This window comes from Arcicella sp. BE140 (genome assembly GCF_031456255.1).
GTDB lineage: Bacteria > Bacteroidota > Bacteroidia > Cytophagales > Spirosomataceae > Arcicella > Arcicella aquatica.
In genome coordinates this window covers 749,730-793,988 of record NZ_JAVDUE010000001.1, presented here as the reverse complement: position 1 = coordinate 793,988, position 44,259 = coordinate 749,730, and the positions used below count along the sequence as shown (strand labels likewise).

Here is a 44,259-nt window from a genome sequence, read left to right as displayed (position 1 = left end):
AGCTTTGAGCTTTGAGCTTTGAGCTTTGAGCTTTGAGCTTTGAGCTTTGAGCTTTGAGCTTTGAGCTTTGAGCTTTGAGCTTTGAGCTTTGAGCTTTGAGCTAAAGAAAATTCAAATCTTGTATAGATAGTTCCTCAAAAATTAAGTTTTTTCGACTTTCTTTGTCCTTGTTGGTATTTTCATAAGCCCAGAAAATCTCCTCTTCCTATTAGGGTGCGACTTAAGTCGCACCCTAATAGGAATATTCTATCCATTCTTATTCGCCTAGGAAAAACCAACAAGTGCGGAAAATCAAAAACTTATCACACAACTAATAATTCCTCACTCAAAACTCACAACTCATCACTCCCTACGCTTCTGCTACAGATTTTCTTGGAAAAGATTTCAAGGCTATTAATAAAGCAATAATCGTTAAAACTGCTGCCATCATAAATGCTGCCCCTGGGAAGAAAACAGGCGCATTTTCTGCGGAGAAATAAGCAAATAAATTGGAGGCTAACAAAGGTCCGAAGATGGTTGTTACGCTTTGTAAACTGGTTAAACCTCCCTGCAATTCTCCTTGTTCATTAGCAGGTACTTGTTTAGAAATCATACTTTGTAATGCTGGCCCCGCTATACCGCCTAAGCCAAAAGGAATCATAAAAGCGTACATCATCCAACTTTTGGTAGCCAAAGCAAATAAGGCAAAACCTGCTGCATAAAATAACAAACCTACCATCACTGAATTTCTATCTCCTAATTTTGGATTAATGATTCTATTTAAACCTCCTTGAACAATGGCAACAACTAGCCCCACAAACGATAGTGAATAACCAACTTCTGCTAAAGTCCAATTAAATTCTTTCATGGTGAAATATGACCAAGTGCTTGGGTGTGTTTGTCCTGCTAATTGCAAACAGAAAAATGCACCTACCAACCCTAATACTACTGGATAACGACCCAAACTTTTTAATGAACCAATAGGATTAGCACGTTTCCAATCAAAATCTCTCCTATTTTCAACCTTCAATGATTCTGGTAATACAAAATACCCGTACAACCAATTCAACAATGTTAAAGCGGCTGCTACAAAAAATGGCACTCTCACGCCAATATCCCCCAATACTCCTCCAATGACTGGCCCAATAATAAAACCAACCCCAAAGGCAGCGCCAATCATCCCAAAGTTTTTAGAGCGGTTTTCATCATTTGAAATATCAGCGATGTAAGCTGAGGCTGTAGTAAAGCTTGCCCCTGTGATACCTGCAATGATTCGCCCAACAAACAACCATGCGATGGTTGGTGCAAAACCCAGCAGAATATAGTCTAACCCAAAGCCAAAAAGTGACCCTAAAATAATAGGGCGACGACCATACTTATCACTTAGTCCACCAAGAATGGGTGAAAAAATAAACTGCATACAAGCATAAGCGGCCATCATAATACCAGAATATTGTGATGCTTCGCTAAGGCCTTTACCAGTGAGTTCTTGTAATAATTTAGGCAAAACTGGAATAATAATCCCAATTCCTAAAACATCAATCAATATAGTAATGAAAATAAATACAATAGCAGGGTTTCGTTTTGCTGACATGAGAAAAGAAGTGGATTCACAGATAATAATTATTAGGCAAGTTAAACATTTTTTATAAAAGAGACAGCCTTTTACATAGAAGGCTTCCCTCACTTAGGCATAATATAACACAAAGTTTATCTACCTAAAAATCTGAAATTATATACGTCAATCTATTATTTTTCATTTTGATAGCCAGCCAGAACTCCTTGAAATTCAATACCAATGTTATGTCACTACAGTTTCTGAACCTCACATGATGATGTAGCTAGCTTGCTTAAGCGATAAAGGTTGCATAATTTTGTAAAAATCAGCTAATATTATTTGTAAACAATAGATTTTAAAAACCAATCTATTTTCCTTTTTTGCTTTGCGGTGTAAGTCCTTTCAAGCTTCTGTAAACTAAATCCTTGCTTATTATTTTTGTTAAAAACATGAAAAAACTATCAAACTTATTTGTGGTCATTTTAGTGGCTTTGGTTTCTGCGTGCGGTGTTACACCAGATATTCAACCAACAACAGTAGATAATACTTTACCTGCTGCAACTGGCGGACTAGATGTAACCTTTACAGACCCAACAATCAATGCAACATCATCAGTTGTAGCGGCAAATGGGGATAATGTAAACGTGTCGTTATTAATCAAGAAAACAGCATCAGGGGGCAAACCTCGTATCCTTCGGGTTTTCGTAGAAACCACTGCGAATTATCGTCCTGCCAATGCCACGCCTTTGTTCGAAATTAAATTGAAGAATAAAGATGAACAAACACAGACAATTGACTATACTGTTTCGCCAACGTCAGGAAAAGTTTATATTCATTTTGATGTATATGATAATACTTCAACAGATGCTAATAGTACTTCTGCCAACGTAACACGTAGAACCTTAGTCGTAAATGTTTCTTCTGAAGCTCAAATTGCTTCTTGGCCTTCTATTACTTTGGGGGCTCAATCGAATGCAGCAGGTTCAAGGGTAACTTCAGCTACAGGTGATATTTATAAAGTATGTGATTTGGATTCAAACATGAAGTATGTGGATATTACGTATGCATCTGTGGGTTCACCTGTCAAATCAACGTTGATGTCTAATCCAGCTAGAAGTACTAGCTTTAGTTTAAGCACCACAGCTACTGCTACTGACTGCTCAGGTTCTTACACGGGCGGAGGTTCAGCCACGTATTTTGCGTTAGCGCCTACTTCTGTAGATTTTGCCACTGCCAATGATGTAACATTGGGAGCTTTGAGCATCTCTAATACTGCTCCTCAATTTATTGCTGTTGAATCAGGGAAAGTGTATTCCTTCTTGAATGGTAGAGGGAAAAAGGGGCTGATTAAAATCAATAATATCGTAGCGGGTGTAGCTGGTACTATTGATTTCGATATTAAAGTACAGAAGTAAAAATGAGTAAACATAAGTATATTTATTTTCCTAAAAACGATTGTAGCATTTACTACAATCGTTTTTTTTGTAGGGGTATTTCGTATTTACTTTGTCATAACATAGATGACTATCTCGTATTAGATTACTAAGAAATAATGATTAGATCTATGAATCGTTATTTCTTAAAAAGTCTTAAATAAAGCTTCTGTACTTACAGCTTTCTTGTTTGATATTAGTTAAGCAAGTACTTTCGTCATCAAATAAAAACACTTAAACATTCAAATCATCTCTTACACTATGTCAAACAAAAAAACACTCATGCTTGTCATGCTATTTTTCATGATAAGTTTTCTCTCTAAAGCCCAGTATGAAAAAGATACTAAATTTTGGCAAATACAAGGTACCTTCAGTGGAAATATTGCTTCTATCAACACTAAAGGAGCTGCCATTTTTACTACTGACAACGCTACCCACAACATAGCCCTTACTTTTAAAAGAGCTGTATTTACTGAGGATTTTTTGGCTAAAGGATGGCTGTTGGATTATAACCTACAATCAAACAGCTACGCTAGTAATAATATATCTACAAACAACAACTATTTTCATACCATAAAAGCTGGTTATTTTGTGGATAAATTTAAGCCTCTGAGTAAGTCATTAGCTATTTATGGAGAAATCGTAGGGAAAGTTGGCTATGGATTCAGAACTGGTAATATTACCTATACTTATGATTACAACACTTATCAGCTAGAAGCGGGTGTAAACTTTGGCGTTCGTTATTTCTTAAAGAAAAATCTGTTTATCAACGGGCAAACTTCTTTGGTAAATTTGAATTTACAACATTCTAAGATAGGAATAGAACAACAGACGAATTTAAACCTCAATAGTATCATGAATGTGAGTTCATTATCCATTTCAATCGGCAAAACATTCTAAACCTTAATTAAGATGAAATCAAACATAAAATTAATATACATTTTTGTAATAGTATTATTAGCTAATACTTATTCAAAAGCTCAGTTTAATGCTGGCGACTCTTTTTTACAAGGCTCATTCAACGTTCAACAGCCCTTAAGTTCAAGCGATAATTTTTCGACACAAAAGAACTATTCAATTGGGGTAGATTGGGGGAAATACAATACCAAAAATACAGCCCGTATTCTTTCACTGAACATCAATTACACGAATCAAGATTATCAATATTCAGCAGTTCAAAGCAAGGATCTGAATATCAGTTTAAACAAAGGTCATGAATATTATAAAAGTATCTTTGGAAAAATTGGCATTTACGGACGTATTATGGGAGGAGTAAATTATGGAAATCTGCAATCTACAACATTCCAAAGTAGTTCTTCAATCGGTTATACCCAACAAACTATTAATAGTATTGGATTAAATTTGACCGGAAATGGTGGAATAATGTATCGTTTGAATGATAAATGGGCATTCACTGGAAACTTGCTCAATTTGAACGTTGCTAGTGTAGGCTACTCATGGACAGATGGTAAAAGATCTCCTCTCCAAGGAGGAAGCTCAGAAAACTTCACCCAAAAACAGTTTGATTATAATTTCAGTCCTAAAGTTGCTTTCTCGTATGGTTTAGGGATAAGGTATATTATTAAGTAAGCGTGATGACTTGTGAGTGATAAATTTTCCTATTAGGGAGCGACTTAAGTCGCTCCCTAATAGGAAAATAACGTTTATTCCTCAGCTTTCAATACCTTAATATCCTCAATCAAATGCTCGATATCTAAAGGAATTGTTCCATTATAAATTCCTCTTATTCTTAGTTGCTTATCTACCAATATAAAATTTTCAGTATGCAGGAAATCATTTTCTTTCCGCTGAACGCCTAAATTTTCATCCGCAAAATATGATTTCCTCGCAAGCTGATAAATGGCTTTTTTGTCGCCTGTTAATAAATTCCATTTTGGCGAATTTATTTTATGGGTTATCGCATAATTCTTTAAAACACTTACACTATCACGATTAGGCATGACACTGTATGACATTATCCGCACGATACTATCATTAGGAAAAGCCTTTGAGACTTCTTGCATAGATGTCATCAACTTCGGACAAAGACTTGGGCAAATCGTAAAGAAAAAATTGGCTACATGTATTTTCCCTAATAAGTCTTTCTCGTTGATACTCTTATTATCTTGATTCTGAAATTGAAAAGGAGCAAGTTTATGAGATACCTCCTCAGCATGCCAAACAGCCGTAAAATCAGGCGTATTATAAAAAGGCAGTTGCTCTTGTTTAGGACTTTTACAATTCCAACAGACTAGCCCAATACACAAGGCGATAATGTAGTTAGTTTTCATTCGCAACTGATTTTTCATTCTTACCCATACAGCCTTTAGCACCCAATAAGCCAAATCGCCGACCATTTTTCACTTCATAGTTTGCTTTTATCTTGCCATCATCAAACCACATTTGTTGTATGCCCATCGGTTGTCCATTTTCATCATAATTGCTTATTGTAAAAAGCTGACCATTCGGATACCACTCTTTGTGAAGCTTGATAGGCACATCATCATCAAATTCATATTCAAATCGTTGTTGTCCGTTCTCCCACCAAGCTTCATGTTTCCCTGTTTTATGATTCTCTGTAAAGTACCTCCGCTCTTGCATCTGTCCATTTTCAAACCATTTCTCTGACAAGCCATCTAATTTTCCCGCTGAAAAATATTGTCTTGACTGTATTTGATGGTTTGCATAAAACTTCAAAACTACTCCAGTAAAAGGCTTGTCTTGATAATACAGGTATTCTTCTTTTTGATGGAATAGTTTATCATCCCAAGAAATCTCCTCTTGGGATGACAGGCAAGATACCGTAATAAAAAGCAATAAAGTGATAAATTTTATCATGGAAATGAAGCAACCTTTGGTTTAATAATCCTTCTAAAATTACTTACTCACTGTTCCAGATGTTCCATAAAAGCCTGTACCGTTGATGTAAGGGTCAGCATCGGTGATGTGATAGTGATAAATACCCGCAGGGAACTCTGTAGTAGCATGCGAATGCCCATGTAAATTATCTAAATCAGCATTGGTTACAGCTTTACCATTTTCCATTGGTCCATATACAGGAAATCCATCAAGCAATAATCCTAAAAAAGCACTTTTCCCATTTTTAGTGGTTAGGTAAGCTGGTTCTTGATGATAATGATATTGCCCCGTTTGTTGGGGATGTCCCAAATATTGGTCAAAAGAATTTATTTCATTGGTCAAAGGCTGATTAGGCCCTGCATATTGATTGAAAAAAGGAACACCATTCAATGAAACTCCTATTGGTCCCAAAGGCGTAGCTGCTGAAGCACTAGCTTTGCTTGGGTGTAAGGGTATTTTAAAAACCAATGCTTGCTCTGAAATGCTATTAGGGTTCAAGTTAAATTTCGTATTAGTGCCATTATAGGCTTCATAACGAGCATCTGTTTTGGCAAAATACGGACTCTTATGGTCTGGAATACCATTGCTCCTAATCACCAAATAATCTCCTTCCACGGTGGCGGTAACGCTAACACCTGAGAACTTATTTTTAATGACCGAAATATCCACATCCGATGTTGTAGTGGTTGGTGTGACGCTGTTATCGTCGCTTTGTTTACAAGCTAGGAAAATAACTGAAAGCACGATTAATGAGTAATACTTCATAGTTTTAATGGGTTAAGTTAATTATTCTGGTCTTCTTCCTTCAGAGCCTCTTGGTGGCGGAGGTTCACCTTGATGGCTCATTTTAGCTAAAATCTCTGATAATAGATGGTCTAGCAAGATTTTTTGGTCTTTGTTACAAATAGTATTTCTCACTTTCTTGAAGTGATTTAACGTAATTAAATCTTGCTTGACAATAAGTTGGGCTATTTTCTCCGATAATTCCCGTGTTTTTACAGTATCTTCTGGCGAAGCTACCATCTGGAATAGCTCACTTTTCAATGGCAATATTTCGTCATTAATTGCCCTCAAGTCACGTTGATGTTCATTAATAAGTACATCATACTGCTCGCTCTGAGCCTTGTCAAATTGAAGTGTTTTCTCTACCAACTTTCTAACTTCTTGTCTCTCAGGATGTGGAGGTCTTCTGTGAGAAAACCAAACCGTTCCTAATAGCAGGATATTCATTACCACCAAAAAGCCGATTATCCAATTATATTTATTTTTCATGGTTCATACACATTTTGAATACCTGATAGGCCTAAGTAATTGCCTAATTCTTCTTTAGTCATGGTAGGCTGGCTATTACTAATATAAATTTTACTAATCGTCACCATATTAAACCCCACAATCAACATACATACCGCTAGTTTTGCATAACTCATCCAAGGCATTATGATTGGCAAAGGACGCTGATTGATACGATTTTTGATTTTGGCATACAAAAACGGATTCGACGGTACTGGCTGAATCTTATCAATACTTTCCAGTGTTTTGAATATTTCTTCTTCTATATTTTTCATACGGCCCTTATTTTTCAGTTTCGTAATATTGTTTTAGTTTCTTCTGTAAGCTTTGTTTTGCCCTAAAAATCAATGATTCAATGGATGAAATGCTCAACTCCATCACTTCTGCAATTTCTTGATAACTCAATCCATCAATTTTATGAAGCGAAAACGCAACTCTTTGTCTTTCGGGTAGTTCATCTATTTTACTAAACATTAAGTTGGTTCTTTCCTTATTTTCAAGCAATACACCAGGATGGTCTGTTTCGATACTGCCTACTGATTGTATTTGGTCTTCTAAGCCAAATAACGATAAAACAAAACTCAGCCGCTTCTGCCTTTTTTGTTTCCTCAGATAATCCAAAGATTTAGTCACCGCAATTCTATACAAGAAAGTAGAGACCTTGGCTTCGCCTCTGAAAGAATGAATCGATTCGTAAAGCTCAATAAAAACCTCTTGTGCTAAGTCTTCAGCCTCTTCGACATTCCGCAGAAAGCCCAGACAAGTATTAAATACTTTGTCTTGGTACTTTTCCACTAAAAAACGAAAAGCTGCTTCATCAGCATTTTTTAACTTTTCTAACAGTTCAGGTTCAATCATTAGCAATAATCGAGGTTCATTTATTCTTTAGATGTCGTTGATAAAAAAAACTTGCGGTGGATGTTGATTTATTTTTGAATATTCTCTAACAGTTTGTATCAAATATAATTTTATGAACTAAAACCCCATAAGGTAAGGTAGCCATAACGAATTCAAGAGTTTCTAGTATTTCTTGAATGTTTTACAGTATTTTGCACTATTATTTTCATCAAATGGAGCCTACAAATAAACACATAGCACTATGGAAATCCTTTCAAGAAGGTGATAGTAAAGCACTTGGGCAACTTGCGAACAATCATTACAAGATACTATTTAACTATGCTACCAAGTTTACTAAAGATAGAGAATTAATAAAAGACTGTATTCAAGACTTGTTTTTATATCTCTGGGATCACCGTGAAACATTACAATCGTCGCCATTTGTAACAATTTATCTATTAAAATCCCTAAGAAATAATCTTTTCAAAAAACTTAACCATGAGAAAAGAAATCATTCTGATGATTTAGATAGCGATTTACCTTTTACCGAAGGAATTAATGCCGAGTCGGAACTGATTGAATCTGAATTATTTGTTGAAAACGAATATAAACTTAAATCAATCCTTTCTTCACTGCCAAAACGCCAACAAGAAGTTATTTTTTTGAAATTCTACGAAGCGTTGAGCATTGAAGAAATCGCTGATATTATGGATATGAACAAACAGTCTGTCTCTAACTTATTACATCGTGCTATTATTAACCTAAAAAGCAATTGGTTTCTTGCCATGCAGTTACTTTACTTTCTTCATATAAAAAATTAACGATTCATTCCAGTTCTTCTGACCACTCTTTCATGAAGCTTTCAAAAAAAATAAAAAAATATTTCCTCTCAAGTGAGTATCGATGATTGTCTATAGGCTATTTCAAATATAGAGCAAAATAATACAAATTATTCTATGTTTGATTACAGACAATATACAGCCAATCAATTCGCATTAGATGTGAGTTTCAGGAAATGGGTTTTGAAAAATTCACCAGAAGATATACAGTTCTGGGAAAATTGGCTATCCCAAAATCCTGATAAGGAATTAAGTATTCAAAAAGCCAAGCAAATTGTGCTTGCGTTTAAAAATGCTCAAGAACAAATAAACGATGACGAAATTGCTGAAGCTATTGCTAAAATCGTAAACGTAGCAGAACAAAGAAAAATCAAAAAAGTACATTTCATCAACAGTATATTATTTAAAAGAATAGGGCTAGCAGCATCTATCCTACTGTTTTGCTTAGTAGGTTTTGTAGTTTTTGATAAATTAGCAGAAAGAGCAACACCTACTTATAGTAATTCTGTAGCGAGAGTAGCCCAACAAACTACATTTATTGAAGTAAAGAATACCTCTTCAAAAAGTCAATTAATTACGCTATCAGACGGTAGCTCTGTTGTTTTGCAACCAAATAGCAAAATAAGTTATCCAGAAAAGTTTACAGGACAGACCCGTGAAGTAGTGTTATCTGGAGAAGCTTTTTTTGAAATTGCTAAAAACCCAAACAAACCTTTCTTGGTATATGCTAACGAAGTAGTAGCCAAAGTGTTGGGAACAAGTTTTACTATTAAAGCCTTTGAAGAAGACAAACAAGTTCAGGTATTTGTAAAGTCTGGTCGGGTATCAGTTTTTTCTCAGAAAAATGCTTCTTTTGTAGATCAACAGCATAGTAAAGTGCTATCGGGTTTATTGATTTTACCTAATCAACAGGCCACATTTATTCGTCCAAAATGGCAATTCAAAAAGGCTGAACTTACAGTACCACAAATTGTAGCACTTCCTATTATTCAAAGACAAAGTTTTGTTTTCAAGAACGAACCTATCGTTGATGTCTTTTCTATTTTAGAAAACTCATACGGCATCGAGATTGTGTACGACAAAACACTAATGGCTTCGTGCCAATTGACGGCAGAATTAGGTGATGAACCCTTATTAGAGAAAATTAACCTTATTTGTAAAGTACTTGAAGCCAAATATGAAATGAAAGAAGGAAAAATCTTTATAGAAGGGAAAGGCTGTAATTAAAGACGCTAAAGGTGCTAAATGATTTTATATTCGATTAGTAAATAATTTTTAAACCGTATAAATAAAACAATCACTCAAAACATTAGACAAGCAAATCAAAGTGAAGTAACAATTCAAACAAATTTCCTGTAAAAAAAAGCCGATGATGCTACCAACATCATCGACTTAACTATCCCTAAAAGTGCTCAAGCTTTTAAACATCAATTATTCTTTTGATGCAGGGATTCTTTTGTGTCAGTCGTTCAAAACTAACAACTCAAAATTATGTCAAAAAATCGACAATTTAACAAGATTCCGATCAAGATCATGCGAATCAGTTTATTTCAAACTATTATTACCTTTCTCTGTATGTCGTTCGCTAATGCGGCCAATACACATGCACAGGAAATACTTGACCAAAAGGTAAGTATCAACATTAGTCAACAAGAAGTTGAAAAAATTCTTGAAAAAATAGAGAGCGAGGCCAACATAAAGTTTATGTATAGTCCGCAGCTAATTATGGCTAATAGAAAAGTAAGTATTGTAGCCACAAAAGAGAAACTTTCTACCGTATTAGAAGAGCTACTAAAGCCTCTAAAAATTAACTATGAGGTAGTTGGCAGAAAAATTTTACTAAAAAGAGCTACTAATAAAACATCCCCCAATAGCGAGGCTAGTAATAATTTTGGTTTGTTAGAAAATAATATAGACCAAACTATTAAAGGAAAAATAACTGATGCTGAAACCAACGAGACCATTGCAGGTGTAAGCATTGCCATCAAAGGTACTACTCAAGGAACCACGAGTGATGTTGATGGGAATTTCTCGTTGGTTGTTCCTAACGAGAAAGCTGTTTTAATCGTTACCTCTGTAGGTTATGACCTACAAGAAATAACGGTGGGCAATCGCTTTGCTATCAATATTAGTTTAGTGCCTGATACCAAAAAGCTTAATGAAGTAGTAGTGGTTGGTTATGGTACACAAAAAGTAACTAATGTTTCAGGGGCTATCTCAACCGTTAAAGGAACAGATATTGAAAAGCTTCGCCCTGTTCGTCCTGAAGATGCCTTGCAAGGTAGAGCTTCAGGTGTTACTGTGATTTCAAATGGTTCGCCTGGCTCAAAACCAACCGTATTAATCAGAGGAATTCCTTCATTTTCGGGTACGGATCCAGTAGTTATAATTGATGGTGTACCCCAAACATTGAATGATTTTAACTCCATCAATTCTGCTGATATAGAGTCGATGAATGTATTGAAGGATGCAGCCACAACAGCAATCTACGGAGTAAAAGGTGGTAATGGCGTAATAGTAGTCACTACTAAAAGCGGAGGTAGAAATCAAAAAGCGGAGATTTCATATAGTAGTAATTATGGTGTTCAGCAAGTAATGAAAACTATTGGCGTTTTAAATGCTACGGAATACGGTGCAATTTTGAATGAAGGTAGTACGGTTTCAGGTGGGGGATTGATTTTCAAAGATTTATCTACTTTGGGTGTTGGAACAGATTGGCAAAAACAAATTTTTAAAAATGCACCCTTACAGTCACATAACATTTCAGTAAAAGGCGGTAGTGATAAAGTTCAGTATTTTCTTTCAGGAGGTTACCTTGGGCAAGATGGTATTGTGGGTGGCGGAGCTAATTCAAATTTTAACCGTTTGAATTTTACCACTAACCTTACTTTCCAGATTACTCCAAAAGTGAAATTCTTGGCCAATACCAGTTATGTAAACATAAAAAACATTGGTCTTCAAGAAAACTCTTTTAATTCAATCATTGGTAGTGCTTTAAATTTTGACCCTACCGTTTCTATTTTAAATACAGTACCTAATACTGTTGGGAAATACGGTTACAGTAATTTATTATTATCCGAAATTTTTAATCCATTAACGAAACTAGATAATAACTACAATAACAGCAATGGCAATAAATTATACGGAAAGTTAGAACTACAATATGAGGTAATTAAAAATCTGACTTTGTCTTCACGTTTTGGTTACACCAATTACAACAATACATATAAGTCATTTACACCATTGGTTTTCTATGGGCCTTTGAATGTTGAAAACACGATGAATGCTGATGGTTCAACCGTTACTGGCAGACATAACAGTGTTTATGAGTCAAAAAGAACTGATAATACTTATACTATTGAAACCTTTGGTACTTATAATTTCAAAGTTAATAACGATCATAATTTCGAAACCGTGCTAGGTATATCATTCGCTAAAATAGCTGGTGATGAAATCAATGGCTCAAGACAAGATGTTCCTTTTAATTCATGGACTTTTGCCGATATTACTTCAGCAACAGGTATTAACACAGCTACTAATACCAATGCACAAACAATGGGTAATTCGCAGTATTTCAGAAAAAATCTTTCTTATTTTGGTAGAATAAACTACGACTATAAAGACAAATATCTAGTATCCTTTTCAGCTCGTCGTGATGGTTCTTATGCCTTCGGGATTGACAATAAATTTGCCAATTTCTATGCTGGTTCTTTGGGCTGGGTAATTTCCAATGAAGATTTTTTCAATATAGATTTCTTGAATTATCTAAAAATAAGAGGAAGCTATGGTTCTATAGGCAATGAAAACGTAAATCCACAATATGTAGGTATAATTTCTGGCGGACCGAGCTACGCATCAGATGCGAATAGTAATGGTTACACCTTTGGAAACACTTTTACTCCTGGGTCAACGGTTGGGTCTTATGCCAACACTACCTTGCGTTGGGAAAAACAACTACAAAGTAACGTAGGGTTTGATGTACGTTTTGGCAATAACAAGTGGTCGTTATCGGCAGATTATTTTGATAAGTCGGTAGATGGGTTATTGTTTACGCCTTCTATATCATTGTATTTAGGTGCGGCTTCGGCCCCAACTGCCAATATTGGTTCAACCAAAAGTAGTGGGGTAGATCTAAATTTTGGTTATAATGCTGAAATCATAAAGGATTTAAAAATCAATACTAATATTACCTTCACAACATCTAAAAACTTAGTAACAGCTACCAATTCAGACGGAACGGCGATTATTCCAGGTGGTTCGTATTTCAACGGTCAATCACAAACGGCTACTCGTTTCCAACAAGGCTTCGCTCCTGGTTATTTCTATGGTTTTAAAACCAATGGTCTGTTTCAGAATACATCTCAAATTGCAGAAGCACCCAAACAGTCAGGGGCTGTTCCTGGAGATATTCGCTTTGTTGACGTTAATGGCGACGGACAAATTACAGATTTAGATAAAACCCAAATTGGAAATCCTTTCCCAGATTTTACGATGGGTTGGAATTTGGGATTAAGCTATAAAAATCTAGACCTAAATGTATTTACCTATGCATCTATCGGTAATGACATCTACAGAGCTTACGAAAGGAATGCGATTTATTCAAACAAATTCAGGTCTGTATTAGGACGATGGACGGGCGAAGGCACAACCAATAATGCCAATAATCCTCGGTTTTCATTTGTGGATGCCAATAGCAATATCAGGGTATCAGACCGATATGTTGAGGATGGCTCTTTCGTAAAAATTAAAAACATTCAGATTGGCTATACGCTTCCTAATGCCATTGTACCTAAAAGAATAGTGAATAAAATACGCATTTATGCTCAAGTAAAAAATGCGTTCACTTTTACAAAATATTCTGGCTATGACCCTGAAATTCCGGGCGGTGTACTAGATACTGGTGTTGACCGTGGGACCTACCCTCAAGCCAGAACTTGGTCTGTTGGGATTGATGTAAAGTTTTAACTAAATGCATGAAGTGCAAGGCTTTAAGCAATAAGCCCCAAAATAGAAATTAGTCAAAATAAATGTTTAAGCTAACAGCATTTTGAAAAAAATAACAAAAATGAAAAACATCATTAATATTCTCTGTTTTCTTTTCATCACAATAGGTATTACCAGTTGTAGTGAATGGGTTGACTATAGTCCTAAAGACGATTATAGAGTAACTGATCAAGATTATTTAAAATCATCTACTGATTATCAAAGCATGGGCGTAAGTGTTTATACACCTATGCAATGGTTGAATCAAATAGTTCCAATTGGCGACATAGCATCTGATAATGCAGTAGCTGGCGGCGAAAATGCCTCGGATGTATTGAATTTACAAAATATAGACGATTATACTGTGACTTCTCAAAATGGAACATTGGCAGAAATTTGGAAAGCGTCATACGAGGGAATCAATCGTGCCAATTATTTATATCAGTATAAAGACAAAAATCCTGCTGGCGAAACCATAGCCTTTCCAGAAAAAGAAGCCATGTATGGTGAAGTAGCTTTTTTGCGTGCTTATTATTATTTCTCGCTCGTTAAAGTATTTGGTAATGTACCCTTATTTGTCGATAAGAAATTGGGCATTGCCGATTCAAGAGCCTTGAAACAAGCTCCAAAAGCAGATGTATATGCACAAATAGAAAAAGACTTGACCAATGCTATTGCATCATTGCCAAGTACAGACCCTAAAAATGGAAGAATAACCAAATTTGCTGCCCAAGCATTGTTAGGTAAAGTGTATCTCTATCAAAACAAGTTTGATTTAGCTGCGGGTATGTTAAAAAGCGTCATCGACGGGCCTTATTCTTTAGTACCCAACTTTGGGGATATTTTCTTGCAATCTGGCGAAAACGGTTCTGAAGCAGTTTTTGAAATTCAATATTCAAATCTTTCACCATATTATAACTGGGGTGGTGTTACTCGTGGACAAGGAAATCTAGCCGTTCAACAATGTGGTATTCGTGGTCTAACGGGGTCTAGCCCTTATGCAGCAGGCTGGAGTACTAACTTGCCTACGCAAGATTTAGCGAAAGCCTACGAAGCTGGTGATAAAAGAAAGGATGTAACCTGTTTAGATATAGAGGCTTATAAAATTGCTAATCCAAGTTTTGGCATTACTTATCAAGTAGCTCCTTATAAAAACACAGGCTTATATAACCAAAAGTATTTACCTAGAAAAGGAGAAACAAGCGGACAGATTGAACTAAATTATTTGAATAATCAACGCATTATTCGTTTGGCAGATGTGTATCTGATGTATGCCGAAGCTTTAAATCGAAAAGCTTCTCCTGATGACGTTACGGCACAGTTGTACCTTAATAAAGTGCGCCAAAGAGCATTTGGCGACAATGCCCATAACATTACTGCGACAGGAAATACCCTAAAAGAAGCCATTTGGGCAGAACGAAGACTAGAATTAGGAATGGAAGGGGATCGTTTTTTCGATTTGGTTAGGACTGGACAAGCCTCAACTAAAATAAAAGGTTTTGTGGTTGGTAAAAACGAGATATTCCCGATTCCACAAACAGAAATAGATGTTTCGGGCTTAATCCAAAATGCTGGTTATTAATCTATATGAGTGGAATAATATTCCACTTGAATTTGAAGGAACTATTTACCTTTCAACATTTCAAAATGATTTTCGATGAAAAATATATATAAATTTTTGTCCATTATAGTATTCATTTCTATAATGACAGCCTGTAAAGAAAAGATATTCGATGATATTTCTTTTCTGGAAAGTGCCTCAGCTCCTGCTAAAATGGCTGCACTTTTTGATATTACACAAGATAATACAGGGTTAGTAACCATTACGCCCAACGGCGAAGGCACATCAACCTTTTCAGTATATTTTGGTGATGGAACAAACACTCCAGCAATTGTAGAAGCAGGTAAGAGTATCCAACACAAATATGCTGAAGGTGTTTATAATGTTAAATTAATAGGAGTAGGTGTTACTGGCAAAAGTACTGAGAGTACCCATCAATTAACGGTTTCTTTCAAAGCACCTGAAAATGTTGAAGTAACAACCACCATTGAACCTGCTAATCCATTTAAAGTAAAAGTTTCGGCTAAAGCAAGTTATGAAACCCTATTTAAGGTTTATTTTGGCGACGTAACAAACGAAGTACCGCAATCTTTTTTAGAAGGCGAAACTATTAGCCATACTTACACTTCTGTCGGTAATTTTGAGATGAAAGTGGTTGCATTGAGCGGAGGAAAAGCTACTACAGAAGTAAAAAAGACTATCAACATTGTAAGCCCGATTGTATTACCGCTTGATTTTGAGACGGCTGGGCAAATCTACAAATTTTCCAATTTTGCAGGTGGTGAAGTAACCGTAGTAAACAACCCACAGGCTAGCGGTATCAATACTTCATCGAAAGTTGGCAAAATGGTTAAATATGCAGGACAAACCTATGGTGGAAGTTTTATTACCTTGGGAGGGTCAATAGATTTCTCAGTGAATAAATTTTTCTCGATGAAGGTGTTTTCTCCAAGAGTAGGTGCAAAAGTATTATTGAAAGTCGAAAATGCATCGAACGGTTCTCTGAATTTCGAAAAAGAAGTAAGCACTACCAAAGCCAATACTTGGGAAGAATTAACCTTTGATTACAGTGCTATCAATACGGCTAATAGTTACCAAAACATTGTATTGATTTTTGATAATGGTACTAATGGTGATGGTTCGAGTAATTTTACCTATTTGTTTGATGACATCAAATTGTTCAGCCCAGTGGTAATATCTCCAATCAATCTCCCAGTTACGTTTGATGAAGCCAATGTAAATTATACAGTAACTGACTTTGGGAATAATAGCACTATTGATGGCATAGATCCAACAAAGGCTGGGAATAAAGTTAAAATTACTACCAAACCATCTGGGGCAGAAACTTGGGCGGGAACTACTATCGGAACCCCAACAGGCTTTAGCTCAGCTATTAAACTTACGGCTTCTAATACTAAAATGAGTGTCAGAGTTTACTCTCCGTCAGTTGGCATTCCTATTAGGTTGAAAATTGAAGACCGCAACAATCCAAATATCTCTGTAGAAACAGAGGTACTCACAAAGTCTGCAAAAGCGTGGGAAGAATTAATTTTTGATTTTTCAAAACCTGTAGCAGGAACTAATGCGTTGAATCTTGCCAATACATATCACAAGGCTTCATTATTCTTTGACTTTGGAACAGTAGGTAACGGAAAAGTTTTTTATTGGGACGATGTACAGATTGCCACCGTTACTGAAACCAACAACACGCTTTCTATTCCATTAACTTTTGAATCGACATCATTGAAATATGACTTTGTGAATTTTGATGGAGGTAATGCCAGTGTTATCAGTAATCCACAAGTAAATGGCATCAATACTAGTGGCAAGGTCGTAAAGTTGATTAAAAATGGAGGGCAACCTTGGGGTGGAGCATTTCTTAGCTTAGATAACCCGATTGATTTTTCGAGTAAAAAAACATTCAAAATGAAAGTTTTTACACCTAAAGTAGGTACTAAGGTATTATTGAAAGTAGAAAACCTGACGGATGGTAGCGTTAGTTTTGAACAAGAATTAAGCAGCACCAAAGCCAATGCTTGGGAGGAGTTAATTTTTGATTACAGTTTAATTAATACCAGTAAGGCTTATCAAAAAGTAGTACTCATTTTTGATAATGGCACTAAAGGAGACGGCTCTGCCAATTTCACTTATTTATTCGATGACATCATCCTTTATTAATTTAAAATCAGAAATCATGATAAGCAATATAAAATCATTCATGCTCATCTTAATGGCTACTGCCATAAGTTTTAGTGCATGTAAACAAATTGAATACGCTTTTGGAGACATCGTTGCTCCTTCAAACTTAGCACTTAATACAACCATTCAAGGAGTGGATGCGAATAATCCCTTCGGCAATGGTAGCGGTGATGTTATTATCACTACCGTTGCAGATAAGGCTTTGACCTATAAAATAGATTTTGGAGATGGCAATATCCAAGTTGTTCCGTCAGGAAAAATTACTTATAAGTACAGTAATCCAGGTACAAAAGACTACACTATTACTGTCAGTGCAGTAGGTACAGGTGGTGCGACTTCAACGCTGAGTAAAAAAATAAAGGTATTTGTAACATTTGCCATCCCTACTGATATTCTTTCTGCTTTAACAAACAATGCCTCTAAAGTTTGGGTAACTGACAAAGATGCACCCGGACACGTAGGCGTTGGCCCAGTTGATGCTTTCTCACCGATTTGGTATGCAGCCGACCCTAACACACGCCCTGCGTGCTTGTACGATGATGAGATTACATTCACAAAAGATGCCAATAATAATGTAGCAATGACAGTTGATAACAAAGGACAGTCTTCTTTAATTGGAGCAGCTACAAGCTATTATGGTTTGTCGGGTGGAGATGGCTGTTATGACATCAATACAACAGGTGCTAAAAACCTTCTTTTTATGGGTGCTACCTCTACTTCAACTTCGGCTAATTCTACTCGAATCCAGTTTGTAGTTCCGGGTAATGGTATCGTAAATTTTGCTACTGGGGGTAATACCTATGAAATATTGGCTATTTCTACTAACAGTATCAGCTTAAGAAGTATCGGTGCTGATGGAAATGCTTGGTTTATGAAATTAAAACCAAAACAAAGCGAAGAACCTGTAGTAGAGAAAAAATTATTCTGGGCTGAGGAATTTGATAAAGACGGAGCACCGAACCCTGCCGTTTGGGGCTATGATATAGGCAATGGTGATAATGGCTGGGGAAATTCAGAAAAAGAGTTTTATACTAATCGACCAGAAAATATCATTATTAAAGATGGTATCTTAAAAATTACTGCCCAAAAAGAAAGTTATAGTGGTTTTAATTATACCTCAAGCAGAATACAATCCATGAATAAATTCTCATTTACTTATGGTAGAGTAGATATTAGAGCTAAATTACCGAGTGGCGGTGGTACTTGGCCAGCACTATGGATGTTGGGCAGCAATATCCAAACAGTTGGTTGGCCAGCATGTGGTGAGATTGATATTATGGAAAACAAAGGCAATGAGCCTAACAAGATTTATGGTACCATGCACCATCCTAATCATTCAGGTGCTAATGGTGATAGTGGAAATACCACCATTACCAATCCATCTACCGAATTTCATATATATTCAGTAGATTGGTCAGCTAGTACCATAAAAATGTATGTTGATAATAAACTTTATTACACTTTCAATAACAATAGTAGCTTGCCATTTAACAAAGACTTCTTTTTAATCTTAAACGTAGCTATGGGTGGCAATTTTGGTGGAGCCATTGACCCCAACTTTGTTTCTTCAAGTATGGAAGTAGATTATATTAGGGTTTACAAATAAGTGTTTTACCCCAAAGGATAGTTCTAAAAGCCTGTCCTTTGGGGTATTATTCAAAATAGTATTTCAAATCAAGTATCTAAAAACATTGAATATTTTTTGGTATCCTTTTGAAAACCATTACCTTTGCAATCATCTGATGATATGATGTATAGTAATATGAGCTTAATCAATAAAAAAACATTAGCAGAAGAAGTAGCAGACAGGCTAATTGAGCAAATTTTTTTGGGTAATTATAAAATTGGAGATAAACTCCCGATTGAGTCCGAATTAATGAAAATCTTTGGTGTCGGGCGTTCTAGCATTCGGGAAGCTATTAAAATTTTATCTATCCAAGGCCTATTAGCTGTTCAGCAAGGCGTTGGCACATTTGTGGCATCCGATAAAATTCAAGAGTCGCTCAATGACCAAATGGGTCGTGCAGAAATAGCTGATGTAATTGAGGTACGCTCATTGTTAGAAGTAAAGATTGCAGAAAAGGCGGCCTTGAATCGTACAGCTACTCAGTTAAAAACAAGTAAGCAATGGTTAAGTCTTAGAAAAAAGTTTGCAGCAGAAAATGATGTTCAAAATTGCATTCATGCAGATGTAAATTTTCATATTTCTATCGCTGAGGCTTGTGGGAATCCAATTCTAACTGAGATTTATAAAACAGCGAGTATTCAAGTGACGAAATCGTTTGTAAGTAGCAATCTGAATACCGATAGCTTCAAAGAATCACATTCATTACACGAAGACTTATTACAGTGGATTGAACTCCAGAATCCAGAAAAAGCAGCCTCCGCTGCCAACAGTATAATATCAAGATTATAATTTTCCCCTTTATTAATAATTGTCTTAAATTTTGCTCAAATTCATCTGATGATATGATGAACTAAACTTTAATACCAATGAATAGTACACTAACAAAAACAGCCTCCCCTGCCACCAAACAAATCGTTTATCAGATATTGTTTGCCATCAGCTTTACTCATTTTTTAAATGACCTTATTCAATCAACCATTCCTTCGTTATATCCTATTTTAAAAGGAGAATTCAAACTTACGTTTGCCCAGATAGGTGTTATTACATTGGTTTTTCAGCTTACGGCTTCTATCCTACAACCTTTTGTGGGGATTTACACCGATAAAAAGCCTAATCCAAAGTCATTAGCCATAGGCATGACACTTTCATTAATAGGTTTGGTTTGTCTGGCTTTTGCCAACCATTATTATCTGATTCTACTATCGGTTAGTTTTATAGGTATGGGTTCATCTGTTTTTCACCCTGAGGCATCGCGTGTGGCACAATTGGCTTCGGGTGGTCAGAAAGGATTGGCACAATCTATTTTCCAAGTTGGTGGTAATGCTGGTAGTGCGGTAGGGCCATTATTAGTAGCATTAATTATTCTCCCGTTAGGGCAAAACTATGTTAGTCTTTTTGCCATTGCAGCCTTTATCGGGATTCTTGTATTGTTACGTATCGGAAAATGGTATGGAGAGAAAATTGCTACCAGAAAAACAATTACCAAGGATAATTCATCAATAGTAGTCTCAGAATTGCCTCGTAAAAAAGTAATATTTTCTATCGTTGTTTTATTGGCACTGGTATTTTCTAAATATATCTATTTAGCATCAATGACCAATTATTTCACCTTCTTCTTAATAGATAAATTCCATATCTCTGTAAAAGAGTCTCAATTATACCTTTTCATGTTTCTTGGTGCTGTTGCCATCGGAACTGTATTAGGGGGCGGATTGGGTGACCGTTATGGTAGAAAGAAAATCATCTGGGTCTCTATATTAGGTGCCGCTCCGTTTACGCTTTTCTTACCTTATTTATCGTTGTTCTGGACGATTGCTTTTGCAGTAATCATCGGACTAATCATTGCCTCTGCTTTTACTGCAATCTTAGTATATGCTACCGACTTGATGCCTGATAAAATTGGTTTAGTAGCGGGACTATTCTTTGGGTTTTCTTTTGGCATGGGCGGAATTGGCTCAGCAGTATTAGGGGCTTTGGCAGACTCTACGAGTATTGCCTATATCTTTAAAATTTGTGCATTTCTACCGTTAATGGGCATTATTACTAGCTTATTACCGAATCAAAAACCACGTGTAAAATAAAGAAAACAATGCCAAATATTATTCTTAGAAAAACCTCATCCTGAACCTCTCTCCTTCAGAGCTACGGTTGATGTCATTCATAGAATAATATTTGGTTATGAAAACTTTTCGGACAGTCCCACTTTTTTATGATTTTACTATTTAGGTTAAGCCATCTCTAATTATTCAACCCTTACCTTAATTTCTTATAAAAACTATCAAAGGTATTGTTGGTAATACTCCAGTCTGGGGCTTTAATTTTTCCCCATGCTTTGGGGTTATCGTACAAATTAAAGTAACTCATCCCAAATACTTGCTTATTGGCATTAATGGTTTGGGCTGCTTCATTCATCCACTCGGTTTGGAAATCTTCAGGGCCTTTTACGCCAAATTCTGTGATAAAGATAGGCTTATTCAAAAATCGCATTCTATAGTTTTTGCGTTTGAAAATAGCCTCAAAACGTTCTTGTTTGTTATGGTCGGTGATATTCTTATCGGGTAAACCATAAATGGCAAAACTAATATAGTCAACCACATCATTACCCGGCCACCAATCTACCGAGCCCCTATCCCCTGCTGGCCCCCAAACTTTGCGGATGTTTTTAGCAGGTTTTTTATTAAACAACATAAAGTATCGGTAAGCATTAATATATTCTACTGGCTTTTGGGATTGCCATAAATAGCGGTGAATAGGTATTTCCATTTCGTGTAGCCAACGCAAATAAACCGTTTGCTCGGTCTTAGTGATGATAGCATAAAGCTTTGCTATCTCTTTATCATAACGTCCATTGGTTATGTTGGTCAGTACCTTGTTATCAACCATGCCTGTGGTATCCCGCCAAGGCTCCATCGTCACTATTACATCATGGTGCCTCGCTAGCACTTGCTTGAACTCAATTTCAAATTTACCCGACTGTAGTTCACCCAAATCTACAAAAAGATGTTCTGCCTTAATGCTGGTATCGGTCAGTAAGCGTTCTTTAGGGTCGTAAATACCTAGCAGGGGTTTACCCACTCTCAGAGGTTTATTACCCGAAATCTCAAAATTATCGGTTGAATACACTGTGTTTTTATACTTTTCGATATTGGTGGCAGCTTGGCTTATCCATTCTTGACGAAAGTTCGCCTTATCGATTTTATCAGAACCCAGTATCAAAACAGGCTTATTAATAAACCTCATACGATGCAGTTTTTGTGTCATCGTATCATACCCATCGAATACTATGGTATCGGTAGTATAGTTTTGATAGCTATCATCCAAAGTCAGGCTTACAAAATCTACGTTGGGGTCTCCTACCCAATACTCAGTATCGCCTGGATAGCCCGATGGTCCCCATACAATTTTTACCTTAGGTGCGTATCGTTTAATCTGCTTGGCAAAGTAATTAAAGGCATTAATATAGGCCTCTGGCGATTGAAACTGCCAAGGGTATTGATACACTGGCAACTCCATATTGGGGTTCCAGCGGATGAATATTATTTGCTGATACTTTGATAAGACATGACCAAGCTTTTCAATTTTATCATCATACTTGCCTCCGCTTGTTTCGTCTATTACATTATCGGCAACATGGGTAGTAATGCTATTTTTTGACCATGTTTCTATTGTTAACAAAAGGGGGTTGCCTTTGTTTAATTGAAGTTCCAGTGCATTGGCATCAAACCAGACAGTAGAATTTTTCCAAGTTATGGTATAATGTTGAATGTTGTCAATATTCAAAATACTTGCTTGGTGAAACCTGTCATAAACCCCCAATACGGGTTCGTAATGCCTATCGCTTAGTTCATCAATCAATATGGACTTTAAATAAGGTTTGGCAAATATAAACCCCACAAAAAACAATAGGACAATGAGTATAGTACTATATAAATATTGGGTTCTCTTTTTAATCACAGCTATATTTATTGAGTGAATGAGTGATTAGTCCACCGTCTCGGTAGCATTTCAAATTACTAGTTATTAATTGTTTACGATGTTAACTTTCTAAAAACTCAAGGCAACCTATTTTAGGCAATGACAAAGGACAACTCACAACTCATCACTATACAAAGGAAGGTTCAATACAGACTGTGTCGTGGTGATGTTATTTTTGCTAAAGCCCGTTAGGTACAACCTATAGGAAGAAACATCTTCTGGAATGATAACATTGATGGATGTACCCTCGCCTAACTTTTTAATGAAAATCGCTTCCCCTAAACTATTATTTTTAACTAAGTACCACCTAAATTTCATCCCTGTATTATTGTTTTCTGCTATTTGCCATCTTCTATCTTTTAAAAACAAAGCATAGTAGGGCAAAGAATGGTTAGGCACGGTGGTCATGGCAGGACGCAAAATTTTAATTGGGGGCAAATCGTTTGGTCTAATGTTGCCATGCCATCTTTTAGCTAATTGATAAAGCTCTGGTTTGTTTTTACCTTCTACATCCCTTAACCCACTAAAGTTTACCGAGGTAGTATTTTGATGATCTTGCCATTTTTGGATGAACCCTCCGACATGATTATTTTTGGGTAAACGTAGGTAAGCTTTGATATGAATATTACTGTAAAAATAAGGAATTTTCAAGTTATTAATTAGCTTTATATCAGGCGATTTGTCTGGAATTATCAGTCCATAAGTATCTATTTCTGGTACATAATAATGTAACATTCCTATTACTTCTTCAAGGTTTTTTGCCATTAAAATATCCATCGAAATTAATCTTTTCCCATCAATGGCTTTGATTTTTGTAACCAAACTCCTTATCCATTTAAAATAGGCTTGCTGTTGATAAAACAATGCTGGTTTATAATAAGCCTTATCTAGTTTTTGGAGGGTAGTATTGCCTATATGCCAAGCCTTTATGGTTGTATTATTTCGATTTTGTTTTACAAAGGTTAATATCGAGTTTGTAAGCGATACTAACTGTTTTTTATCACTACTAAAATTGATATTATCAGGTATCCAAAATCCATAGGTAATTTTTAAATCATACTGTGCTGCTACTTCAAATGTTATTCTATCATAAACATTTGGTCCATAACATTTGATTGTATTTATGCCACTTTGTTTTATATCACCAAAGTCTTCTATAATCGTTTTTTTGGTTAGTGGCGTAATATTTTTGTACCAATTTTGGGCTTTGGTATAATTAACCCCCTGTAGATTCAAAAACATTTTACTACTGTCTATTTTAGCAATATTTTCGACTTTGGAATAGTATATAGTATCTGTATTAATTATGTCTATAGGTTTGTGGTACTGTTTGATAACTGCCGAAACATTGGATGGGTTACGGATTGTCCAATCTATTTTACCCATACTGCCGTCGGGGATATTCTCATCCACGGCTGAATTAAAAAGCACAAGGGCTTTTACCTCTGGGAACTTATTTTTAATATTTTTAATGCCTTCATTCAACCATTTGTCTTGATGCTTATCTTTTTTTAAGGACCCCATTTCGGCAATCATAATTGGAATACCTGTTTTAAAAACTCGATTTTGATGATAAGGGCGATATAGTTGCTCTAAAGAATATGATTTTTTGTCATCACTATACTCAGCAAAGTTTAGCCCTGTTACGCCTATCCAATCTACATTTTCTTTGCCCGGAAAATATTCATTTATCGCCGCGGGTTTCCATGGATTCCATACCCAAACTACATTATATACATTGTTTTTGATAAATGCTTTTCGTAAATACATCCAAGCGGCTTTAAATTCTAAGGGAGTATTATTCCCTGTTTTCGACCAAGGATAAAATGGGTTATCGACTTCGTGTGCAAATCGCAAGAACACTGGTCGATTCAGGGCCTTTAAGTCTAAAGCAAAACGCTTAATATAATCATCATATTTACCATGTGTAATATTCAAGAAAACCTTTTTGTCATTAAAAGTTTTTGCTTTTGTAGAGGCAAGTGAATCCTCAAAAAGTATTTGCCATGGTTCCCAAGTAATCATTGGGATAGAGTTGTTTTGATAGACAGACTTTAAGGTTGAAGTAGGTATAAAACACCTTTTGGCATTGCCCCATGAAATATAGAATGATACTATATCAACATGGTATTTGGCTTCTGCTTGAAAAGCCTTCACAAGTGCCATTGAAGATAACCCCTCTGAAGTTTGTGGACTAAAAATTCCTGTTAAAAAAATATCTTTCTTGTGGGGCATTTGTTGCTGAAGAGTTTCCCCAAAAGGATTGAATTGCTTAAAATAAAAACAACTAAAAATACCCATTATCAAGATTAATAATCCATAGTTATTAATTCGCTTATAAACCCTACGCCTGAATACCCAAAATACAGATTTCACCTCTGCTACTGCATTAAGTGGATAATCAATACTTGGATGAGACTTTCTGTACTTCCTTATTTTTAACTGTTCACTAGCCAACAGAACGAAAGATAGAGAAATACAATTGATGCAAGCAATGCCTACCATCATAAAAGTAAACGGATTCCAATCATAATATAAGCCATAAGCTATTGCCGTTAACGACAAGATTAAGACAACAATATTAGGAAGGTTGATGATTAGGTTCTTTTCGTTGATAGCTTCTTTGGGGGTAGGAATATAGGGTACTTTTTTCCTGATGATTGTATAAAATATCCCAACTATAAATACCCACCAAGTACCTATAAGTAATAGTCCGCCCACAATATGAAAACCCCGCTCTTTATCTTCCATTACCCATTGCTGTACATAGTGCCTGATGATGACGATAGAAATTACAAAAGGAAGGGCATCAAATAAAAATGTTCCTAAATCAAGCTGAAGTGGATATGTATCACCAAACAGCGATATAATGGGTATTACAAAGTTGAGAAAATAGATAATACCTGATAAATAATGAAAAGGCAAAATACCATAATGTAGTTTCTGACGCCAATTGAATTTTGAAAAAAGGCTGATGTAGGAGGTAACTAATAATTCAAAGACTCCTCTCGACCATTTTAATTGTTGTTTGTAATAGGCCGACAATGTGGCTGGCACAAGCCCTCTGGCTAATATGGCAGGCACATAAACCGATTTCCAACCTTTGGCATGTAGCTGCATGGCTGTGTGCATATCTTCGGCTAGACCAGCGGCATGTCCTCCGATAGACTCTAGGGCTGTTCTTCTAAAAGTACAATTAGCCCCAATTGCCTGAACAGTGCCATAGCTGTTCATGGTCATCATCATAGGACCATAAAACTGGTAGGTTTGTTCGGCTGCCCCTTTGGCAACTAAACTTTGGTGGTGATTGGCATAGGCCTGAACAATCTGGACATACCCAATTGTTGGGTCATTGAAATGATTAACAATGGGATCAAGGAATTCAGGAAATGGAACATGGTCGGGGTCTAGCACAACACAAAGTTCGCCCGTTGACTGCTTTAAGGCATTGTTGATATTGCCTGCTTTGGCATTGATTTTTTCGGTTCTTGTAATATGGTTTACCCCAAGGTTTTTACATACCTCTTTTAAGTATGGGTCGTCGGCTTCATCACATAAATAGGTTTGATGGGGGTATGTAATAGCCTGAACTGCCGTAAGGGTTTCTACAATCATATCGTAGGGTTCGCCCTCACAAAATGTTGTAAAAATATCTACTGTATAGGTTTTCTCGGTAGGGTATGTCGGAGGGACAGAAATAAAAAGATAATGATACCATTCATAGATAATCTTTAAACAAGTAAAGATTAAAGTAATCATCAAAAACCAATACAAAGTAATATTAGCAATAATAGATTTATCGAATAAGGTCCAAAGAAAATACACCATACTACCAAGCCCTATGCTTATCATAATGCGTAGGGTAAGTAGTTGTTTTTTGTTGGGTGGAGGTATGATTTTGGGGGTTTCCATCATTTATTATCTACTACATAAAAGGGAGTGTTACAAGTAGCAAAATTTCCATGTTTATCATATACTGAAACATAAATACGATAAGGACCTTCTTTAGGAGGGGTTCTGAAAACCACTGTTGTTTTGCTTTGTTTAATGAATACGTTTTCGATAGGCTTTACTTTTTTAGTACTATAAATATCGTTTACTTGAAACCAGTCTTCTGGCAACACCTGCCATTGGTAAGTTAGTCCTGTAGTATCTGCCTTATCCATCAACAATAATTTAGCAGTAGCCTTGGCATTGGGTTGATAGATTAAATTATCCCTTGCTCCTTTTCCATCTACTACCATATAGCGTATTTGCGGGGCTTTGTGTGTTGGGTATGTTGACGTCCATATATATTGCATAGTGCCAACGGCTTCAGATGATGCCCCATTTTCATCAAAAAGACTAAACCAAGTAGGAGTATTTTCTTGTTTATGTCCCCAATAAAAAACTAACGAGCCTAATAGTCTCGGATTTTCAACAGGCATATCATGACGATATATCCAGAGGTATTGTTCTGCTTTTTTTGTACTTGTGTTTTCAATAAAGGCTCTCCAAGCGGTATGCTCGTGAGGGTACCATGGCCCATCAATTCCCCATTCGGTTATCAAAAATGGGCCATCCCACAGCCATTCAAAATCTTCTAAATCTTTCCTCAAGTCTTTTAGTTTGCCAAAGATGTTAAAGGATATAAAATCAATATTAGTCCTAAATTTGATATGGAAGATATTTTTACGTTGGAAATTAGTTATGGTAGTAGTCACCAAATGATTAGGGTCATTTTGATGAATCATATCTACTAGATTATTGAATACCCTATAAAATGACAAGAATCGAGGTTTGTTCGGAAACGCCAATTCGTTACCCAAACACCAGCATAATAATGAAGGGTGATTTTTGTATTTATTAATAAAACTGGAATAACGTTTATATTGCGTAGCAATTAATTCATCATTTTTATAAAACCAATCTCCATCATTGTTCATGGGCATTGGCAAACCTACAACTACAGCAATGTCATAGATTTTAGCTTCGTCTAATATTGCTTGCAGATGAGTCGTATCCCAAGTTCTGATAGTATTTCCCCCAGCTTCTTTTAGTTTCTTTAGGTTCGTAAATCCGGCAGCCCCCTTAATAAAAAAAGGTTTGCCGTTTCTGTACAAAGTATATTGCTTTTTTTCATATTTAATATGTACAGTTTTGTGCGAATTATCAGGGGTTTCTTTTCCGCAACCTAATAATATGATTGAAAGGTAGGATGTAAAAATACTAGCTATAATAGTTTTGAGTCTATTTTTCACTGAGTTTATTTTTTAAGATAATAAAGCATTTAAGTTGCCATAAAATTAATGACTTTACTTACAATTGAATAATGATGGTGCAAAAAAGCCTTTATTTAATACCTTTCTAAATTAAGGCATCAAATAAAGGCTTTTAATAAATACTTTAATATCTCAACACCACTCTTTCTTAACTATATTGATACGGAAAGATTAATGTAAATGTTGTCCCTTTTCCTTCTTCACTTTCAAAACTGATTGTCCCGCCCAATTTATTGGTAAATTCTTTGGTAATATTCAGCCCCAAACCTGTACCTTCTATTGCCAATACATTATTGGCTCTGAAAAATATCTCAAACAAATGTTGTTGGTCTTCCAAAGGAATACCGATGCCATAATCTTTGACAATTATGCTAAAATTATGCTCGTTAAAATTCAATGTCAGACTAGGGTTTGCCCCTCCTTCTGAATATTTAAAGGCATTATCAACCAAATTATGAATCACATGATTTAACAACGAGGCATCCGAATAAATCGCTTTGCTCACTAACGGTAGCGACAATTCAAGTTTCCGTAGGTCACTCCTATCTAAAAAATATTGTGAGTTGATTTCATTTACTAATGCTACGATATCAATATTCTCTAATTCTAAATTGAGTTTATCATTCGCTGTTCTTTCTAATAAAAGAACATCTTTCAGCATCTCGGTCAAACGATTAGACTGGAGTGTTACCCGATTAAGATGATGCTGTATTTTCTCTTTAATATCAATATTATTAAGCATATTAGTATAAATACCCAAAATATCAATACTGGTAACGATGGTCGCAAGGGGTGTTCTAAATTCGTGTGAAGCAAAAGAAATAAAGCGTGATTTTAGCAGATTGATTTCTTTTTCCTTCTCTAACGAAAGTTCTAATTGGCGAAGGTGTTTTTTTGCTTCCTCAGCATTTTTTCTTTCCGTAATATCGATTAGAATGCCATTAAAAACAATTTTTTGACCAATCGCTGTAGGGCTGGATATACCTTCAAACCATTTAATTTCATTCTTTGCATTCAGAATTCTTCCTTCAAAATGCCAATCAGATTTGGTTTGAATAGCGGCATAAATAGAATTTAAAAAAGCTTTTTTATCTTCATAATAAATATGTTTTGATAAATCTAATTCGTTAACATCAAAGTCAATCCCAAAAATATCAGCCATTTTAGAGCTTAAGTAAGGAAAATATGTTGACCCATCTGCTTCTACACAAAACTGATAAACAACCCCTGGAACACTCTTGGCTAGGGTTTTAAACATCAATTCGCTTTCCCGCAATTGCTCTTCTACTAATTTTAATTCGGTGATGTTAATGCTTATACCTATCAATCTATCAATTTCACCATCCTCGTTAACTAACGGAATCTTTGATAACAAATACCATACTCTTTTCTTACTAGGGTCATCAATCAAGGTTTCTTTGTTGATGATAGGTTTTCCTGTTTTGAATACTGTTTGGTCTTCCGCTATGAATGTTTTAGCATATTCTTCTGTAAAGGTTTCATAATCATTTTTGCCTAGCCCTTCTTTTTCTTCCTTAAACCCTAAATATTCAAGCTCTGCTTTATTAATTAAAGTTTTTCTTGATGCTAAATCTTTTACATATACGTTCAAAGGTAAATTATCAACAATGGTTCTCAGTAAATATCGTTCGCTTTTCAGCAATTGCTCTGCTTTCTTTCTTTCAGTAATATCCCTAAAATTCATGACAATCCCATTTATAGAGGGTTCTGCCAATTGATTATTAAATTGGGTTTCAATACACAACAATTCTCCATTAGGTTTTGTGTATCTAAAACTTGAAGTCGGACTGTAATTTGGATTACTATATACTTTTTGAAAAATAGCACCAAGTTCTTTCACATCATCTGGATGAATTAACTCTCTATTGTACTCTTCAAGCGTAGTAATGCCAAATATTTTTCTACCACCTGGGCTAATATCAACAATCTGGTTATCTGTATCTACAATGGCTATTCCCTCTAAGCTATTTTCAATCAAGGCTTTGAAACGCTTTTCCTTTTCTATAATATCTCGTTCGGCTTGCTTTTTTTCTGTAACATCCTGTGAAGTAATTCTAATTTGACGTGCTTTGCCGTTCTCATCTCTAATCAGTTTGGCATTCATAACGATATACTTAGTTGTACAATCTGCCATACTGAGACGAAAATCAAAGTTCAAGTATTTATCCTCACTCATCATTAATTCATGTTGCTTTATAAGCTTGTCCTTATCCTCTTCATGAACATAAGTGAGTGCTTCATCAAGAGTCAGCGGTGGTTGGTCAGGCACTATCTCGAAGATATTATACATCTCTTCTGACCAATGGCTACTTTTATCAATTAAATCAATTTCCCAATAGCCTAATCTAGCAATACTTTGGGCTGCTAATAATTGTTCATAAGTTTTTTGAAGCGCAAATTCATTAAGCTTTCTTTCTGTGATATCCTTACCATAACAAGCAGTTCCAATAATTTCATCATTAATTTTTATAGGGTAAAATGAAACTTCTCGCCATAAGTTCGTTAGATATGCGATATTATATTGTTCTGTAAAAGTTTCTCCTTTCAACGCCCTCTCATAATAAGCAGTATAAAGTGCTAGATGGGCTGGCATAGCCTGAAGCGTATCTAAAACGTTTTTTCCGGGATAAATACTTTCACCAGAATAATCAAATATTAGTTTTTCAAAGGCCGCGTTGTATGATATTAAACAAAATGAAGTATCTACGCTCCATACAATTTCAGAGGTATTATCAATTAAGGATTTTAAATTTTTAGCATCAAATTCTTTTTGCTTTCTGGCAATTACTTGCTCATTAATATCTCTAAAATTCAATAAAACAGCTTGTATTGCATGATTACTTTGTAGGTTATGAATAGTGACTTCAAGCCAGTTTTCAGTATCATCAGTTGATATAATACGACACTCTACTTTCTTAGATTCCGTTGGATTTGCAATAGAATCGATAAAAGCTGTTGCCAATAATTGTCTATCTTCAGTATTTATTCTGATATTATTTTTGATAAAGTCAGTACTCACATCGCTTGAAAAACCTAAAATCTTTTTACCCATCGGACTAATTTCAAGAAACGTTGCATCACTATCTAGCAAGGCATAGCCTTCATGACAGTTTTCGATAATTGAAAAAAACCTATTTTCTTTTAGCTTCAAAAGCTCCTCATTAGCTTTAAGAAGGGTAATATCTTTAAAATAACCATGCCAAATTATTAAACCATTGTCATTAATTTCTGGGCTAGCAAATACTTGTATCCATTTAAAATGAATATCATCATGGCATATTCTAAATTCATAAAACCAGTCATTAAGTTCTTTCTGTGAGGTTTGTAAAGAGGTGAAAAAGCCCTCATAATCATCATTGATGATAGATTGAAAGTATGTTGAAGGATTATTCTGAAAAATATGTTTATCAACATTGAAAAATATTTTTTCAATTACCTTATTAACATAAGGGAAGGATATGTTTCCTTCGGATGATAGCACTAGTTGAAACATAGCTACCAGCAAATTATTATTTATATTTTCAACATTTTGGCGGGTTCTTGGTTCACTCTCCAATGTATTCATGAATACTTTATTATTATAATATACAAACGTCTTTTATTGCCAGTAAAGTTATTACTGACAACTAAGTGGTTATAATCAAAGATTATACCATCTTTAATACCTACATAACTTACATGAAATATTGTTTAATTTGTGATAATAACAATAAAAAAAACGGCAATATTTTACTGATAATTTATTAGTGCAATAAATCAACTCTGAGTGAGCTATGTTTTTTTTTAATTTTTAAAAACGAAGAAGTTTTTTGTATCACTTTCAATCCAATAACAATAAGTAATACAAGTTTGAAGAGCAGACAACTAAGCTGTAAAAGCTAAGAGATAGAAGCATTATAAGGTGGTGTAGAACTATTTATTAATTGAATTTATGCTATAAAATTCAAACTATAATTCATTTTTTAGTTTACGGTCGTAAAAATTAAAATAATACAAACGCACATTAATTAAGTTTAATTTTTATCCTATGTTAATGATTATAAAAATAGGCTATTTCCGATATTTTATAAAAATACAAGAGATAGCCTATTTAAAGCAATTAAATTTAATCAATTACTGAATCATTCTTTTTAGCCGTATCACTAGCCATTTGCTGGTCTTTTACTACCGCCTTGGTAAAAGGCATTTTAGCATTTTGCCATGTCAAATACTCTTCTTTTGGCTGATTTCTGATAATGCTCAATCCTTTTTCAGCAGTGTTTGATCCTAGTTGTTTATAATTTCTGTTTAGAACCACATTGTCGCTGATAGGAAACGTTTTTTTATTTTTTTTAGCTGCCGCAGCCGCTTTATTTGGATGTTTGTAATTGTGTGTGCTATACCCAGGATCACCTGCCGGAATCTCCTGAGCGAACGAACCATAACTTGCTAATGTTAACAAGGTCGCCCAAAAAACTTTTGTTTTCATGATGTTATGTGATTTAAGTTTGTATGTTTTGTTTCAGAATTTATTCTCCTTGAACAATTGAGTATAAATAACCAATATACATTTCAATGACTGAATACCTTAGAAAATTGTATTATTTATACCCAAGACTCTCTCGTCTTTTTATTCTAAACGTAAGATGCACACAAAAATTTTGACAAACAAATGAGCCATTTTAAGCAAGATGAGTTGATTTTAGAAGCAAAATTTACAATATTTTGTTTTTATTAAAGAATAAATATAAAATTAAACGTTATTTTGAGGCAAATAACTAGTTTTTATTGATAGCCCTATAATATTGACACCAATATACGTGTAATCATGAAAAAAAAATATTTTGATGATTACACGTACTCAGTAGGTTTAAAATTAGACTATCAAATACGATAATTTATAATTTTAAAAAGATTCTAGTATTAAAATCAACTTATAAACAGAATATTTATACCTAAATTAAGGCATCTCAGCGTGTATAAAGCATAAAATCCCGAAAAATAAATTAAGCATTAATACTTAATTTATTTTTCGGGATTCTTACAAATAAAACACTTATAGTTAGTTTTCAAAAAAACGTTTTACTTGGTGTTGAGACTTTAAGCCTTCCAGAATATCTTTGGTAAGAGGTTTTGAAACATAAGAAATTACTTGTTCATAAGTACTAGCCTTATCGAGGTCGTGCTGGTCAATCGAAGAACTTACCATTACGACATAGATTTGATTTTTCAATGCCTCTTTTTGCAAAGCTTCCAATAGCTCCCAACCATTCATCACAGGCATATTTATATCAAGTAGTATTAAATAAGCATCATCTCCATTGTTATTAGTAATAAAATCAAATGCTTGCTTTCCATCAGCAAAGTTGATAGGTGCATCAGTAAGCCCACTTTTTTTGGCAATTATTGAGTGCAGGGTTTGCACCATCTTGTCATCATCAACAATATTAAAATATTATTGTGGTCTGTTTTAATTGTGTTATTGATTTTTCTTATAATCCCATCGAGCTCATAAGCTGAATCAAGAATATTTTGTAGAAGTTCCTCCCTACTTATTTCAATATTATCAAAATCATTCAATAAATTGATAATACCCATAATTCTAGCCACTGGCGCCCTAACAATGTGCGATTGCATCCATGCAATTTCTCTGAGTTGTTTGTTCTGAGTTTCTATTTCTCCAAGGTGCTTCTTTTGATCATTAATATCTTGAATCATCCCGTATATACGAATAGGTTTTCCTTGAGCCAATTCTACTCGTCCTTTTGCCCTAACCCACCTTACTTTTCCTTTAGCTGTTACAATTTGTACCTCATGGTCATAAGGGGTGCCAAAATTAATAGCCTTATTTACAGCTTCTATAATGGCATCTCTGCTTGCCCCTTCTCTATAGGACAACATACTACTTTCAAAAGTAGGTTCATAATCTATCGGCACTTCATGAATTTCTTTTGTGATTGACCCCCAAGTTACTTTTTGGGTTAATAGGTCATATTGCCAACCACCTACTCTACCAATTTCACTTGTTTCTTTGAGCAAGATCTCAAACTTCTTCAAGTCTTCTAAATCTTGAATCATGCCATACAACCTTACAGATTTGCCTTCTAAAGTAGCCACTCCTCCCTTTACTCTTATCCATTTCTCATGCCCTTTGGCAGTAATAATTTGGGTTTCAAAATCAAAGTCTTTGGCTTCTGCTATTACAGTATCAATTAGTTTTTTAATCCTAGTTCTAATTTCGCCTTCTCTGTAGAAATTCAATAATTCATCCACTTTCAAATCATAATCTAACGGAAGTTCATGAATCTCTTTTGTGATTTTAGACCAAGAAACTGTATTATTTATCAAATCTACCTCCCATCCTCCTACGCGAGCTACTTCACTAGTTTCTAAAAGAATCCTTTGGTTGGTCTCTAAAGCTAGTTCAATCTTTTTACGATTGGTAATATTTCTAGAAAACATGGCTGCTCCCCTTATTTTATTGCCATCTTTGATAGGGTTGTAGGTAGTCTCGCTCCACGACCCCCATATTGAATCAAGTGCTGGGGAATAAGTCTCTATCGTAAAAGTTTCACCTGACAATACTCTTTCGTATTGAAGTTGGCTCTGCTGATTTAGCTCCGTTAAAAATTGCTGATTTTCGTTCATTGAATCCCCAGATTCAAGTTTCCAAGCTCTGATTTTTTCAATGAAATTCAAGTAAGCATCATTAGCAGCCAACAGGTTTTGGTTTTCATCTATGCTCCAAACCAAATCATCAGTACTATTGATTAAGGCTGCTGTATTAGCTCGTTCTGTTTCAAGTAATTTTAAGTAGCGTTTTTGTTCAGTTATATCATTAATGAGGGTGTGCTTGGCTTTTTTGCCATTATATTTTATATTATGAGTCGTAATTAGTACACTAATTGTTTCTCCATTCTTTTTTATATGCCTCCACTCGTATTGATTAGCCTCAAATTCGTTATCAACGTTGGTATAGTCTAGAAATTTATAAGCATCTTCTTTAGGACGAATGTCCAACAAAGTCATTTTCAGAAACTCTTCTCTAGTATATCCATAATGTTGAATGGCAGCCTCGTTAATTTCTAAAAAAGCAAAGGTTTCAACATCATATATCCACATGGGCTGTGGATTCGAGAGAAATAATAATTTATATTGTTCTTTACTTTTTTTAATTTTCTCTTTATCCTTCTTTCTTTTGGTAATATTTCGGGCATTTAGCACTAACTTTTCAACCTTCCCATTTTCATAAATCGGATGAAAAGTAATATCCATCCATTGCTCATTATACCATTCAGTAGCGGGCATATAAACATCTACTGAAAAAGTATTTCCTAAAAATGCTCTCTGACTTTGAGTCTTAAATAGCTGGATTAGCTCTTCTGTATAGAAGTTTTTCAACAAAAAACTTTCTCCAACTTTCAAGGTCTTTCCAGTATGTTTTTTGATGGCATCAATGTAGGTTTTATTTGCGGAAATCAGGTTCAGATTTCTATCTACACACCATATATATTCGTTTGTGGCGCTTAATAATACCTTTAATTGGTTTTTTTCGAAAAGTAATTCATTTAAATTAAGTTGATTTTGTTCAATTAATTTAATCGTTTTTTTAGCAAATGTTTTGAAGATTTTTTGCTCCTTTTCTGTAAGTTCAATCAAAGAGTGATCGAGTAATACAATATGCCCTAACATCATCCCTGATGGCAGATACAAGGTCATACCTGAGATAGATTTAATCCCTTGTGCTAATAACCATGCCTCTTGGGGATTATTAATCGTAAAAATTTCTTTTGAATACTCCCTATCATGTTTAAGCAAAAAACTACTAAGATGTAAATCTAAGCTAAATTGAACACTTTCAGCTGACTTACACCACTGCCTTTTTGTCCCTACGAAAGAGAGACAAATGACGGATGAATCAAATATATTTGAAGCTACATCAAGAACAAAATCGAAATCGTTTTCCTGTAGTGCTTCAATTTGAATTGTAATAAATTCATTTGGCGGAGTGAAATTATTCATATCGAATTGAAAGCAGTTTTTAAAAGACTAAAATAGTATGGTAAGTCCAAATCAATCTCAATGCAAACTAATCAAAAAAAATGAAAAATATACGGTTTATCGTATTTAAGCAGATTTTTCATCACTTAAATTCAAAATTAATAGCACATTCTTAAATTTTTATTGAAAATAATTAATACGAGTTTTGTTTAAAAGTTCATTTCAAGATAAAATTCTATTTAAAGCAACAAATGAAAAATATAACTATTTAAAGATTCCATCTAAAGTCCTTGTTACAAATAAATTTTTTATTTGTAAGATTTCCCCTTAACATTACAGAAAAAAGAGCGACAATATACTAATCAATTTATACGATGATGGAAAAACTAGCAACTGCTTTTCAAAAATTTGATGAATATAATAAAGCTGATGATAATATATTTGTGTGGGAAGGAGTGGAATATCCACAGGAGTATTTTTTAGCCCTACAATTATATCAATGGGTGTTGAAATTAGACCCTAATGCTACAGAAGCATTGTTACTGGCTTCACGAAGCCAACATATTGGTCGTTGGGAAATTGCCAGAGAAACCTATCCTGATGGAAGAGTAGGTTATTTAACATGGCGAAAGGATTTATCATTTTTTCATGCTAAAAAAGCGAAAGAAATTTTAACTGAGGTGGGCTATGAGGAAGAGGAAATTGCGAAAGTGGAGAGAATTATTCTTAAACAAAGAATAAAAACTGACCCAGAAGTACAAACGATGGAAAATGCACTTTGCTTAGTTTTTTTACAATTTCAATATGAAGACTTTCATCCCAAATATGCACCAGAAAAGGTGATTAATATTTTGAAAAAATCTTTACTAAAAATGGATGCTCACGGACATCAATTCGCGTTGAAGCTAACTTATTCTCCTCAAGGTCTGGCTTATATTCAGGAAGCTTTGAAATTACTGGCAGAATGATAATTATTCAAGACTATTTCAAAAGGTCAATATTCATTTTACTTTCTGAAATAGTCTTTTTTATTTTATACTTTAAAAGCCTACTCCAAACTGAAAACCTAGCGTATAAGAAGTAGGTTTATCATTGCCAAAACGAACAGGCAAAGGGACGGCTATAAAGTAGTTGGAATGTTTGTTCTTTTTAACCACTTTGTTTAGCACGGGTGTAAAGCCATATCTTCCGCCCGTTTCAAAGGCTGCTCTTGTTACTAAAGTAAGTCCATGCTTAAATCGGAACATTACCCCTGGATGGAACAAGAAATTGTTCACCTTACTCACTCCATTTTCTGAACGAATCGTTGGGACAAACTCAAAACTGAATCCTATTTTATCACTTTTCAGGATATTGATGCCCGTCGGGAAGCCAATCGTATAGCTTGACCCAAAATTTGATGTACTAGTGCCATCAGCCGACCAAGTAGTAATAGGGTGCAAAATACCCATATAGCCTACAATTTTGGGATAGGTGTTTTCAGGAGAAGGTTGCTGTGCAAAAAAGCTAAAAGACAAAGAAAGTAATAAGATAAGGTAAGTAATTTTGTTTTTCATTGTAAGAATTAAGAATTGTTCCCGACAAAATTTCAAGAATAATCCTCCTCAAAATAGCACATAATTAACTTTTTGTATCAAACTTACTTTTTGTGATATTTTTTTTGAAAACTGATGGGTTTTCGCCTGTATATTTTTTGAAGATTCTAGTAAAATGGCTCTGGTCTGAAAAACCTGTTAAATACGCTATCTCTGTTAAAGAGTGATTAGTACTACTCAATAGTTCTATCGCCTTTTCAATTCGTAGTTTTCGGATGTATTCTCCAAAAGATAGGTTTTCAAAGTATTTAGAGAATTCTCTGGAAAGATAAGCAGGATTTACGTCCAACTCTTTTGAAATTTCTTTCAGGCTTAAAGTCAGATTGGTATCTATTTGGTCTTGAATAATATCCTTTAATTCTTTTGCCCATACAGGCGTCTTACGATTACTTTTAGTAGTGGGGTGAAATACTTTTTGGAAGACATCGACTAAAAGGTTTTCAAAAGGATTCTGAAAATGCTTTACTGATTGCAGGTATTTTGCCCAACTGTATAAGCCGTCATAAATCACCATCCCTTGTTTCAACAATTCGTGGTCATCTTGAATATTATGTGCCATACCCGAGGCTATTGCCCATAATCCTGCTGATTGTGGTGCAATATCATGTCGGTCAGTGTCGGCACCACGTACTATTACCGCCATTGTATGAACAGCTTCGTCATTGATATTGTATTTTTCAATCAAACAGTCAAAAGTACATAAGCCCAATTTATGGGATAGTTCTACATTCGGAACATCAAAGGGGATAGCTCCTATTACTTCAGCTTGCTGAAGTACGGTATCAAAAGGAACAAAAATAAATTCTGCCTCTGTGTCAATGTATTTTTTTATCAACCACGGACAAGCTATTCTATCAATCTTTGGTTTTTCTCGGGTTATCCATTTCATAAGTAGTAAACGGTCCGCCGTCGCGGTAGTAAAGAGTAATTGGTGAACAGTCATCTGTCACGGTAGCATTTCAAATCCCTATTTATCAGTCATTTACGATAAATAAAAACGTTGCTCAATCTGTATGGATCACTAAATAAATGAATCATTTTTGAAAAGTGACAGCAAAATAAGAATTTATTCTCTTAATATTAAATTCAAAATAATAACTCTACTTGTCTTGTAGATTTATTTAACTCTATTAACTTTGTAGGAAACTAAGAATTTAATTTTTTATGGAAATAGAATCACCGACTAATCTTGAACAAGTTGTTGAGAAAAAGAAGTCATCCAAAAACCCTTTTGAAGAAGCCATTATTAAGATTTGGAAACGTGAAAGAACACCTTATGAAGTAGCCATCCACTTCGTTAATGCATTAGCTTTGATGATTGTAGGGTATTTTGTTTTTACTTATATAACTATTCAAACAATTACTACAGGTCTTCATGAAATAAATTCTGATATACTATATTATATTTTAGGGGGCTTTATCGCTCAAATGATTGACGGAGCTTTAGGAATGGCTTATGGTGTTACGGCTTCTACTTTTTTAGCCAACGTTGGCGTGTCACCAGCAGTAATTTCAATGAGTGTGCATGCATCTGAGATTTTCACGAGTGGGGTATCGGGCTATATGCACTTAAAATTTGGCAATGTTAATTCCAAACTATTTAAAGCTGTATTGATTCCAGGGGTTATCGGGGCTGTATTAGGTGCTTATGCGCTTTCTACCTTAGCCGAAAGCTATATGCAATATGTAAAACCAGCCGTCTCTACTTATACTTTAATTCTGGGTGTTGTTATTATTCAAAAAGCCTTAGTAAAAAGACAACAAAAGAAAAACATTAAAATGATTGGGCCTTTAGCATGGTTTGGTGGAATGATGGACTCTATTGGTGGTGGCGGTTGGGGACCTATCGTTTCTTCGACATTGATTGCTTCGGGACGTCATCCAAAATATACGATTGGTTCAGTAAACTTGGCTGAGTTCTTTATCTCGCTTTCGTCTTCGTTAACGTTCATTTTTGTGATTGGCTTTTCACAATGGCAGGTAATTCTGGGCTTAATTCTTGGGGGTATCGTAGCAGCACCTATTGCGGCACGCTTATCAAGTAAATTGCCAGTAAAAGCGTTGATGATTATGGTAGGTATCGTAGTAATCTTAGCAAGTTTGAAGAAACTTATTGGATAATTTCCTTCAAACTTAACTAAGTTACCTCATTAGTTTTTAGATATTAGTAATAAAAGGTGCCGCTCGAACATACTGATTTTCAAACAATTGTTTGATGATAAAATCAGCTAAATCGGTGGCACTTATTTTATCTCCCGTACAATCTTCCAAACTGACATCGGTTTTGCCTCTAGCATCTGTTTGTTCAATCATAGGCAATCTTATCAAAGTCCAATCGACATTACTATCTACTAGCATTTCGTATTCTTTTTGTTTATCGGCAGTAGTTTTAGGATAATTTTGCTTCATCCAGTCTGTCCCAAATTTGGTTTTAGGACTTTTATTATCAAACGGCGTATCAACGTTTAGTCCTGTAGTAACGATATACCTTTTGATATTACATTCCTTCATTGCCTGCAATACGTTCCTAGTAGCATCTCCAAAAATAGAGCTTTCACCCACAGGTTGCCCAATTGTACTAATAACAGCCTGACAGCCTTCTACAAGGCTCAAAATAGCATGATAGTCGCGGGCATCGCCTTTGATGATTTCAATTTGAGGACTTTGAATGTGGAAATTATCAGGATTTCTAAGAAGCATTTTGAAATGAAAACCTTGATTTAATAACGCTTGAACAAGGTATTTTCCTGATTTACCTGTACCACCAATGATGGCAAGTTTTATTGACTGTTGCATAGTACTCTTTATTAAAAATTGAAAATATAAATTCAGACTGTCTTCAAGTGAAAACAATCAGTTCGCTTACGTTTTAGTAAGGCGAGTATTCAGATCAATATTTTAAACAAAGAGTCTAATACGTGAAATTAGTAAAATAGCCTGATACTACGACTAAGTAGCTATATAAAATTTTAAGTACAACATTTTAGTAGACACGTTTCGTGAAAGAAAATTAATATTTTTTCGATTAACTAACACAAATTTCCAAGTGAATCACAGTAGTTTAGCATACCTTTATCCTTTTGAAGAAAACATATTAAAACCTTTATAATAAACTAAGAAAATGTCTGAAATATCTCGTCGTGATTTCCTTTATCAAGCAGGTTTACTAGCTTCTGCTTCATTGTTTTCTTTTGAAAGTTTGGCTGCTAAAGTTCCTAATCTTCAATTAGCCTATTCTGCTATTACGTGGGGCGGCAAAGACCTTGATGCGATGAAAGATATTTCATCATTGGGTTTCAAAGGGGTACAGTTGCGTGCTAATGCGTATGATACGTACAAAACCAAAGTGCAAGAATTAAAAGATATTATTGCGACCAATGGTTTGGCATTACCGATGTTTTCAAGTGGTAATGTTGAAATCGACCCAGCCAAAGAAGCTAGTACGATAGATTATCACGTGGCTCACGCCAGCTTTGTAAAGGCATTGGGCGGTACTTCTATTCAATTGACTAATTCAGCTCGTCCGAAAGACAAATTACCAAGTACGGAAGAATTAAAACGTTTGGCATTCGTAATGAACGAAATCGGTAAACAAACTGCTGATTTGGGTATTCAGGCTGTTTATCATAATCACATGCACCAATTGGGAGAAACGCCAGAGGAAGTGGATGTAATTGTACAGGATATGAATCCTAAATACATCAAGTTATTATTGGACGTGGCACATTATCATCAAGGAGGTGGCGTACCTGCTAAAGCGGTATTGCAATACAAAGACATCATTGGTGCATTGCACATCAAAGATGTAAAAAGTCCTTTGGCTGATAAACCAAACGACCCTAAGGCATACAAATTTGTGGAATTAGGACAAGGGAATGTTGATTTAAAAGCAGTATTCGATAATCTTCAAAAGATTAACTATAAAAAATGGGCGATTGTTGAATTGGACGGCGTACCTGAAAAAACGCGTACACCTTTAGAATCAGCACAAATCAGCAAAGCATTTTTAAAAGATAAAATCGGGTTTAAGATTTAGTTTTGCCATTACTGATGGTATGACTAATATTCCTATTATGGTGCGACTTAAGTCGCACCATAATAGGAATAAGTTTTAAACCATGGTCTGGGACACACAACATGAGTAACAACCCTACTCCTTCGCCCTCCTATTCATCTCTATTACTTCTACATCAAATATTCTTTTGCCCTCTATCTTTAGTCTCACTGCCGTTTGCACTTTATGAAAACCGTGCGTTCCTGCTGCTCCAGGATTAATAAATAGCATTCCATTTCTATGTAAATCTCTTTTTACTTGAAGAATATGCGAATGTCCGCACACAAAAATATCTGGCGTTTTTATCCTAAAACATTCCAATGCATCGGGTTTATAACTTGACGGTGCTCCTGCGATGTGTGTCATACCAATATTGAGTTCTTCGCAAGTAAAATGATTTATTTTTGGATAAATTTGCCTCACCGTAGCATCATCAATATTACCATATACGCCCTGTATAGGCTTTAAGGCCTCAAGGGTATCCGAAACCGCCACGATGCCCCAATCGCCTGCATGCCAAATCTGGTCGCACCAGTCAATATGAGGGAAAAGACGTTCGTCAAGAAAACTATGAGTATCGGAAATAATTAAAATTTTTTGCATAATTTTCACTAAGTCGCCAAATCTTCCGTTTTCAATAAAGGAAACAGAGAGGAATATTGATTATTAAAGATTAAATCTCTTGAATATGTATATTTGCATACACAAACTTTTGAGCAAAGATTGAACAAAAATAGTTGAATATATATTGATAAATGTGTTTAAATCGAAAGACGACTAAGTAAGTATTTCGAGATTTACTTGAGAAAAATAGAAAAACAAACCAGCTAATTTGTTGCTTTATGCCAGTGAAACCATTTGAAACTACGCTTTATGAAAAACTTAAACCGTTTTTCAGTATGCACAATTTTGTGCTGTTAGCAGATAAAAAACAATTTCGGAAAATTACACCAACAGGCTTCCAGAACGTAATTTTTACGGCAACTTCTTATGATGATGAAACTTGGCTAGAAGTAAATATTGGTTGCAGAAACAACCAAGTAGAGCAGATAGCCCAACAGTTTCTGGGGAATACCCGTGACTTCTGGTCAGATTCTAATACTTTAGTCATCTCAATTGGGAAATTTAATGATGCCAAATATTTTAGATATAAGATTTTGAATGAAAACGATTTGGATGATGTTTGTGAAATAGTGAAAGAGTTTTTGGAACAAAGAGGTTTTCATTTTATGAATGAATCGGATAGCTTACCGGCATTAAATAATATTTTTAATCTGCATCTTTCTAAGCCTTGTAAATATTTATATAACCAATTACATCGTAGTTATAAGGGTATTATCACCGCCAAATTGACATACGATAAACACTTTTTAGATTTATCGAACAAACACCGTGATATTTTGATGAGTAATGGCTCTAGTCCTGATGAACTATTGACTTACGAAAGATTACTAAGTTTTCTATTGTACCATTCTGTGAATTAAACCAGCTTTTATTGAAATTTTCCTAAATTGCATAAGGAAGATTATTTTTTTGATGAAATTACGTATTGTACTCATATTGTTGTTCTGTAACAGTTGGCTTACACCTTTGGTGGCACAACTGAAATTCAGCCGTATTAGTACACAAAGAGGCTTATCGCAAAGTACGGTAGGACAAATCTTTCAAGATAAAAAAGGATTTATTTGGTTTGCTACGAAAGACGGCCTTAATAAATACGACGGCTACCAGTTTACTGTTTATCGCCATATCTCTAACGACCCCAATTCTATTAGTAGTAGTACCATTTCATGTATTACCGAAGACCAAGAAGGCAATCTTTGGGTAGGTACTTTTGATGGTGGCGTAAATAAACTCGACAAAACCACAGGAAATTTTATTCATTTCAAACAAGCAGACGATAAAACTAATATCGGTGGACTCAGCATTTCGTCTATCATTGCATCACCCGATAATAAAATATGGGTTTCTACTTATGGTTATGGTTTGCTTTGTTTTGACAACCAACAGAAAACCATCAAATGGCGTTTGGTGGAATCTGAGCTACTGACGACCAATGATATTTCATTGGTTTTTCAAGATAAAAAGAATACGCTTTGGTTGGGTGGGCATTATGGTGTAATTACTCATATTGACAAAAACAATCATGCTAATACCGTCCGTTTGCAAAGCAATCTTCCTCCTCGTAAAAATCAAATTACTTGTCTG

At 35.0% G+C, this 44,259-nt stretch carries 34 protein-coding genes (1 of these 34 cut by a window edge); 16 read left to right on the top strand and 18 right to left on the bottom strand.

The features are described from left to right. Positions 1-349: 349 nt before the first annotated feature. The gene (locus J2Y60_RS03245) at positions 350-1,573 is read right to left on the bottom strand and encodes a TCR/Tet family MFS transporter (protein ID WP_309911953.1); all 1,224 of its coding nucleotides are present in this window, start codon (positions 1,571-1,573) and stop codon (positions 350-352) included. A gap of 413 nt (positions 1,574-1,986) precedes the next feature. Here J2Y60_RS03245 and J2Y60_RS03240 point away from each other — a divergent pair, with 413 nt between their 5' ends. From J2Y60_RS03240 to J2Y60_RS03230, 3 genes are all read left to right on the top strand, one after another. Further along, positions 1,987-2,952, top strand: coding sequence for a hypothetical protein (locus tag J2Y60_RS03240; RefSeq protein WP_309911954.1), 966 nt, complete (start codon positions 1,987-1,989; stop codon positions 2,950-2,952). Positions 2,953-3,231: 279 nt separating this feature from the next. Next, the gene (locus tag J2Y60_RS03235) at positions 3,232-3,870 is read left to right on the top strand and encodes a hypothetical protein (RefSeq protein WP_309911955.1); all 639 of its coding nucleotides are present in this window, start codon (positions 3,232-3,234) and stop codon (positions 3,868-3,870) included. A 12-nt stretch (positions 3,871-3,882) separates the two neighbouring features. Continuing rightward, complete coding sequence (locus tag J2Y60_RS03230; protein WP_309911956.1) at positions 3,883-4,560, top strand: hypothetical protein; 678 nt, start codon at positions 3,883-3,885, stop codon at positions 4,558-4,560. Positions 4,561-4,634: 74 nt separating this feature from the next. Here the strand turns inward: J2Y60_RS03230 and J2Y60_RS03225 are convergent, their stop codons facing one another. The 6 genes from J2Y60_RS03225 to J2Y60_RS03200 are packed head-to-tail and all read right to left on the bottom strand — an operon-like array spanning position 4,635 to position 7,977. Next, entirely contained in the window at positions 4,635-5,261 is a 627-nt protein-coding gene (locus J2Y60_RS03225; protein ID WP_309911957.1) for an SCO family protein, read from the bottom strand. Next, the gene (locus J2Y60_RS03220) at positions 5,251-5,808 is read right to left on the bottom strand and encodes a hypothetical protein (protein WP_309911958.1); all 558 of its coding nucleotides are present in this window, start codon (positions 5,806-5,808) and stop codon (positions 5,251-5,253) included. The genes J2Y60_RS03225 and J2Y60_RS03220 overlap by 11 nt, the downstream gene beginning before the upstream one ends. A gap of 39 nt (positions 5,809-5,847) precedes the next feature. Then, on the bottom strand, positions 5,848-6,594 hold the full coding sequence (locus tag J2Y60_RS03215; RefSeq protein ID WP_309911959.1) for a YHYH protein: 747 nt from the start codon (positions 6,592-6,594) through the stop codon (positions 5,848-5,850). Positions 6,595-6,615: 21 nt separating this feature from the next. Further along, the gene (locus J2Y60_RS03210; protein WP_309911960.1) at positions 6,616-7,101 is read right to left on the bottom strand and encodes a hypothetical protein; all 486 of its coding nucleotides are present in this window, start codon (positions 7,099-7,101) and stop codon (positions 6,616-6,618) included. Then, entirely contained in the window at positions 7,098-7,394 is a 297-nt protein-coding gene (locus J2Y60_RS03205; RefSeq protein WP_309911961.1) for a hypothetical protein, read from the bottom strand. The genes J2Y60_RS03210 and J2Y60_RS03205 overlap by 4 nt, the downstream gene beginning before the upstream one ends. A 7-nt stretch (positions 7,395-7,401) precedes the next feature. Next, the gene (locus tag J2Y60_RS03200) at positions 7,402-7,977 is read right to left on the bottom strand and encodes an RNA polymerase sigma factor (RefSeq protein ID WP_309911962.1); all 576 of its coding nucleotides are present in this window, start codon (positions 7,975-7,977) and stop codon (positions 7,402-7,404) included. A 212-nt stretch (positions 7,978-8,189) separates the two neighbouring features. On the opposite strand from J2Y60_RS03200, the gene J2Y60_RS03195 reads away from it, so the two are divergent. From J2Y60_RS03195 to J2Y60_RS03160, 8 genes are all read left to right on the top strand, one after another. Beyond that, positions 8,190-8,777: a sigma-70 family RNA polymerase sigma factor gene (locus J2Y60_RS03195; RefSeq protein WP_309911963.1), complete on the top strand. Its 588-nt coding sequence runs from the start codon at positions 8,190-8,192 to the stop codon at positions 8,775-8,777. A 135-nt stretch (positions 8,778-8,912) separates the two neighbouring features. After that, positions 8,913-10,022: a FecR domain-containing protein gene (locus J2Y60_RS03190; RefSeq protein WP_309911964.1), complete on the top strand. Its 1,110-nt coding sequence runs from the start codon at positions 8,913-8,915 to the stop codon at positions 10,020-10,022. A 306-nt stretch (positions 10,023-10,328) separates the two neighbouring features. Then, a complete protein-coding gene (locus J2Y60_RS03185; protein WP_309911965.1) occupies positions 10,329-13,760 on the top strand; it encodes a TonB-dependent receptor in 3,432 nt (1,143 codons plus the stop codon). Positions 13,761-13,860: 100 nt separating this feature from the next. Then, complete coding sequence (locus J2Y60_RS03180; RefSeq protein WP_309911966.1) at positions 13,861-15,360, top strand: RagB/SusD family nutrient uptake outer membrane protein; 1,500 nt, start codon at positions 13,861-13,863, stop codon at positions 15,358-15,360. 123 nt (positions 15,361-15,483) lie between these two features. Next, a complete protein-coding gene (locus J2Y60_RS03175) occupies positions 15,484-17,517 on the top strand; it encodes a hypothetical protein (RefSeq protein WP_309911967.1) in 2,034 nt (677 codons plus the stop codon). Positions 17,518-17,533: 16 nt separating this feature from the next. Further along, positions 17,534-19,144 carry a family 16 glycosylhydrolase gene (locus J2Y60_RS03170; protein ID WP_309911968.1) on the top strand — a complete coding sequence of 537 codons (1,611 nt, stop codon included), beginning with the start codon at positions 17,534-17,536 and terminating at the stop codon, positions 19,142-19,144. A 123-nt stretch (positions 19,145-19,267) separates the two neighbouring features. After that, a complete protein-coding gene (locus J2Y60_RS03165) occupies positions 19,268-19,954 on the top strand; it encodes a FadR/GntR family transcriptional regulator (protein ID WP_309994538.1) in 687 nt (228 codons plus the stop codon). A gap of 77 nt (positions 19,955-20,031) precedes the next feature. Beyond that, the gene (locus tag J2Y60_RS03160) at positions 20,032-21,246 is read left to right on the top strand and encodes an MFS transporter (protein WP_309911970.1); all 1,215 of its coding nucleotides are present in this window, start codon (positions 20,032-20,034) and stop codon (positions 21,244-21,246) included. 172 nt (positions 21,247-21,418) lie between these two features. On the opposite strand, the gene J2Y60_RS03155 is transcribed toward J2Y60_RS03160, so the two are convergent. From J2Y60_RS03155 to J2Y60_RS03125, 7 genes are all read right to left on the bottom strand, one after another. Then, entirely contained in the window at positions 21,419-23,119 is a 1,701-nt protein-coding gene (locus J2Y60_RS03155) for a hypothetical protein (RefSeq protein ID WP_309911971.1), read from the bottom strand. Between the two features lie 135 nt (positions 23,120-23,254). After that, positions 23,255-27,055, bottom strand: coding sequence for a glycosyltransferase family 2 protein (locus tag J2Y60_RS03150; RefSeq protein WP_309911972.1), 3,801 nt, complete (start codon positions 27,053-27,055; stop codon positions 23,255-23,257). Next, entirely contained in the window at positions 27,052-28,380 is a 1,329-nt protein-coding gene (locus J2Y60_RS03145) for a glycoside hydrolase family 2 TIM barrel-domain containing protein (RefSeq protein ID WP_309911973.1), read from the bottom strand. Before J2Y60_RS03145 ends, J2Y60_RS03150 begins: the two co-directional genes overlap by 4 nt. A gap of 169 nt (positions 28,381-28,549) precedes the next feature. Further along, positions 28,550-31,987 carry a PAS domain S-box protein gene (locus J2Y60_RS03140; protein WP_309911974.1) on the bottom strand — a complete coding sequence of 1,146 codons (3,438 nt, stop codon included), beginning with the start codon at positions 31,985-31,987 and terminating at the stop codon, positions 28,550-28,552. A 540-nt stretch (positions 31,988-32,527) separates the two neighbouring features. Next, the gene (locus tag J2Y60_RS03135) at positions 32,528-32,890 is read right to left on the bottom strand and encodes a hypothetical protein (RefSeq protein ID WP_309911975.1); all 363 of its coding nucleotides are present in this window, start codon (positions 32,888-32,890) and stop codon (positions 32,528-32,530) included. A 573-nt stretch (positions 32,891-33,463) separates the two neighbouring features. Next, on the bottom strand, positions 33,464-33,829 hold the full coding sequence (locus J2Y60_RS03130) for a response regulator (protein ID WP_309911976.1): 366 nt from the start codon (positions 33,827-33,829) through the stop codon (positions 33,464-33,466). Continuing rightward, positions 33,805-36,423 carry a PAS domain S-box protein gene (locus tag J2Y60_RS03125; RefSeq protein WP_309911977.1) on the bottom strand — a complete coding sequence of 873 codons (2,619 nt, stop codon included), beginning with the start codon at positions 36,421-36,423 and terminating at the stop codon, positions 33,805-33,807. The genes J2Y60_RS03130 and J2Y60_RS03125 overlap by 25 nt, the downstream gene beginning before the upstream one ends. Before the next feature lie 353 nt (positions 36,424-36,776). Here J2Y60_RS03125 and J2Y60_RS03120 point away from each other — a divergent pair, with 353 nt between their 5' ends. Continuing rightward, positions 36,777-37,370, top strand: a complete 594-nt coding sequence (locus J2Y60_RS03120) for a DUF4202 domain-containing protein (RefSeq protein WP_309911978.1) — start codon at positions 36,777-36,779, stop codon at positions 37,368-37,370. Positions 37,371-37,442: 72 nt separating this feature from the next. Here the strand turns inward: J2Y60_RS03120 and J2Y60_RS03115 are convergent, their stop codons facing one another. Together J2Y60_RS03115 and J2Y60_RS03110 are read right to left on the bottom strand one after the other, a co-directional pair. After that, on the bottom strand, positions 37,443-37,958 hold the full coding sequence (locus J2Y60_RS03115) for a hypothetical protein (protein WP_309911979.1): 516 nt from the start codon (positions 37,956-37,958) through the stop codon (positions 37,443-37,445). A 64-nt stretch (positions 37,959-38,022) separates the two neighbouring features. Continuing rightward, positions 38,023-38,886 carry a chromate resistance protein ChrB domain-containing protein gene (locus tag J2Y60_RS03110; protein WP_309911980.1) on the bottom strand — a complete coding sequence of 288 codons (864 nt, stop codon included), beginning with the start codon at positions 38,884-38,886 and terminating at the stop codon, positions 38,023-38,025. 275 nt (positions 38,887-39,161) lie between these two features. Here J2Y60_RS03110 and J2Y60_RS03105 point away from each other — a divergent pair, with 275 nt between their 5' ends. Then, positions 39,162-40,118, top strand: a complete 957-nt coding sequence (locus tag J2Y60_RS03105; RefSeq protein WP_309911981.1) for a sulfite exporter TauE/SafE family protein — start codon at positions 39,162-39,164, stop codon at positions 40,116-40,118. A gap of 36 nt (positions 40,119-40,154) precedes the next feature. On the opposite strand, the gene J2Y60_RS03100 is transcribed toward J2Y60_RS03105, so the two are convergent. Continuing rightward, the gene (locus J2Y60_RS03100) at positions 40,155-40,793 is read right to left on the bottom strand and encodes an NAD(P)H-binding protein (RefSeq protein ID WP_309911982.1); all 639 of its coding nucleotides are present in this window, start codon (positions 40,791-40,793) and stop codon (positions 40,155-40,157) included. A gap of 325 nt (positions 40,794-41,118) precedes the next feature. On the opposite strand from J2Y60_RS03100, the gene J2Y60_RS03095 reads away from it, so the two are divergent. Continuing rightward, a complete protein-coding gene (locus tag J2Y60_RS03095) occupies positions 41,119-42,033 on the top strand; it encodes a sugar phosphate isomerase/epimerase (RefSeq protein ID WP_309911983.1) in 915 nt (304 codons plus the stop codon). Between the two features lie 114 nt (positions 42,034-42,147). Here J2Y60_RS03095 and J2Y60_RS03090 read toward each other — a convergent pair whose 3' ends face one another. Beyond that, positions 42,148-42,654: a metallophosphoesterase family protein gene (locus tag J2Y60_RS03090; RefSeq protein WP_309911984.1), complete on the bottom strand. Its 507-nt coding sequence runs from the start codon at positions 42,652-42,654 to the stop codon at positions 42,148-42,150. A gap of 239 nt (positions 42,655-42,893) precedes the next feature. Here J2Y60_RS03090 and J2Y60_RS03085 point away from each other — a divergent pair, with 239 nt between their 5' ends. Further along, positions 42,894-43,535: a hypothetical protein gene (locus J2Y60_RS03085; protein ID WP_309911985.1), complete on the top strand. Its 642-nt coding sequence runs from the start codon at positions 42,894-42,896 to the stop codon at positions 43,533-43,535. A gap of 52 nt (positions 43,536-43,587) precedes the next feature. Further along, positions 43,588-44,259, top strand: partial view of a two-component regulator propeller domain-containing protein gene (locus J2Y60_RS03080; RefSeq protein ID WP_309911986.1) — the 5' portion only. The gene runs 3,408 nt beyond the window's last position; only the first 672 of its 4,080 coding nucleotides appear in the window; its start codon is at positions 43,588-43,590; the stop codon falls past the right edge of the window.

Excerpts from the sequence above, each read along its gene's own strand:
- J2Y60_RS03140 (WP_309911974.1), bottom strand. The coding sequence starts at position 31,987 with ATGAATACATTGGAGAGTGAACCAAGAACCCGCCAAAATGTTGAAAAT.
- J2Y60_RS03135 (WP_309911975.1), bottom strand. The coding sequence starts at position 32,890 with ATGAAAACAAAAGTTTTTTGGGCGACCTTGTTAACATTAGCAAGTTAT.
- J2Y60_RS03175 (WP_309911967.1), top strand. The coding sequence starts at position 15,484 with ATGACAGCCTGTAAAGAAAAGATATTCGATGATATTTCTTTTCTGGAA.
- J2Y60_RS03195 (WP_309911963.1), top strand. The coding sequence starts at position 8,190 with ATGGAGCCTACAAATAAACACATAGCACTATGGAAATCCTTTCAAGAA.
- J2Y60_RS03115 (WP_309911979.1), bottom strand. The coding sequence starts at position 37,958 with ATGAAAAACAAAATTACTTACCTTATCTTATTACTTTCTTTGTCTTTT.
- J2Y60_RS03220 (WP_309911958.1), bottom strand. The coding sequence starts at position 5,808 with ATGATAAAATTTATCACTTTATTGCTTTTTATTACGGTATCTTGCCTG.
- J2Y60_RS03210 (WP_309911960.1), bottom strand. The coding sequence starts at position 7,101 with ATGAAAAATAAATATAATTGGATAATCGGCTTTTTGGTGGTAATGAAT.
- J2Y60_RS03110 (WP_309911980.1), bottom strand. The coding sequence starts at position 38,886 with ATGAAATGGATAACCCGAGAAAAACCAAAGATTGATAGAATAGCTTGT.
- J2Y60_RS03225 (WP_309911957.1), bottom strand. The coding sequence starts at position 5,261 with ATGAAAACTAACTACATTATCGCCTTGTGTATTGGGCTAGTCTGTTGG.
- J2Y60_RS03125 (WP_309911977.1), bottom strand. The coding sequence starts at position 36,423 with ATGAATAATTTCACTCCGCCAAATGAATTTATTACAATTCAAATTGAA.
- J2Y60_RS03235 (WP_309911955.1), top strand. The coding sequence starts at position 3,232 with ATGTCAAACAAAAAAACACTCATGCTTGTCATGCTATTTTTCATGATA.
- J2Y60_RS03095 (WP_309911983.1), top strand. The coding sequence starts at position 41,119 with ATGTCTGAAATATCTCGTCGTGATTTCCTTTATCAAGCAGGTTTACTA.
- J2Y60_RS03215 (WP_309911959.1), bottom strand. The coding sequence starts at position 6,594 with ATGAAGTATTACTCATTAATCGTGCTTTCAGTTATTTTCCTAGCTTGT.
- J2Y60_RS03170 (WP_309911968.1), top strand. The coding sequence starts at position 17,534 with ATGATAAGCAATATAAAATCATTCATGCTCATCTTAATGGCTACTGCC.
- J2Y60_RS03245 (WP_309911953.1), bottom strand. The coding sequence starts at position 1,573 with ATGTCAGCAAAACGAAACCCTGCTATTGTATTTATTTTCATTACTATA.
- J2Y60_RS03100 (WP_309911982.1), bottom strand. The coding sequence starts at position 40,793 with ATGCAACAGTCAATAAAACTTGCCATCATTGGTGGTACAGGTAAATCA.
- J2Y60_RS03185 (WP_309911965.1), top strand. The coding sequence starts at position 10,329 with ATGCGAATCAGTTTATTTCAAACTATTATTACCTTTCTCTGTATGTCG.
- J2Y60_RS03085 (WP_309911985.1), top strand. The coding sequence starts at position 42,894 with ATGCCAGTGAAACCATTTGAAACTACGCTTTATGAAAAACTTAAACCG.
- J2Y60_RS03180 (WP_309911966.1), top strand. The coding sequence starts at position 13,861 with ATGAAAAACATCATTAATATTCTCTGTTTTCTTTTCATCACAATAGGT.
- J2Y60_RS03105 (WP_309911981.1), top strand. The coding sequence starts at position 39,162 with ATGGAAATAGAATCACCGACTAATCTTGAACAAGTTGTTGAGAAAAAG.
- J2Y60_RS03120 (WP_309911978.1), top strand. The coding sequence starts at position 36,777 with ATGATGGAAAAACTAGCAACTGCTTTTCAAAAATTTGATGAATATAAT.
- J2Y60_RS03160 (WP_309911970.1), top strand. The coding sequence starts at position 20,032 with ATGAATAGTACACTAACAAAAACAGCCTCCCCTGCCACCAAACAAATC.
- J2Y60_RS03240 (WP_309911954.1), top strand. The coding sequence starts at position 1,987 with ATGAAAAAACTATCAAACTTATTTGTGGTCATTTTAGTGGCTTTGGTT.
- J2Y60_RS03190 (WP_309911964.1), top strand. The coding sequence starts at position 8,913 with ATGTTTGATTACAGACAATATACAGCCAATCAATTCGCATTAGATGTG.
- J2Y60_RS03200 (WP_309911962.1), bottom strand. The coding sequence starts at position 7,977 with ATGATTGAACCTGAACTGTTAGAAAAGTTAAAAAATGCTGATGAAGCA.
- J2Y60_RS03090 (WP_309911984.1), bottom strand. The coding sequence starts at position 42,654 with ATGCAAAAAATTTTAATTATTTCCGATACTCATAGTTTTCTTGACGAA.
- J2Y60_RS03205 (WP_309911961.1), bottom strand. The coding sequence starts at position 7,394 with ATGAAAAATATAGAAGAAGAAATATTCAAAACACTGGAAAGTATTGAT.
- J2Y60_RS03130 (WP_309911976.1), bottom strand. The coding sequence starts at position 33,829 with ATGGTGCAAACCCTGCACTCAATAATTGCCAAAAAAAGTGGGCTTACT.
- J2Y60_RS03230 (WP_309911956.1), top strand. The coding sequence starts at position 3,883 with ATGAAATCAAACATAAAATTAATATACATTTTTGTAATAGTATTATTA.
- J2Y60_RS03150 (WP_309911972.1), bottom strand. The coding sequence starts at position 27,055 with ATGATGGAAACCCCCAAAATCATACCTCCACCCAACAAAAAACAACTA.